This window comes from Cecembia rubra, assembly GCF_003014575.1.
Lineage (GTDB): Bacteria > Bacteroidota > Bacteroidia > Cytophagales > Cyclobacteriaceae > Cecembia_A > Cecembia_A rubra.
In genome coordinates this window covers 1-57,671 of the sequence record NZ_PYGF01000014.1, presented here as the reverse complement: position 1 = coordinate 57,671, position 57,671 = coordinate 1, and the positions used below count along the sequence as shown (strand labels likewise).

Below are 57,671 nucleotides of genomic sequence, written 5' to 3'. Positions count from 1 at the left end.
TAGTATCAAGCCAGCAAGAATTGAAGGCTTGGTGGTATAAATACGTTGTAATAAGTAAGTTATAGCCAATGGTAGGACGACCGAACCGTAACATAAAAACAAGCAGACAATGACAATAAAAGAAGCGATTTTAAAAAGCCTTGATGAAATCAACGACTTGACAACGTATATGGACATTTACAACCATATCGTTAAAAACAATTATTACGACTTCGGTACAGCTAAAACTCCGGCTTCAACAATTTCTGCATTGCTGGGCGACTTTATTCGTAACGGTGATACTAGAGTAAAACGAATAAAACAAGAAGGCGGGACTTACTCCTACTACTTGACAAAAAATGAACAAAATATTGGAATAGACATTTTAAGCGGTGCGACAGAAACTCAAACAACAAAAGTTACTAAGGTTGACAAAGCGAAAACATTTGATGAGAGAGACTTGCATAAACTGTTAAGCAGCTATTTAAAAAACACAGGAACTTACTCTAAGACAATTTTTCACGAGCAATCAAACGGCAAAGACAATAACCAAATTTGGACACACCCAGATATGGTTGGAATTAAGTTTTTGAACTTGCAGACCAAAGCCAGTCAAAACTTTTTAAAATCAATTAATCGTGTTGACACTTTCAAAATGAGTTCTTACGAATTGAAAAAGGAAATCAACAGCGACAGTGAACTTAAAAAAGCATTCTTTCAGGCAGTTTCAAATTCAAGTTGGGCAAACTACGGTTATTTAGTTGCCTTTGAGTTCAGCGACAGTTTAAACGAAGAAATGGCAAGACTTAACCAATCATTTGGAATAGGTATAATTGAATTGAACGCTAATCCTTATCAAAGCAAAATTCTTTTTCCTGCCGTGTATCGTGACTTGGACTTTAAGACCATTGACAAACTCTGCAAAATCAATAAGGAATTTGAAAAATTTATTGAGCAGACAGAAAAGCTAATGACAGCCAGTGAAAAATATGTTTCAGGTGCAGAAAAAGAGCTTGACGAATTTTGTGACGAGTATTTTGCAAACGACACAGAAGTAGAAAAATATTGTAAAGAAAAACATATACCGACAGAGCAAGAATGACAAGAACCACTGGCTATAACACGGGTTTTGCGTCAGGCGGGGTGACGTGCAAACTTGGGGCTTTGTGCTTCTATTCAAATTTAGTGCAGGTTGACAGTTTTGTGCTCCGAAACCCGCCCGAACGCAAAGCCCGAAAACGTTAACAGCCATTTTGGAATTCCGTAATATGAAGAAATATTTCGTTACAATTTTAGTATGTATTCTAATCAGTTGTTCTTCTGCAAAGAAAATGACAGACAATTTCTATTCTGAGGATAAAAATGTAAATCTTTTTGCTTTTGTTGGCAAGAAAATATCCGTAACACAGTTCGATCCAAATGCTGAAGAAAAAGAAGTAATATCTACTGATAGTTTAACTGGAGAGAAAATCGTAAGAAAATCATATATAATGGATTCTGGTTTTCGTTGTAAATATTTAGTTCTCAAGAATGTTTATAATCGTGTTGAGAATGACACCGTTGAATTTGTTGCATATGATCATTATGGAAGACCAGATTTTGAAAAATCTGAATATGTCTTATTATATATTTCTAAAAGTTCAAAAGGAAATTCCTTTTTCCATCAAAAATATCAATATGATAACTTAAAAGTTGACGCAGACAATAATTTCTATGGATACATTTTTAAATTGAAAAATAACAGTTGGATTAAGCAAGATAAAAAAGTTTCTGTCAGAGAATTATTTGATGAAAAGAAAAGAAATGTATTTAAAGAATTATTCAAATAAAAACGGCTGTTAACAGCGGTTTGGCGTAATGGCGGGTGCAGTGCTTCGTATGACAGTTTTGTGCTAAGTTCAAGTGTAGTTCTTCGATTGAACTTTTGTGCTAAAAATCCGCCACTACGCCAAGCCGCAAAACGTTGGCAGCAAGTGTAAAGGACAACCCGACAACAACAAACAGACGACTAAAAACAGAGAAAAAGTAAACCATTTTGACAGGTGAACACGGACATAAGAACGATACAACAAACGGACAACGAGTAAGCCGACACTCATTGCCTACCCTTCTGTGTTTTAATTTTTTCCCCAACGCACAAAAAAAATTGAATTTCTATTGCCACCGCACAAATGTCACATTTGGTTTTTTCCAACACACGAGCCAACGCTCAAAAAACCAAAAGAGCCATTTTTTTAGCCAACGCACGGACAGAAAGACCAACAATAAAAAGTAATTTAGCGAACCAATAAATAAAGAGAATTTTAAATGAGTGAAGACCAAAAACGAGTATTAGAACAACAACTTTGGAATATAGCCAATACGCTGAGAGGCAAAATGAATGCGGACGAGTTCCGTGACTATATCTTAGGCTTCATTTTCTACAAATATCTGAGCGAGAAAATGGAAATTTTCGCTAACGACATCTTGAAACAAGACAAAATCAAGTTTCGTGAAATAACACCAAAAACAGCACAAGCCAACGACTTTTTAGAAGCTATTAAAGAAGAAGCTTTGGAGAAATTGGGCTACTTCCTTAGACCCGAAGAACTCTTTACCGAAGTGGCTAAAAGAGGAATGGGCAACAACGAAGACATTGACCAATTTGACGAAAGCAAAACAAACTTCATACTTGAAGACCTTCAAAAAATACTGACCAACATCCAATTGAGTACAATGGGTACTGAAAGCGAAGAGGACTTTGATAATCTCTTTGAAGATATGGACTTGAACAGTACCAAACTCGGTAAAACACCCGAAGCAAGAAATACAATAATTGCAAAGGTGCTAACTCACCTTGACAAGATTGATTTCAAGTTGGAAAACACGGAACTAGATGTTTTGGGTGATGCTTACGAATATTTAATTGGGCAATTTGCCAGCGGTGCAGGTAAAAAAGCAGGTGAATTTTATACACCACAGGAAGTTTCTAAAATATTGGCAAAGATTGTTACCACAGGCAAGCAAAAACTAAAATCAGTTTACGACCCTACTTGTGGTTCAGGCTCTTTGTTGTTGCGTGTAGCCCGAGAAGTTAAAGACGTAGCAATGTTTTATGGACAAGAAATGAATCGTACAACATACAACCTTGCCCGAATGAATATGATTCTGCACGGTGTGCATTATCGTCAATTTGACATTAAGCAAGAAGATACATTGGAGTATCCGCAACACATTGACGATTTACCTTTTGAAGCCATTGTTGCCAATCCGCCTTTCTCTGCCAAATGGAGTGCGAACCCTATTTTTACAAGTGATGACCGCTTTAGCCAATACGGAAAATTAGCACCAGCAAGCAAAGCTGATTTTGCCTTTGTTCAACATATGATTTACCATTTGGCTGAAAATGGAACTATGGCAATTGTATTGCCACACGGTGCATTGTTCAGAGGTGGTGCAGAACAACACATTCGCAAATTCCTCATTGAAAACAAAAACTATTTAGATGCAGTAATTGGATTGCCTGAAAAAATATTTTTTGGAACAGACATACCAACTTGTATAATGGTTTTCAAGAAATGTAGAGAAAACCCTAAAGATGTAGTTTTTATAGATGCCAGCCAACACTTCGCAAAAGGAACTCAAAACTATTTACGACAAGAGGACATTAATAAAATCATAAACACCTATCAAAACAGGATAACAGAAGATAAATACAGTTTTGTTGCTTCGCTTGAACAGATTCGTGAAAATGATTACAACTTGAACATTCCTCGTTATGTAGATACTTTTGAGGAGGAAGAAGAGATTGATTTAGATGCAGTTTCAAACAAGTTGGTTGACTTGGAGAAAGACATCAAAACAACCGAAAGCGAGATAGCTAAATTTTGTAAAGAACTTAATATTTCAACGCCCTTTTAATTATGAGAAGTACAAGAACAAAACCAGTCTTGCGATTTCCTGAATTTAAAGAGGATTGGAAAGAATGTAAACTATCCGATTTTTTAACAAGATATTCCGAGACAAACAAAGATGAAGAATTTAGCCTTGATGAAATCTTGTCTTTGTCCTCACATTATGGAATAGTCAGTAGAAAAGAACTTCTTGAAGAGACTTACAGTAATGTTAATCACCTTAGCTACAAGAAAACAAGGCTAAATGATTTGGTTTATGGCAAAAGTATTAGTGCAAGTTATCCTTATGGTTTATTCAAAGTAAATGACTACAAAGACGGTTTGTTATCTACGCTTTACTATACTTTTAAGGTTAAAGAAAATGTCTTTCCAAAGTTTATTGACTGTTATTTCAGTCATTTAAACAGAGCAAATAATTTTTTAAGAAAGTATGTTTTGGTTGGGGATAGGTACATTACAGCAGATGCGGACTATCTTTTGAGCGGAAAAATTTACCTTCCATCTCAAAAAGATGAACAGAAAAAGATATCCGATTCTTTAATTCAGATTGACAAACGCATTGCTCAACTCAAAGAGAAAAAAGAAAATTTAGAGCTGTACAAAAAAGGAATTACGCAAAAATTATTCTCCCAAAAACTCCGCTTTAAAGATGAAAATGGAAAGGATTTTCCAGAGTGGGAAATAAAGAAATTAAAAGATGTTTTTTCAAGGAAATCAATTAAAAACAAAGGGAGTTTAATTAAAAATGTACTCACCAACTCTGCAACAAGAGGGATTATTTCGCAAGGTGATTACTTTGACAAAGACATAGCAAATCAAAATAATCTTGAAGGATATTATATTGTTGAGGTTGATGATTTTGTTTACAACCCAAGAATTTCCGTTTCTGCTCCAGTTGGTCCATTAAAAAGAAATCATTTAGTAAAAGGAGTTATGTCTCCACTGTATACAGTTTTGAAACCTAAAAGCGGAAACTTATGCTTTTATGAGCATTATTTCCAAACTTCATTTTGGTTTAAATATATGAGAGGGATTGCTAATTATGGAGTAAGGCACGATAGAATGAATATTACCAATGAAGACTTTGAGAAACTTCCTTTACCCTATCCTCACATAAAAGAACAAGAAAAGATAGCTTCATTTCTCAATGAGATAAGCAAACAAATTGCTTTGGTAAACGAGCAATTGGAAGAAACTAGAAACTTTAAAAAGGCATTGTTAAGTAAATTATTCTGCTAATGGCTGTTAAAAAAGAACCAATAGAATTATTAAAAACCAAACTTAATAGGTGTATCAATGGCAATATGTCATTGACAAATCGTAGCCTTAAAGCAGGTAATAAGATTCTAATAAAGTATAATCAAAATTTTGTTGAATACACCGAAAATGGATATACCTATGACGGAATCGACCGCTTTTATACAAGAGATTACACAGTAAAAATTGAATTGAACCGTGAAAATCTTTCCCTTATTAGTTCATCTAGTTCAAAACCTGATAAAAACTTTGGATTTTTCTTAGGCTTTATGAAAAACATTACTGCCCAAGACCTCAATAAGGTAGTCATTTCAAATGTAAACAAAGTTGAACCACCGATACTCTATACAACAAAATCACTATTTGAGGATTATAAAAAAATAGCAAGAGAAGAAGGAATTGATAAAAATATTCGGATAAGAAATCGAGTAGCACCATATTTAAAAAATCATTTTGATATTGAATTGAATGAGGCTGAAGCACAAAAAGACTATTCCCTTGTACTAAAAGAGATAATCGCCAGTAATCAAGTATCACAGGCTGATATAATAGAACTTACAGGAAATCTTGAAACAGGTGAAAACATCAATCTTGTAGTTGAAAAAAAAATTAATAAACAAGTTGATTGGTTGATAACAACCATTGAAGAACAAATATTAAGTAAATCAAAGATTACTACCGCTGATTCAAAAACTATAGGAAATACATACTTCGGATTTCCTAAAATTCAAATTAAAGGTCCTGAGGATTTGATGGAAAAGATTTTGACTAAATATGGTCAATATACATTTTTTGGTGTGCCTGCAATGATTAATACAAACAAGTATGTTATTCACCACGGTGATTTATCTCGTTCTCAATTAGATTTAATTCTTATTACCCACTTAGGCGATATTGAACTTGTAGAACTAAAAAGGTCAGATGAAATATTAATGGATTTTGATTTTGGCAGAAAAAAGTTTTACCCAACAAAAACATTAGCAGCAGCAATTTCTCAATGCGAAAGATACATCACAACAATCAATAGAGACAATGATGAAAGCTTTAAAATTGACAATAAAAAAATTAGAGATTTTCTTCAAGAACAAATAGGTGCCGATAATTTAGATGTTGAATCTGTTAGACCTACAGGAACAATTATAATAGGTAGTTCTAATTCCATTTTCACCCAATATGAAAATCTTAATGCTTCACAAAAAGCAAAAATTTCAAAAGGTCAATATGAAACAAACGGAAAATTGGCATACAAGGAGTTAAAAAATACTTACAAAAACATTAAAGTGCTTACATATAGCGAATTAGTAGGACACGCTAAAACAAGATTGCAGTTGGATTTATGAGTAAACAAAGCGAACAAATATTAGAAGAACAATTGATTGCCCAGTTGCAAAAATTGGGTTATGCTTACTTTCCTATTGCAGACGAAAAAGCGCTATTATCAAATCTTAAAAGTCAATTAGAAAAGCATAATCAAATTTCGCTTTCAGATGCTGAATTTGACAAGGTGCTTAACTTGTTAAATAAAGGGTCAGTTTTTGAAAAATCAAAAACACTTCGCCAAAAACAACATATTGTAAGAGATAACGGAGACAATCTCTATTTCGAATTTCTGAATACAGAACATTGGTGTCAAAACCAATACCAAGTAACCAACCAAGTAACCCAAGAAGGCAAGTACAAAAACCGTTATGATGTTACGATTTTAATCAACGGTTTGCCCTTGGTTCAAATTGAACTCAAACGCAGAGGTTTAGAACTCAAAGAAGCCTTTAACCAAGTCAATCGCTATCAACGCCATTCATTTGGTGCTAATTCCGCCTTGTATCAATATGTTCAGATTTTCATCATCAGCAACGGAGTAAATACAAAGTATTACGCCAACAACCGAAACCAAAGTTTCAAGCAAACTTTCTATTGGACAGATTTTGAAAACAAGCGATTGACCAATATTCTCAACGGTTTTACAGATGCTTTTTTAGAGCCTTGCCACATCAGTAAAATGATTTGCAAATACATTGTACTCAATGAAGCCTATAAAATTCCAATGGTACTTCGTCCGTATCAATTCTATGCAGTAGAAGCATTAATTGACCGAGTAAAAAACTCCAACAAAAACGGATATATATGGCATACAACAGGTTCGGGCAAGACCTTAACCAGTTTTAAAGCCAGTCAAATTTTGATGAACTTCCCAGAAGTTCACAAAGTTGTTTTTGTAGTGGACAGAAAAGATTTGGACTACCAAACCACAAAAGAGTTCAACAGTTTTAGTGATGGTTGCATTGACGGAACAGACAATACCGCCAATTTGGTAAAACAATTTATTGGCACTTACAAAGACAAAAAAGGTGAAGCGAAAAACACCAAATTAATTGTAACCACTATTCAGAAACTCAATACTGCCATCAGTAAATTGAAGTACGAAAAGAAAATGGCAGACTTGAAAGACAAACGAATCATTTTCATTTTTGACGAGTGCCACCGAAGCCAGTTTGGAGAAACACACAACAGGATAAAAGAGTATTTCAATAATGCTCAAATGTTCGGTTTTACAGGAACACCCATTTTTGCTGATAATGCCAATAAAAATGAATTGGGCAAACGAACCACCAAAGACCTTTTTGAAGATTGCTTGCACAAATACGTAATTACAGATGCCATAAAAGATGAAAACGTATTGAAATTTTCGGTTGAATATGTAGGCAGGTACAAGCAAAAAGACACAGCAACCGAAATTGATATAGAGGTTGAAGACATTGACACACAGGAGTTGATGGAAGATGAAAAGCGATTAGAAAAAATTGCCGATTACATCATCAACAATCACAACCGAAAAACGCATAGCAAAGATTTTTCAGCAATGTTTTGTGTAGATAGTGTAAAGTCATTGATTCGCTACTACGACATTTTCAAACGCAAAAAATTAGCAGGAGAACACAATCTAAATATTGCAACTATTTTCAGCTATGCAGCCAATGAAGATGATGCAGATGCCAATGGCTTTATTCCCGAAGAAGTTTCTGTGGTTGAAGAACCAAGGGCTTTATATGGCTTGCAAGCCCACAGCCGAGAGAAGTTGGATGAATTTATTGAAGACTACAATCAATTGTATGATGTAAAATATTCCACCAAAACCAGTGAGGATTTTTACAACTACTACAACGATATTTCAAAGAAACTGAAAGACCGAGAACGCCAACCCGAAAATGTAAACAATCGCATTGATGTTTTATTGGTGGTGAATATGTTCCTGACAGGATTTGATGCCAAGAAAGTGAACACGCTTTACGTTGACAAGAACTTAAAATATCACGGATTGATTCAAGCATTCAGCCGAACTAACAGAATTTTAAACGAACAGAAATCACAGGGAAATATTGTTGTTTTCAGAAACCTGAAAAACCGAACAGACGAAGCCATTACCCTATTCAGCAACAAAGAAGCGATTGAGGTTATCATAATGAAACCTTATGAAGATTATGTTGCCAAGTTTGATGAAGCATTTGAAAAGCTATTAGAAGTTACACCGACAACAGACGCAGTAAATGACCTTGAAACCGAAGATGATGAACTGAACTTCATTAAGGCCTTCCGTGATTTAATGAGGATAAAAAACATTCTCACAGCCTTTTCAGACTTCAAATGGGAAGATTTGAAAATGAACGAACAACTTTTTGAGGACTTTAAAAGCAAATACCTTGACTTATACGACAAAGTAAAAAGTAACCATCAAAAGGAGAAAGTTTCCATTTTGGAAGATGTGGACTTTGAATTGGAGTTGATACACCGTGATGAAATCAATGTTTCATACATCATCCAGCTTTTAATCAAACTGAAATCACAAACTCAAAAAGACACGACAAAAGCAGAAAAGGAGATTTTCAACTTATTGAGTACGGAAGCAACGCTAAGAAGCAAACGAGAACTCATAGAGAAATTCATTTTGGAGAATCTTCAAATCATCAGCGACCCCGACAACATTACACCTGCATTTGAACAGTTTTGGAACGAAGAACAACAAAAGGAATTTTCTAAAATCGTACAAGAAGAAAATCTATCAGCCGAGAAAACAGAAAAACTCATTGAAGATTATCTCTTTGCTGAAAGAGAGCCACTCCGTGACGAAGTTTTAGAACTCATTGAAGGCGAAAAACCAAGCTTACTTCAACGCAAAAAATTAGGCGACAGAATTTTGAAACGTATTGTTGATTTTGTAGAGACGTTTATTAACGGAATGAATTTGAATTAATATGCAAAAAATAGACAAGGATACCTTTCTGCGAAGTTTTAAAGTACTTTCAAATCAGTCATTTGATTTGTTGCTTGGTGCAGGTGCGTCTATTTCTTCAGGCATTCCTTCAGGAAGTGATTTAGTATGGCATTTTAAAAGAGAGATTTTAAGCAGTAGCGGTAAAATTAGTGGCAAAAAGTTTCAGGATTTAAAAATTGAAGACAACAAAAAAATCATTCAAAGTTACTTTGCGGAAAAAGGAGAAAGTCACATTGTAAATCCGTATTCACACTATTTCAATGAATGTTATCCCGACCCGTTAGTAAGGAAAGATTTTCTAACAAGTTTGGTTAGAGATAAAAAGCCGTCTGTTGGTTTTATGTGCCTTTCGGCAATGATTGAACAACAAAAAATCAATACTGTTTGGACAACAAACTTTGATGACTTAATTGAAAAAGCAATTAATGGATTAAATTACAAAAGCTGTCAAATCGTTTCTCCAGACAATGCAAGTACTGTTCAACAATTCAAAACCGATATTCCAACAGTTGTAAAACTTCACGGAGATTTTAGATATGACCCTTTACAAAATACGGATGAGGAACTTCAAAAATTAGAAGAAAGTTTGCATCAATATTTTTTAGATGCTTCAACAAAAAGAGGTTTGTTAGTAGTTGGGTATTCAGGTAGTGACGAATCTGTTTTGCAAACTATTGAAAAGGCATTGGAAAAGCCAAACGCATTTCCGAAAGGCTTAATTTGGTGTATTCCAAAAGATGTTTCACCAAATGAACGTTTAACTCAACTTATTGAATTAGCTAACAAACAAAATCAACGGTCAGGATTTATGACAATTGATAGTTTTGATTATTTCCTTCACGAGCTATATAAAATATGTGATTTAAAAAACGAACACATTGATAAAATAGCAAGTGAACGCTTTGAACAAAGGCAATTTTTTAGATTAACTCAAAATCAATCTAATACCACACCAATTCTGTTAAATGCTGTAAAAGCTAAGAATTTCCCAAAAACTATATTTTCAACAAAGACTAAGATAAACGGAGAAGGAAAATGGAAAAAACTTATTGAACTTCTAGAAGATTCAAATGTAATAGCCTCTTTCAGCAAAGGAGAAACCTTATCGCTTTTCGGAAATGAAAATGAAATCAAGGAATTATTCAAGGATTATTTTACAGACGAGCTAAAGTTAATTGACATTCCTGATTATATTTTCCATCAACCTGATTCATATTACATTGGTCTATTGTATCAATTAATCGAGAAGTCTTTGGTCAATGATTATGACTTAGCATTACACACCAAAGGAAGTCAATTCAGAAAAGTATTCTCTTTGAATCATCTTATTAATCAAGAAGAAATAAATGACATTCAAAAATTCAATAGGTCATTTACAATCCCGAACAATATTCAAGTATTTGAAGCATTTGAGTTCAAAGTAGAATTTGTAAATAAAGAATTGTTTTTACTGATTTGTCCAACCATTCATATACAAACCAACACAGGCGAAGAGCCAGACCGTTTAACAGTTCAGAATATTACCAATGCTATTGTTTCAAATCGCTACAATGGTAAATATGGTAAAAAACTAGGCTTCTGGTTTGCTGAATTAAAAAGAAGAAAGTCAGACTTGACTTTTCGTTTGGGTGACTTTGAAATTAAACTTTCAGAGTATTATTCCACCGCAGCAAAAAAGATGGATAACTTCTTTTGTTTTGAGAGTTATTCTAAAGCTAAAGAACCTTTAATTTACTTTCATCACCAAGATGACACAAAACAATCTATACATCCGATAAACGGTTTAAAAATATTAGGACCCTTAGAAGAAAGTTTCGGAGCGAATGGTGTTGCTTCAAAAATCACTTTAGCCATTATCGCACCTGATACAGGATTTGAGAGGGTTAAAACTCATTTAGAATCATTACTTAATTCAGTAAGCCCAACAACCGAAAAAGAATACTTGAAAGACTTTCCAGGCTTTGACGAAGTTTATAAGAAACACTTAATAATACCAAATTCCATTCAAAATGAATTTGTTGTTTCCATTAATAGCCAAGAGATTAAACATTATTCTGCAATTCAGTTTTATGACTTAATCAAAAGTAAAATAGATAAACTTTCGACAAGAAGCACCGAAATTGATTGTGTAGTTATTTATATTCCTGATGCTTGGAAAAATTTTAGAGAATTAAAAAACGAACAAACGTTCTTTGACTTACACGATTCCTTGAAGCTGTATGGCGTAAAGAAAGGCTTAAGGTTACAATTTATTGAAGACAAATCTATTACATACAAAGACCAAGCAAAAATTAAATGGTGGCTTTCCCTAGGTATTTATGTAAAATCAAACGGAACACCTTGGAAAGTAAAAACAGACAATACTGAAACTGCATTCGTAGGTTTGGGTTATTCTATTAGACAAAATGCAAGAAACAAGGTTGTTTTAGGAAGTAGCCAAATTTTTGACGGAAGCGGAAACGGCTTGCGTTTTTTGCTTCAACCAATAGAAAAGCCCGTTTACTTTGGTAAGAATCCATTTATGAGCAAAGATGATGCTTTCCGTTTAGTTAGTAACATTAGGAATACTTATCATAAAATAGACCCAATTATAGGACTTAAAAAATTAGTGTTGCATAAAACGACACATTATACACGAGACGAAATCGAAGGAATTTGCAATGCACTTGAAGGAATTGAAAATATTGAACTTCTGCAAATTCAACAATTCACTAATTGGAGAGCGATAAAATTAAAGAAAGACTTTGCAACAGGTAAGCACACCTTTGACGGCTATCCAATTGAAAGAGGGACAATTATTCAGTTAGACGAATTTAGTTTCCTACTATGGACACACGGAGTTGTCGAAAATCAAGAGTTAAACGGAAAATATTACCAAGGAAAAAGAGGAATTCCAACGCCTTTACTTATTAAAAGATTCCGAGGTACAGACTCTATTGAAACAGTTGCAAACGATATTTTAAAACTGACAAAAATGAATTGGAACGGAGCAGAATTGTATAAAACAATGCCTGTTACAATTGACTTTTCAAAAAGACTTTCAGTAATGGGAAAACAATTAGAAGAACTTGGAAACAAAGCCTATGATTTTAGATACTTCATATAGCCAACGCACAAAAGCACACACATTGCCAAGTCGCACCAGCCGACACACAAGCCAAAACTTGGCAAAGAGTGTGCTTTTCCCAACGCAGAAAGAAATTCAATTTTTTTTCTCCCTCCCTCTTGAAAAAATTAAAACACCCCACACACAAACCGACACGACAAATATCGTTAATCTCAACAAATTCAATGGTTTACAGACACGGAGGACAGAACACCAGCTGCCAACAGCGGTTTTGCGTAATGGCGGGTTCAGTGGTAAATTGAAGTGCAGTTTTTCAAATCAACATTTGTGGTGGGTTGACAGTGAAGTGCTCCGAAATCCGCCACTACGCAAAGCCGCAAAACGTTATGCGCAATTATAAAGGACGAAATGAGCATAAAATTTAGAATAATACTTTTAGCCTTACAGGTTTTAATACTTTCTTTCGCAACTTATCTAGTAACAGGACAATTTGCTGTTAATGAAGTATGGTATTTTTCAGGACTTCTTGCCATAGTGATAAATCCACTACTGTTAGAACCTTGGTACCCAAAATCCTATGACACACTAGCAAACAGTATAATTGCTATTCTACTGTGTTTTGTAGTTTCACCTAATGTGGCAATTGTAGGTTGGACATTCTTAAAAGTATTTTTGGCTATCCTTATAATTACCTCAATAATCCAACTAGTTTATAATGCCAAAAAAGAGAAAGAAGATAATATTAGACTAAAAGCACTATTCCCATTGTTTAAGCTTGGGAAAGCCACTGTTATTTATTCGTTAGTGTTTTGGCTTTCTGTAATTGAATTATATCCAACGATAAATAATAACTTTTGGATTCTTGGCGGATGTTGGGCACTACTGACATTTACTCGATTTATAAACTGGGAAGAATATTTTTTAGATATTACTGATAAACCAACACCAGTTTCACCTATCGGAATTATAGGGCCATCAAACCTACTCGTAACTTCTAGAAGCCTGCAAAAAGTTGGAACAAAAGTAAAAGTTGTTTCAGGAAGTCTGGTTGAAAAAGGCATCATAGTAAAAAGAATTCACCGAACAGATGATGTCTGGGGACAAATACAGTTAGATAATGATTCAAAAATTGGTTTTTTAGTATCTAGGCAGCAACTGGTAATTCAACAAGATGAAGATTCTAGCGAAAGAGTTTTCTTAGGTAATGTTGACGAAGGCACAAATACATCATTACTCGTTTTTGATTCTTACTCAAGAATCAGAATTGGAGATACAATATACCTAATGAATGATGGCGAAGTTGTTTTTTACCAAATCATTCAGGCAGAAGTAATTAAACTAATAATCAAATCAGGGTCTCAGCTCGACAGACGCATAAAAGCAATTCAGATTGGGACTTACAAAGTCGATACACAATCACTCCATATTAACAAAATGCTTCCTTTGCTAAGCGAACCAATTTTCCTTGCAAATAATGACAAAGTATTGACTTCAAAACTAAAAGCACTAGAAAACAAATTCACAATCGGAAAGATAAAAAACTCAGAATTGCCAATTAATCTTGATTTATTAAAAATTATGGAATCTCATATGGCAATCTTGGGAATGACAGGGATGGGAAAGACTACTCTTTGCAATAAACTCATCCAAGAATTATCAAAAACTAGAAGAGTTACTGTGATGGATCAAAGTGGAGAATTTGTTTCAAAACTTGGATATGAGAAATACAAAGAAGGTGATGATACTCAAACAACAGGAGTTTCTGTATGCGAACCAAGTGGAAACCCAGCCGAGTCTGCTCTCAAATATTTGAATCACTTAATGGCTCTTGCAAAGAAAGAATATCAAGAAGGAACTCCAAAGCCAAGAGTATTAGTAATAGATGAAGCGCATCAGTTTATTCCCGAACCCGCAGGACTTGGATTCAACTCTCCAGGTCGTGAAGAATCAATGAAGTTCGGTTTAAATATGATGCAGGTTAGAAAATATGGGATTTCAATAATTTTTATCTCTCAAAGAACTGCGGTAGTTTCGAAAAGAGCTTTATCTCAATGCGAAAATCTAATTGCTTTCAAAAGCGTTGACCAAACAGGGCTTGACTACTTAGAAGGTATTTTAGGTTACGGAAGTAAAGAACTATTACCAACATTATCACGTGGAGAAGCATTAGTATATGGACCAGCAATTGATATCGAAAAATCATTAGTAATAGAAACAATAAAATAACTGTGCATAACAGGCATTTGGCTCAATGGCGGGTGAAGTGGTTAATTGAACATTCTACCTCGCATCAGCTTTTGTGGTGTATTGACAGTTTTGTGCTCCGAAATCCGCCACTGCGCCAAGTGCCAAAACGTTAGGGCACATGCTAGAAAGACAGCACTCGAAATGAAGAACATAATATTCATAGGAGGTATTCACGGAGTTGGCAAGGGAACACTTTGCAGAAAAGTTTGCAATGACCTTAATCTACGACATTTAAGTGCAAGTGAAGTATTGAAGTGGGAAGAAATCAGCGAGAAGGAAAACAAATTGGTGAAAGATTTTACACTTACTCAAAATCGGCTAATCACCAACCTTCAACAGATTGTTACAGAAAATGAAAGATATGTTCTTGATGGTCACTATTGTTTATTGAATAAGGACAATGTTCCTGAAAAAATTGACTTTGATACATTCAGAGCATTAAATCCCTTTGCATTCATTATTGTTGTAGATGACGTTCAAGAAATTAAAAAACGACTAGAGAACCGTGACAATAGAGAATATGATTTTGATTTGCTTTTAAAATTCCAGGAACTCGAACTTGAGTACTCAATAGAATTGGCAGAACAGCTTAACAAGCCACATTTGACCCTTAAATCTGAGGAAACCAATAACTTCAAAACATTTTTATACGATGAGAATTTTACTCGACACTAACATTATTATACATCGTGAAGCCAGTAGGATTTACAATCAAGATATTGGTTTGCTTTTTAATTGGATAGATAAGCTTCATTATGAAAAGTGTGTACACCCTTTAACCATTGAAGAAATTGGGTCTTATCAGGATGAGGAAGTTGTAAATACCATGCGTGTTAAAATTGGGAACTATAACCAACTTAAGACAGATTCACCCGAAACAGAGAAGATATCCATTCTTAGAGAGGCTGATAAGTCCCGAAATGACTTTATTGATACAAGCCTTCTAAAAGAGGTTCTAAATAGTAGAGTCGACTTTTTAATCACCGAGGATAAGGGCATTCATAGGAAGGCAAAATTCTTAGGCATTGCCGACAAAATTTATAAGATTGACGCTTTCATCGACAAATGCACTTCTGAAAATCCTGACTTAAAAGATTATAAAGTGCTTTCTGTCAAGAAAGAGTACTTCGGAAATATCAATTTAAAAGATGAATTTTTCCAATCGTTTTTGGAAGATTATGGCGAATTTGAGACTTGGTTTAATAAGAAAGCCGACAATATTTCTTATGTGTGTATTACTGATGGTAATGTAAAAGCTTTCTTGTATCTGAAGATTGAAAACGCAGGAAGCGAGAGTTATGCAGAGATTAAGCCGGCATTCGAACAAAAAAAGAGATTAAAAATTGGCACTTTCAAAGTAACTTCCACCGGATATAAATTAGGTGAACGGTTTTTGAAAATCATTTTTGACAATGCGATTGCTAATATGGTTGATGAAATCTATGTTACTATATTTGATAAAAGAGATGAACAAAGAAGATTGATTGCCCTATTGGAAGAATGGGGATTCAAGTATTGGGGGGAGAAAGAAACAAAGAATGGAAGTGAAAGAGTCTTTGTGAGGGATTTTACAAAGAAAGTCCTCGAAAATCCAAGAGAGTGTTTTCCTTTTATAAAAAGAAGTTCACGAGTTTTTTTAAATCCGATTTGGCCTGATTATCATACAGAACTGTTTCCAGACTCATATTTAAATAATGAATCTCCTTTGGATTATGTCGAAAATGCACCCCATAGAAATGCACTAAAGAAGGTTTATATTTCTCGTTCATTCTATAAAGACTTGGTTCGTGGGGATATTATACTATTCTACAGAACAGGTGGATATCATGAAAGTGTTATATCTACCATTGGAGTTGTAGAGAGTGTAATAACGAATATTGCCAGTGAAACTGAATTCATAAGACTATGCCGAAAACGAAGTATATTTAAAGATGATGAGTTAAGCCATTGGTGGAATTTCAGAAAGCACAACCGACCTTTCATTGTTAACTTTCTTTACATAGACTCCTTCCCAAAACCGAAGGTTAATTTAAAAAGACTCATAGAGATTGGGTTAATAAAATCAATAAATGACGCACCACGTGGATTTGTACAAATTGGAAATGATAAATTTGAAGAATTTTTAAAAGAAGCTAGAGCAAATGAAAATTATATTGTCGATTAAACCAGAGTTTGCAAACAAGATCTTTGAAGGAGATAAAAAATTCGAATTCAGAAGAAGCATCTTTAAAAATAAAAATGTTTCGAAAGTTATTGTTTATGCATCTTCTCCGATAAGTAAAGTTATTGGAGAGTTTGAAATTGGGGAAATTCTCTTCAAAGACCTAAATACACTTTGGAACGAGACTAAGGAGTACTCAGGAATTACGGAAGACTATTTTTACGACTATTTTGTCGGCAAGGAAAATGGATTTGCCCTTGAAGTTAAAAGAGTCAAGAGATATAAAAAGGAACTTTGCATAAAGGAATCTTTCGGAAAAGTACCGCCACAATCCTTTGCATACTATGAAGAAAGCACGATGCCCTAACATCACCTATACGCAAGCAGGGGTTTCGTACTTCGTAGGACAGGAAAGTGGTAAATTTAAAGTTTAGTTCTTTGTAGAGAGTTCAATGCTAAAAATCCCCAACTGCGTTTAGCTGCAAACCGTGTGTGACTTGTATAAGTCCTTCATGGTCGAATGCTTTGAAATGGATGGAGGACTATTGGGTGACTAATAGAGAGGCCCTCTGATGGCAGTTTACCGATGCAGCTATCAAACTACAATTCGGCTTCGCTCATTGTGGCACCTTACGCTGCATATTAGGGAAACCAATATGTGCTGAGCGGTAAGGAAAACGGGACCTTTGATCCCTTTAGGAGAGTACTGATGGAGCTGATCCTCCGAGGCGGAGAAGATTTATGGATAAAAAACTAGACCACCGTTAAATGATCCATTTAGTATTTTATCTTTAAGTGGATATTGGTATGAACAGTCCGCCGCGGCGGATGAGAGTCTAACGCACAGCCTGATCCGACCTGCGGGAGTACTGTGGGAAGGTGAGGATAAAATTCCATTGCTTGATCTGATTAGCTATGATTTTAAAAAGACGACCATAACAAAATGAAGATAGCTATATTGACACTTGGAACTCGTGGAGACGTTCAACCCTATGCGGTCTTGGGACAAGCTCTCAAACAACGTGGACATCAAGTAACTTTTTCAACCGCAAAAAACTTTGAGCAACTTATAAAATCTTATGACATTGACTTCGCCCCAATAGATGCAGACTTTCAAGAACTCTTAAACTCGGACGAAGGGAAAAAGATGATGAAAGGAAATCCACTTGCTGTTAAGAGAAATCTAAACACGTGGGTTTATCCTTTAATTACAAACTCGTTGACACAGTTTTACAAATTAGCAAAAGAAAGCGACATCATCCTTTATCACGTAAAGACATTGGCGGACAGTTTTGCCGACCAATTTCCGGACAAAATGATTAGAGCTAATGTTTTGCCAATCGTTGAGCCTACAAGTGAATTTGCAAATCCTGCATTTAGTGGCTTGTCAATACCAAGTTTTCTGAACAAAATGACTTACAAAATTTCCAATCTGAGTATTAAAATTTTATCAAAGCCAATCGGACAATTTAGAGCAAAGTTTGATTTACCAACTAAGTTTACAACTCCGACTGTAAGAAATATTTACGGAATAAGTTCTCATTTTTTGCCAGTTCCACAAGATTATCTAACAAATTCAAAATTCACAGGGTTTTGGTTTGGGACTTCATCAACAGAATTTTCAGCGGACCTTAAAGACTTTATCAATGCAGGCGAACCGCCATTGTTATTGACTTTTGGGAGTATGCCATTTAAAAGCAAATTTGATTTACAAACAGCTATCATTAAACTAACAGAGCAATTTGATACAAGAATAATTGTAGTCAAAGGTTGGGGACTTGACCAAACTGAACGACTTGAAAATAATCCCAAGATTAAGGTAATTGCTTCGGCACCTTACGAAAAACTATTTCCATTGACAAAAGCAATTATTCATCACGGTGGCATAGGGACAACAGCAGAATGTTTAAGAGCAGGAAAACCATTTCTAATTTGCCCAATACTTTACCCTATTGGCGACCAGAAGTTTTGGGGACATTACGCTTACAAAAAAGGACTTGCAGTTAAACCGACACCCATCAGTAAAATGACAGAAAAAATATTTTTGCAAAGCACAAACGAACTTTTGACAAACGAACAACTTTATGACAATGCAAAACACATACAAAGTTTAATTAACAACGAAAACGGACTTGAAAAAGCAATTGACGAAATAGAAAAATCCATAGCTACCATATAAAGGCTAAACCGAAGTGTAGTTTTGCGTGATTTAGGAATTAAACTCTGTTTATTCCGAGCTATCGGGACTACGTAGGGTTGAGATGAGATTTAGCTATGGGGATTAAAAGTTTGGACTCATTTCTGATGGTTAAAAAAATCTAGTTTCTTAGAGGAGTTTTTGATAGCAGTTACTGACTGCTATTTTTTATTGGGGGTATCCTTTTTTTCTAAAGGTTGTTGTTTTTTGAAGATTTGTTTTTGATGAATCCAAAAATATGAAAAAGAGATCCAAGTCTGCCTGTATTAGGTAGGAATTACACAAATTCCATGAATTAACTAGGTTTCAATGTTATTTGGGATCTTGGCGGTTAAGATGGATTGCAAATCCCGATCAGCGGTGTGCGCTTATATCTAGCCGTCATGCTGAACGAAATGAAGCAACTCTATTAATAATGGAGAGTTGGTGGAGAATGAAGAATGAGAAAAGGCTGATTTGGGACTAGAGCATCCACGCCTGCCTGCCGCAGGCAGTACCAATTTAGTTCTTAATAAATTTTTCAGATACCAAAATTTTATAACCATCGGTTACTTGAACAATGTAAGTTCCTCTTATTAAAAAAGAAACATCCAATGCAATTGCTGAATCAATACTGTTTTCCTTTAATTCCTTCATGATTAGGCCATTCATCGAAATAATCTTTATTTCATAAAAATTATCTGATTTGGAATTAAGGAAGAATATAATCAACTGATTATTTGTAGGGTTCGGGCCAATTCTTAATGAAAATGCTTCTTTTTCATCAAGTACGTTTTTAATTAAAATTGATTCAACCCCTGAAATATATTCTATGCCAAATTTATCAGTGATTACAACTTTTATATTATAAGTACCTGGTTCGACACTTTCCCAAAGAAAATCAAAAGGTTCTGATTTAGATAAACCAATTGATTTCCCATTTGCAAAAAACTCAACCTTTTCTACAATTGTAGCTACGTTCTCATAATTAACTGTAAAGGAAATATCAGGGTTTTTATTTTCTGATTCGGATTCTAGGATATCATAATTTACTCTAACAGAGGGGATTCTGTTATTTACAATGTTTACTCCTAAGATATTACTTAGAAGAGTAGAATTATCCTCATAAACAATACGTGCTACTAAATTGAATTCTCCTTGAGGGATATTTTTCCAGATGAAAATATAAGGTGCAGTATTTACACGGCCGATTAATGTATTGCCCCTGTAATATTCAATAGTCCTTATAATTTTTGAACTTATAGGTATATGGACTTTTATTGGTAAGTCAAACCCAGCTGGTAATACTGAGTTTCTTTCAGGAGAAACTATTCTGAAAGTATTCTGTCCTTCAGCAATAACCCTGATTTGGATAGTTTCGGATTCATTTGTTTTATTAGGGTCTTTACCTATGGCTCTTGCTTTTAAGCTGTAAACGCCTGGGGCAACATTCTTCCAATCAAATGAAAAAGGTTTTGAATTGGAGCTTCCGATTAATTGGCTTCCATTATAATACTCAATTCTATCGATTGATTCATCACTACCATCAAATGCGACTGAAATTAGAATGTTTGATCCTTCTGCAAATTCCTGGTCATTTTCCGGGGTAACAAAGAAAATTTTTGGAAGTGTAATTTCATCATTAATTGTTATTGAAATTGCGCTCGATTTATTGGAATCTCCTTTGTTATCATAAGCTACTGCTGTAAGGAAAAAATTCCCTACATTCTGAGGAGTAAAGGAGGTAACAAATGGTGCCTGATCTGCTGTTCCTATAAGGTTGTTGCCCCAAAAAAAATCTACTTTGGTAACTTCACCATCTTCATCTGAAGCTACCGCTTCAATAAGTATCATTTTTCCTTTCTCAAAGCTATCCCCATTTGTGGGGTTTATTATTTGAACATTGGGGAGAATATTTGGCTTAACAATATTTACTCTGACAATTGACGATTCACCAACTATTCCTTTTTCATCAGTAGCCCTGGCCATTAATTCAAGTGGACCTTCTTGTAGATTTCCAATTGTAAAACTGTAAATAGATGGACTTCCGGATGAACTCAATGCTAAAACAGAGTTTCTAAATAGTTCAACCTTTTCAATTTTTCCATTGGGACTTGAAGCTTCAATATTAACAGTAATGTTACCTGTAGTAGAAAAAGTAGCATTAGGACAGGGATTTGTAATTTTTACCGAAGGGCTTAAAGTTTCTTGAGGGACTTCACCGTTTTTTTTTAATAGCAAAACAGAGTAAAATGAAGGGATTGAAACACTACTCCCTACTTCGGTACCATTTAAATCAACATAATTTCCTGGAAGATTGATGGATTTTGGAGAACTGTTCCTGTTGTAATCAAAAAATAGAAAATCGTCAATTTTTATTGCCTCAATTGTTACCTCTTCCAAGACCAAGTTGTCTAATTGATAAGATGTTCCATTTGCTCTAGATTCCAGAATCAACACAGCGTTATTCCTTGTCTCGGTAGCAGTGAATACAAATTCAATTTCCTGCCTTTGATTGGTTATGGATATTGACCTCTCGTTCGAGATTCGGGACCAGGGAGTTTGATTTTCTCTTATAAAAGCAATTAATGATGAACCATTATTTCCAATTATCGAAAATTTAAACCTATATGATTTTCCTTTTTCAATAGATCCAACATTAATCATCAATATACTTGGATTGGGTTTATCAACTCTCAGTGCCCTTCCATCAAGCGAAGAATTATCGATAATTGAGGCAATACATCCACCTGCACTTGACCAACAGCTTGAATTGTTTTGATTGGTACTGAAGTTTCCATTGTTAATTTTATTTTCTCCTTTTACATCTATTATTTTTGGTTCAGGAAGGGAAATGGGGCTTCTTTTTGAGTTTTTGTCAAAACCAAAATCGTTTTGCCAATCAGTAAGATCAAGAGATCTTCTGCCTTGGGGTATAGAAATTAAAAAATTGTTTTTTTCATTTATTGGTTTGCTATATACATTGTTATCAAATGTCCCAATTTGATTAATGTCATTAAGTCTTGATACAGCATACAGGTGAAGTTGGGTTTCACTTTTTTGCAAAAATGAGTTGCCGGTTACCGAGATGTTTCGAATGGGATCTCCCAGATTATCATGAGAGAATTTAAGTGAATAAGCAGTATTATAAATATTGTTTTTTGTAATGGTTATATTTCTAGCATTGTGAATAAAAATCCCTGAGCTGGCAATATTTGCAATCGTGTTTCCCGAAATTTCCACACCTGAGGCGTTGTCATCCATATAAATACCCTCGACATAAGGTGGATCATTTGGTCCATAAGGCCTTGTTCCTTCTCTTGCACCTATGCCATTGATGATAATATTATTTATTACCTTCCTGTTTGTGTAATTCGTATTTATTCTGCCTGTGTAGGTATAAATTCCAGCTCCATCATCTTTGACGTTATTGAAAGTATCAATATAATTATTTCTAACAATAGTGTTATTCCCGCTGAAATTAATTGGGATGTAGCCACAGTTTGTAAAATTGCTATTTTCTATCAGTCCATCACTTGCGGTTTCACTCATGTAAACCCCCATCCCATGAAGATCACCATTTTTTCCCATCCCAGGGAAATTGAATATGTTAATAAAGGAGCTATTGGAAATTTTTAACTTTGTATCATTCCATTGCTGAAAAACACCTCCATTGTGGACGTTTTGAATTACTGTTCTATCAATGGTCAAATTGTTTGAGCCTACACTCCTGATGGCTAAGTCCCCTATATTTTCTAAAACACAGTTTTCAAATACGATGTTAGCGGAATTTTGGATAGAAATTATATTCCTGTTGGCCCCAGAAAGATTCAAATTTCGAAAGGTGATATTGCTAATGTTGCTTTGTAAAGAAATTAAATCGGTTACTTGAGAAATTTCGACTTTATTGTTAGGAGAGCCTTTATCATAAAAAATCCTAAGCCTATTTTCTCCGACGTTATAAAACCATTCACCGTGTTGGTCAAGTGTTCCGGGGTGGTTTTGAATAAAAAATCCAAATCCAACAGCAGGATTGTAATTGCTTCCTGTAGTATTGTAAGTAATAGAGTTTCCTGAATGATTTGTAATCGGATGTCTATCGATAATCCAATTGTTTTTGCGTATGACAACTTCTCCACCATTCAAGTTTGTTGGGGAATTCAATTCACTACTTGAAACAGTTCCCTGATTAACGGAATTAATTGTTAAGTAACCTTTGTTGTTTGCATCAGGATTTGGAAATCTTCCCATCGCTCTGATAATGCCATCAATTATTACAACATTTAAGCTGCTCTGGGCTATCAGTAATCTCGTTTCAAATAAATTGGATCCTACGCTCACCCAGTCTGTGGGGCGCACGAGCCCTGTAATTAAGGGTTTGTTTCCACTTCCATAACTGCCAAAAACAATAGGAGCACCGCTTGTTCCTGATCTTGTTATCCTAATTTCACCATAAAAAACATCACCGCTTTTGAAAAGTACCTGATCTCCAGGTTGAAGCATTGGGAAAACTGAATTCAACTTTTCAATACTTTTCCAAGGGGTATTTGGGCTTTGGGCTTGGGCACTGGATCTGTTGTCATCTCCATCAGTAGTAGAAAAATGATATGTCGCTGCATCTACAATGCCAAAAAGTAGACTTGATATTGCTAAAGTCAATAAATATATCTTTTTTCTTTTTGATTTCATTATCAGGACATTGATTAAAGAACCTTTATAATCCCTAATTAAAAATTCATAATTCTTATTCAATTTTTTTTTCACCAATAAAATTGGAGACTTTTTATATCCCTATCATTTTTAATTTAACATTTACAGGTATTATTTTAAAATGGGATGGAAGATTTTTAGAAAAAAGTAAAAGAATTAAAAAAACAATAAAATTTTTACCATTTAAGCATGGTTTTACAACTTTAATGAATGATTTATAAATTGACATAGGGCTTTATATTAAGCATTGTAGTGAAATCCAATTGGTTATAAACTTAATAAATTAAAAAACAAAAAATATGCCAATGTCACATTTTTTTTTATTTTCATTTGAATTAAAGATAATGAAAATTTATCTTTTAGTTTAAAGCTGACTTTTTATCTATTTTTAAACATAATATTGTATTTCAAATAAAAAAAAATGCTGTATATGTTTGAATAAAAATTAATTAATTCTATTTTTGACCATCAGAAATTGAAAGTAAATCTATATGGTTATTACTTGTCAATATTTTATTAAATTTTAAACTGCCATTGTTATGGAAACCCTTTTATCAAATCCTTCCAACGTAATAGAAAAAGAAGTTGGTTCTGGAATTGTTTTCAAAAAGTATTCAGATAACCTTTTAAACAGCCCTGAAGTATTACTTAAAAGAGTCATGGATATTATCCTCTCAAGCATTTTCCTATTGTTTGTTGGAATATGGCTTTTTCCATTGATTGGACTCTTGATCAAGATTGATTCTAAAGGCCCTGTTTTTTACAGACAATTAAGAGATGGGCAATACAATAACAAATTTTTATGTCTAAAATTCAGGACGATGACCTTTGATCCCACAGCTAACTTTGAGCAAGCAAGAAAAGGGGATCCAAGAATTACTAAAATTGGAGCATTTCTTAGGAGGACAAGTATTGATGAACTGCCTCAGTTAGTTAATGTTTTAATTGGTGACATGTCAATAGTTGGTCCTAGGCCTCATGCAGTTGAAATGAATCAGGATTTTGAGAGGCGATATAGAAATTATAATTTTAGACATTTGGTAAAGCCAGGAATTACTGGGTTGGCTCAAGCCAAAGGATTTAGAGGTGAAATAAAAGTTGATTATGATATGAAATCTAGGTTGAAACTGGATTTATTCTACATAGAAAAATGGAGTGTAGGGTTTGATGTAATGATTATATTTTTTACTTTAAGAGATATAATTTTCAAGTCTGAGAACGCTTATTAATTTAGATTCGATAAAGGAAAAAGGCTGTCAAAGATTTATTGACAGCCTTTTTCATGAAGGGATTTCTAATAAATTTTATAATGCCAATTTTTCTGGGCGTTTATTTATCTTATTAAAAATTAATTCATTACTTTTTAAATAGTGGTAATTTCTCTACTCTTCCTTTCAGGTTTTTATTCCTCACAGTAATAAATATTTCAGTGCCTGGTTTACTGTAATCAAGGTTTACATATCCCAGACCGATTCCAATTCCCATTGAGGGAGACATGGTGCCGGAAGTAACCTCTCCAATAATTTGCCCATTTTGATTTACTATTGGGTAATGGGCTCTTGGAATTCCTTTTTCTTCCAAAAGGAAACCAACCAATTTTTTGTTTATGCCTTCTTCCTTTTGTCTTTTCAGGAATTTACTATTAATAAAGTCTTTATTGAATTTGGTAATCCATCCCAAACCTGCTTCAAGTGGGGAGGTTTCTTCATTAATGTCATTTCCATAAAGACAATATCCCATTTCCAGCCTTAAGGTATCTCTTGCACCCAAACCTATTGGTTTGATATTGAACTGTTTACCTGCTTCGAAAATTGCATCCCAAACTTTTTCAGCATCCTCATTTCTTACATATATTTCAAAACCTCCTGCGCCAGTGTATCCCGTGCCTGATATAATGACATTTTCAACCCCGGCAAATTTCCCAATTGAAAAATGATAAAATTTAATTTCTGATAAATTAGTGGGAGTTAAGGATTGAATGGCTTTTGCTGCTAAAGGACCTTGTACAGCAAATAAGGAAATAGAATCTGAAATATTTTCCAATTTGGCACCAATGTCGTTGTGTTTATTGATCCAGTTCCAATCCTTTTCAATATTGGAAGCATTAACTACTAACATATATTCTTCATCACCCATTCTGTAAACGATGAGATCATCTACAATACCTCCAGTCTCATTTGGGAAGCAAGAGTATTGCGCCTGACCCACTACCAGATTGGAGGCATCATTAGAAGTTACTTTTTGAATTAGTTCCAGCGCTTTTGGTCCGGTTACCATAAATTCACCCATATGGGAAACATCAAAAACTCCTACTCCTTCTCTAACGGTCTGATGCTCTTCTATATCAGAAGAATATCTTACGGGCATATTAAAACCAGCAAAAGGAGCCATTTTTGCTCCTAGCGCTACATGTTTATCATTCAACTGAATTTTTTTAATCTGTTCTATCATCGCAAGGGTTTATTTTCTTTGCAATACTAATTAAAATGTTTTTAAAAAATAAAACCGGTCTTCTAACCGGTCTATGATTAAATGGAAATACGATGTTCTTTAAACTGAAAAACTTTCTCCACAACCACAAGTCCTGGAGGCATTGGGGTTTACAAACTGAAAACCTTTCCCATTTAAGCCGTCGGTAAATTCAAGTGTTGTACCGGCTAAATAAAGCAAGCTTTTTCTGTCCACTAGGATTTTAATGCCCTTGTCTTCGAAAACATGATCAGTTTCGGTAATGTTGGCATCAAAATCAAGGTCATACATCAATCCTGAACAACCGCCTCCTTTTACTGAGACCCTAATGTTTTCATTTTCCTGTCTTCCTTCCTCCTGCTTAAGGTCGAGAATTCTTTGCTTTGCCTTTTCGGTAATTAATATCATATGATTTCTTCAATTCTTTAGCCGCATTTGAGAAACATGCTTACTTTTGAAATAATTCAAATACAAATATAAAAAATCAAAAATTATGAGAAAAATTGAGCACCTTGGTGTAGCTGTTAGTGATCTGCAAAAATCAAATGAACTTTTTAGAAAATTATTGGGGAAAGCCCATTACAAAGAGGAAACGGTTGAAGGGGAAGGAGTAAAAACTTCCTTTTTTCAAATAGGAGAAACTAAAATAGAATTACTTGAAGCTACAAAGGAAGATAGTCCTATTGGTAAATTCCTATCTAAGAAGTCAGAGGGAATCCATCATATCGCATTTGATGTCGAAGATATTGAATCTGAAGTTAGAAGGTTAAAAGATGCTGGTTTTGAAATTTTAAATGAGGTTCCCAAAATCGGAGCTGATAATAAATTGGTAGTATTCCTTCATCCAAAGAGTACCAATGGGGTATTGGTAGAATTGTGTCAAGAGAGGGTTTAAATAGTTTACTAATTGAAAATCATTTTTTATATGATTTGGATTGCTCAAATTAAATCAACCCAACTAATTTTTTGTTAATCTTTAGCCGTCATTTACAATCAAATGAAATGGTAAATATTGTTCTTGTTGGATTTTTTGGTCAACATAGCCTAGGCTTTTTATAATATCCTTGTCGTCCAGAGAATTAGGATTTCAAGGAATCAATCAAAAAGACGTGTTGTCTTTAATGATGTATTGTTTTTATGCGATATCAGATGCTAATTTTATAATAGAATTATTTTAAATATAAAAACTTGTTATTTGAATAATAAATAACGTAATTTGAATATCAAATCAGCGATAGCTGTGTCCTTAGGTGAAAAGTATATTTCATTTTGAGATATTGATTCTTTAGGGTGGGACTTATGTATTCTTTAATTAAATATAATTTACTTAAATGTTAAAAGTAGCTTTAATCGGAGCAGGTAAGATGGGGATTTCTCACCTTTCAATTTTAGGAGCACATCCTGAGGTGGAGGTAGTAGGGGTTTGTGATACTTCCAAAATCGTTTCAGATGTTTTGGAAAAGTACAGTGGTTTTGAATGTTTTGCTGATTATAAAAAAATGGTTGATAAGGCAAAGCCTGATGCTGTATTTGTAGCTGTTCCCACCAAATTTCATTACCAAATGGTAAAAGACCTTTTGAACAAAGGAATCCATGTTTTTTCAGAAAAGCCATTTTGTCTAAATCCACAGGAAAGCAAAGAATTGGTAGAAATAGCAAAGTCAAAAAGATTAGTCAATCAAGTGGGGTACCATAACAAGTTTGTAGGAACTTTTCAGGAGGTCAAAAGATTAGTCGAAGCTGGTTACATAGGCGAAATACAACATTTTACAGGAGAAGCCTATGGGCCAGTTGTAATCAAGAAAAAAAGTGATACTTGGCGATCTGACCCTAATGAAGGAGGTGGGTGCCTAATGGATTATGCTTCACATGTTATTGACCTGATCAATGATATATTATCGCCTATTGAATCCTGTAAAGGGGCCATTTTAAAATCTATTTATTCTAAACATGTGGACGATGCGGTTTATGCATTGGTAGGTATAAAATCTGGAGAGACAGGTGTGATTTCAGTTAACTGGAGTGATGAAACCTTCAGGAAAATGTCAACTTCATTAACAATTATTGGCTCTAAAGGAAAGATCATTTCTGACGCCAACGAGTTGAAAGTGTATTTTAAAACTAAAGAATTCCCTGAAGGGTACAGTGGAGGGTGGAATGTTAAATATGTTACCGACTTAACTAATGAAGTTGATTTCTATCTTCGTGGGGAAGAATACTCTTCTCAAATCGATTACTTCGTGAAAGCAGTTCAAGGAAAGGTCCCAAATAACATTAATACTTTTGAAAGTGCCTGGAAAACTGATGTTTCAATTTCAATCATTAAAAAATCTTCATAATCATGGAAAGAATAATATTCGGCGATAATCAGTTTTTTGCTGTTAATCATATTTCAGATGAAAAATCAAGGGCTCAAGCCATTAAATTTAAAGATGATGATGCCATTATCAAGGTATTGGATGATGCAAGGGCTGCTGGGATAAATACATTTATGTGTACTACACACGATAGGATTGCAAACATTTGCGATATCATAAGAGATAACCCTGAAAAATATGAAGGGTTTAAAATTTATCCATGTATGCCTTATGCACATAAATATGCAAATGCTGTCACAGAACTTGGAATTGTTGGAACCCTAAAAGAATATGTACCGGGTAATTTTTTTGGATCCTTATTCAAAGGAGGAATGGCAGTTGTTTCCAAAGATTTCATTTCAATGATGGAGCTTTTGATTGATGCTGAAATGAAAATGTTTAAAGGTATAGATACGCCAGTTATTTTCCTTCAAAATGTAATAACTGATTTATTGATAGGGTTAGGTATGAAAGATTTTCTTATAGCCTTTGCCAATTACATTGAAAAAAAATACAATGCTGAGGCTGGATTTATTACCATGAATTTGCCCAAACTTTTACCTATTCTTGAAGAAGGAGGTATCAAGAATCCCATAATTTGTACATCAATAAATAAAGTCAATTTCAGGATGTCCGGAGGAAAAGAGCTTTATGAAGAAATCCTAAAACAAGGAAGGGCTAGGATTATTGCCATGCAAGTGTTGGGAGGAGGTGCCATTCCACCGAAAGAAGCTTTGGAATATGTAAGTAACTTGCCTAATGTAGAGTCAATATTGTTTGGAGCTTCATCTAAGCAGAACATTCAGAATACAGTAGATACAATTCATAAGTTTGACAATAAAACAGAATTAATTAGTTGATTGAAATGATCCAAAAATTTGGAGAAAGAAAATAAGAAGAATCAAGAAGAAAAAAATTATATTAACTAATTAGATAATTTAATGGTTTGATGAATCCAAATTGTAATTTTATATCTAAATTTCAAATTAAATCGAAGCTTTGTTATAAATTCAAACAAATTCTTCAAAAATGCCAATTATCACTATTAACATAGTTTAATTATGGTGATTTAAAAATAATGCCATTAATTTATCTATTTAGAAATACTATGAATACTCAATTTACCATTTATATGGATTTATCTAATAAATCTAGTTCTGCTATGAGAATATCCCCATTACCATTAAAATTATTATTCTTTATACTAATATCTGGATTCTTTGGTTGTAGCAAAGAAGATGATTCTGATCCAATTCCTCAACCTGTAGAAATTGTATCTTGGTCGAAGTCAGAATTTGTAAATCAGGGTCTAGCAAATACAAAATTGTTTGGAAATGTATTAAAAGCAGTATCAGGCAACGCCTTATTCAATCCCCTAAATATTACAAGCGCAAATTCGCCCTTGAGTTTCCAACAATTTCAATCCAGAATTGGAAGATACAAACTTCCTTTATCGGAAAAGGCATTTATTACAAGAACTGAGAGAGAGGTTTTTGTTTTTAATCCAGCTAATTTGAGCCTTGATAATGCCATTAGGCTAAATATGATTGAACTTGATCCTGAATTTCTATTTTTTGAAGATATCCCTTTGTGGGAAGGTGAGGCTTTTGGATTATTACCAACTGGTACAGCATTTATTCCTTACAGATCCTTATCAAATGGGGTAGCTGTTAATACGCCAAGTTTTTTGTTGATAAAAACAGATCTGGAAAATGATAAGATAGTCATCAAAAGTATTCAATTAATAAAAGAAAATTTCATAGATTATTATGTTAATTGTGAGAACATTGAATCTCATTTTGATAATTTTTATGTTCAGTTAGATTTTTTCAAGTATAAGTTTGATAACAACGGAAACTTTTCAAAAATATCTGAAAACAAGGGTAAAATATTCAAATATCAAGCAGGATTAATGTCTATTGAAATAGACAGTCGAACAGGCAATATTGTAGCAAAGACATCAGACCGCAATGGAAGTAATTGGTCTATTGCAGGAAGCGTTGAATATAATCAGTTACTCTCACTTCTGGATTTTACTGAAATTGATGGAAAAGTAATTGGATTCTTTGGTAATGAAATTTATCAATTGACTATTGGAGGAGGTACAATAAGAAGGATCGAATTAGAAAACAAAGGGTTATCTGGAAGGATAAACGTAATTACAGAATTGCCCAACAATGAAATTTTAATTTCAACATCTTGTAACTCCCCGGCGGGAGGCTGTGGAGCTTACACCAAATCAAAAGTGGATTTCTTTAAAGAAAAGCAAGTGCCGAAATAAGATAGATTGATAGAAAATTAGAAATTAAATTTTCAAATAAAAGTTGATTCAAGACCGATTATCTCTAATCGGTCTTTTTTTTTTGGAATTCCAGCTTTTTTTCTATTAAACTTAAATAATATTTAACCTTGTATTTTTGTAATTCATTTATTGAATAGAATGGTGTAGTTTTCATCATATCTTTGATGGTATAATTAATTGCTAAAATAATGTCAGAAAAAAGAACAGAAATAAGTGCGCTTGGTGAATTTGGTCTGATAGATCACCTCAACGAAAAAATAGTTATCCGACATTCATCTACTCTGAAAGGAATTGGAGATGATGCCGCTGTCATAGATTCAGGTGAACATGTGAAAGTTGTCACTACGGACCTTTTATTGGAAGGGGTACATTTTGATCTTTCATATGCGCCATTAACCCATGTGGGTTTCAAAGCCGTAGCTGTTAATGTTTCTGATGTAGCAGCTATGAATGCAATTCCAAAACAGATTACAGTTAGCATTGCCTTGTCCAATAGATTTTCAGTTGAAGCTGTTGATGCATTATACGCTGGCATCAATGCGGCTGCAGAGCATTATAGTGTGGATGTGATTGGTGGTGATACTACTGCCTCTAGATCTGGCCTGGTGATTTCGGTAACTGCCATTGGAGAGGCGAAAAAGGAACAAATTGTCTATCGGTCTGGAGCCAAAGTGAATGATATTATCTGTGTGACCGGAGACTTAGGAGGAGCTTTGGTTGGTTTACAGGTTCTGGAAAGAGAAAAGCAGGTATTCCTTTCCAATCCGGATATGAAGCCTGAACTTGAAAAATATCAGATCGTCACAGCTCGACAATTACGACCTGAAGCTAGGATGGATATTATCCACGAACTTAGAGAACTTGAAGTAATACCTACCAGTATGATGGATATTTCGGATGGATTGGCTTCAGAATTATTCCATATCTGTAAAGCCTCTAATGTTGGCGTGACAATATATGAAGATAAGCTTCCAATTGATAAGCAAACTTTTGATACAGCAGTAGAACTTGGCTTGGACCCAATTACGTGTGTACTGAATGGAGGGGAGGATTATGAATTATTATTTACTATTGATCAAAAGGACTTTCATAAGTTGGAGAAGCATCCTGACATTCATTTTATCGGTCATGTTTCCAAAGAAGAGGACGGAAAGTATTTAGTGACGAAAAGTGGTACTGCGGCACAATTGAAAGCTCAAGGTTGGAAACACTTCTAAGTTTTTCCTTGAATCGGTATAAAGTACAGGATTTCTCTCCTTTATACCGATTCCAGGAAAAAATGACCTTATTTTTTGTGTTTACAATAGGTGATTTTTTGTAAGAGGTCAATTTAACAAAAACGTTCAAAGTTTTATCAACTTCAAATTGTGGTGGACTACAGGGAACCTCGGGTTATTATGGATCCTTTATTACAAAAGAAAAATATTTTGTTAATTGAAAAGAAGTTGAATGATGGGGATTATCTCTTAGACGCGGTAAATTTGGTTGAGAGTTAAACTACCCCTGACCTCTGTCCTTCTATCAAGGATGGAAGAATATTTTATCAGGCTGCCAAAATGTTCTATTCAAAAATTTAATCCGGCAATATATTAGAAGTAAAGGTAAAAGAACTTTAAACAGAGTTTAAAAAGGGAAACCTTCCAAGTTATAATTTTAGCTATTTCTATAGCCTTCAAATTGCCTGCTTTGTGGTCTAAAAACAAGGAGGAAACCTTAAGTATTATGCTATAAAGCTATAAACAGCCTGCAAAAGTTATGTTGATCTATTTTAGGTGTAGACCTGGATTTAAACCTAGATTCGGCAAAATAAAAAAGTTTAATCAAACATTAAATCCATATTATACAAGGGATAACCGGGATTGGGGCTGACCGGACAATCCTTTCGATCAATCATTTTGGCAGTATGAAAGAAACATTACTATTTCAATAACTTACTTGAATAAAATACAGGGAATAGGTTTATCGACAAAAAAAATAAAAGTGATCTTAGATGGGGAAAGTTTACGCAAATAGTAAACTTTCCGGATTTCTTATTTTGAACAGGAACAGACCATCAATCCTCAGGATAAGGGATATACACAAAGCTTGTGAATTCTTTGTCCATTACAAACAGACAGCAAAATTCATCCGGATTTTTGTAGGCTTTTTTAAAGTCTTCAACAAGTTCTTCCGCAATCAATTTTCGTTGAATGAACTCATCCAGATAGGTGATGTAGTAATTCCAGTCCAACTTTTTTTCTACCTTTCCTAAAAATAACTGCCCAATTGGCTGTTCTTCTTTGGAAATGGGGAAAATGGGATAATCCGAAAACTTCCTACTTCTGACTTGATAAGATGCTTCTTTGAGGATATCTGATACATTTACAAAATCCTTGGTGATGGTTCCGAGATATTTGCCGGACAATTCCGGATCATTGAAATCTGAAATCATGATTTTAAAGTTAATCTTACAACATTCTCTACATGGTAAGTCTGAGGGAACATATCAACAGGCTGAATTATATCGATTTTATATTTTTCTGCCAATAAAGCAAGGTCTCTAGCCTGCGTTGCAGGATTACAACTCACATAAACAATTTTTGGAGCTTCCAACCTTAGAAGCATATTCACCACATCCTCATGCATGCCGGCCCTTGGGGGATCCGTAATGATTACATCTGGTTTGGGGTGGTTATTCAAGAACTCATCATTTAAAATGTCTTTCATATCCCCTGCAAAAAATGAGGTGTTATCCAATCCGTTGACCTTTGAATTTAATTTGGCATCTTCAATCGCTGCTTCAACATATTCTATCCCAATTACCGATTTTGCTCTTTTGGCTACAAAATTAGCTATGGTTCCTGTACCGGTGTACAAATCATAAACTATTTCTTCCCCTGTTAATTCTGCGAATTCCCTCGCGACCTTATAAAGTTCATAAGCCTGTTCGGAATTGGTCTGGTAAAAGGATTTTGGTCCGATTCTGAATTTTAAGTCCTCCATTTCTTCCTCAATGTAATCCTTACCCTGATAGGTATTTACTTCAAGATCATGGTAAGTCTCATTTTTCTTAAGGTTAATGATATACAATAGAGAAGTTATTGAGGGGAAATTGTGTTTTAAAAATTGCATTACAAGCTCAATTTGATTGGGATTATCCTCGCCAAACTGCACAATAACCATTGTTTCGCCAATACTAGTTGTCCGGATAATGAGGTTTCTAAGCAATCCATTCTGGTTCCTGATATCATAGAAACTCAAACTTTCTTTTAGTGCGAAATCCCTGAGTTTGTTTCTAATTTCATTAGATAATCCTCCCTGCAGATAGCAGTGTTCGATGTCAATAATTTTATCAAACATCTTGGGAATGTGAAATCCCAAAGCATTTTTTTCAAAAGTTTCACCTGAATTGATCTCTTCCCTGGTCAGCCAGCGATTATTGGAAAAGGTAAAGTCCAGCTTATTTCTGTAATACTGGGTTTTATTTGATCCTATTATCGGCAATACTTCAGGGGTATCTACTTTAGCTATCCTGGTGAATTGATCGATTACTTGTTGTCTTTTGTAGGATTTCTGGAGCTCATAATTGATGTGTTGCCACTTACAACCACCACAAGTGCCAAAGTGTGAGCAAAATGGATCAACGCGTTCCTTTGATAATTCATGAAAAACAATGGCTTCTCCCTCCATGAACGAATTTTTGCCTCTGGTAACCCTTACATCCACCACATCCCCTGGTGCAACATTATTGACAAAAACAACCTTACCCTCATAATGTGCCACGCATTTTCCTTCTGCTGCAATCCTTTCTATCTGGAGGTTATTGATAACCTTATTTTTCATCTTTCTGGACATGGCCGCAAAATTAAGTAAAAAAATTCTCTAAGCCTTGTGCCTTCATAAAACATGAATTCCTTTTTCGTTTTAGCTTTGGATCAAAGGAAATTTAGTACTAAAAATTGAATTGAATTTATATTCATCCCGAGCATCTTTTTATCTTTAACAATTCAATATGTAAAATGATGAGATTTAAGGATAAAGTTGTTATCATAACAGGTGCCACTTCTGGGATTGGTGAAGCTTGTGCCTTTGCTTTCGGAATGGAAGGGGCAAAAATTACCATAACCGGAAGGAATTCTGAGAAATTGGAAAATTCAGTCAAACGACTTGAAAATGAAGGGGTTTCTGTTTTGGGGATTCTTGCAGATGCGGCTTCTGAAGCAGATAATAAAAAGTTGGCTGAAGAGACCGTAAAACATTTCGGAAGGATTGATGTACTTATCAATAATGCTGGAATCAGTATGCGGGCCTTATTTGAAAATTTGGATTTAGAGGTTTTTCATAAAGTTATGGACACCAATTTTTGGGGAACAGTTTACGCCACCAAATATTGTCTTCCGGAAATTCTTAAAAATAAAGGTTCAATTGTTGGAGTATCTTCAATCAATGGTTACAGAGGAACTCCTGCAAGAACAGCATATACAGCAAGTAAATATGCCATGAACGGATTTTTTGAATCTCTCCGGACAGAAGTTATGAAAAGGGGGGTACATGTATTGGTTGCAAGCCCTGGTTTTACAGCATCCAATATCAGGAACAATGCCCTTACAGCCGATGGAACACCTCAGGGAGAATCTCCTAGGGAAGAAGCCAAGATGATGAGTTCTGAGGAGGTAGCCAAGGAAATATTGAAAGCTATATTAAAGAGAAAAAGAGATCTTGTACTCACAGGTCAGGGCAAATTGGCAGTATTCTTGAATAAATGGATTCCAGGCATCATGGATGGAATTGTTTACAATCACATGGCCAAAGAAAAAGATTCTCCATTTAAATAAAGTTCATGCTCAAAGATATCTTTCAGGTTTACCTCAATAGATTGGTGGATTTATCCAGTAGGAATAGGTCATTGTACCTATCCAATCTTATAATTTCTCAAATGGTAGACTTGAATGATTTCAATTTTTTGAACCACCAACCTTCCTACTTTTATATTGAGCAACTATTAGAGAAGAACAGATCTATACCTCTGATACCTTTGGCAGATGCGAGGGATGAAAAAGTAAATGTAATTTCAAAAAGACTTGCAAGAATTCTTTCATTGGCTGAAACAGCAGAGTCCGAAACCGGGGAAAAAAGTTTGTTTGTAGGATGGCCCTTTGTGGAAGGAAAACTGATCAATGATCAGGTAGTAAGATGCCCATTGATTTTTTTTCCGATAGAATTGGTAAGGCAATCGGAAACCTGGGTTTTAAAACAATCAAAAACATACCCTCCATTTTTTAATAAGAATTTCTTTTTGGCCTATTCCCATGCCTATGGTACAGAACCCTTAAACTTTGAAGAGGAAAACCCCTTAGAAGTATTTCCAAATGACCAGGTAGGGTTTTTAAATGAACTTTACAGGTTTTTGAAAAAAGAATTAGTAATAAATTTCACCTCAGAACTTTACGAAAACCGTCTAAAAAATTTCCCGAATTCTTCAAAAAGTCTTGATGATGAAAGGTTGGAATTGGGCAAATTGAAATTAATGCCTTATTCCATTTTGGGGCTATTTTCCCAAAAGACCAGCTTCTTGATTCAGGACTATGAGTCACTTCTAAAAGATAACGATTTTGATTCTTTGGAGGATATATTTTACCATCATTTTGCTCCCCAAGAAGGTTTTCCGATCTCTGTAAGGGAAGATCAATTATACAGCTGTTTCCCTTTGGATGCTTATCAGGAGCGAGTGCTCAAAGCAGTGAGATCCGGAAAATCAGTTGTGGTGGAAGGACCACCCGGTACAGGAAAATCGCAATTGATCAGCAATCTAGCTCTTGATTATATCTCTCGGGGCAAGAAAGTCTTGGTGGTTTCGCAGAAAAGAGTTGCACTTGATGTAGTATTTCAAAGGCTTTCGGAGTTAGGGTTTGGCGATTTTTTAGCGCTAGTGCATGATTTTAGGGCAGATCGAAAGGAATTGTTCCAAAAAATTCAGTCCCAGATTGAAGCAATTGACAAGTACGAAGAAATGAATAGATCAATCGATTCTATTCAGCTAGAAAGGCAGTTCTTTCAATTGTCGAAACGCATAGAGAATAACGCCGAGTTTTTTGACAATTATAAAAAAGCCCTTTTCAATACCGAAGAATGTGATTTACCAATAAAGTCCTTGTATCTGGAATCAAAATTTTCAGAGGAGCATTTTGATCTTAGGCAATTTTACAAAAAACTTACCTTTAACAAGGTGGATTCATTTTTAAGAAACCTGAAAATTTACGGGATTTATTACAAGAAATATCAAAGGAATGATTCGTTTTGGCTTCACAGGGATAGCTTTAGCCTTTTTTCGCCACAGACTTTATTAAGATTTCAAGAGACCTTTGATGAAATTGAGGCCTTTAAATCAAAAATCATAAATAATTACCATCAATGCAGCAGATTTGATATTTCTTATCTGTTCACACTTTATGAAAGACACGAAAGTTTAAAAGAATGCTTTCTGCTCCTGAGCCAGAAGGACACATTGAATGCTTTTTCGAAAATATTGAAGGTGGATTTTTCGGAGATTGATCTGCCTTGGCTGGACAAAAAGATTTCAGCTATTAAATTGATGCTTTCCGAGTATGGTGTGGAATGGACCTCTAATGACGATGAGGTGGAGTCATATTTAAAACTGTCTCTTGAATATCAGGAAAGAAGGAGGGAGTTAGTCAATGTATTTCTTTGGCCATGGAAAAAGAAAAAATTCATGCCCCTTTTTCATCTTTTAGATAAAAATAGCCTAACACAAGATGATTTTGGAAATGAAACGATAGTAAAAAAGCTGGAAAATAGATTAAACGTAAATCATCAGTACACGCTACTTTCCCAAAAAACCTGGCTGGACCTTCCCGGAAAACCATTTGACTTTGTTCAATTCAACCATTTTGCAATATCTCTTTTTAAAGCTATTGATGCGATGGAGATTATCCAAAACTTAGGCGAGGACGGTAAATTCCTGCTTGACCAGATTTCTGAGGGGGAAGAGTTTTTGATGCGGTTGGGTACATTTCTAAGTGATCTTGGTGAACTGGAAAAAAGGCTACCATATTGGCATCTTTTGTTTTCAAAAGTACAAGTCCAACATTTGTTTTTGCAGAATTCAGGGAAGGAAATAGCATCTCTTAAAGAAGAACTTAAGCTGATTTTTGATGACTTAGTAGCATTTGATGCCTTAAGGGATCAAATCCAGGCTGATGAAAAAGAATTGATAGAGAAAATCTGGGACAATTACCCGGATCAGGATTTTGAAATAGTAAAGGAAAAGTTTTTATCAGGCCTAAGATTAGCGTGGATTGAGCATATTGAACTTAAATATCCTGTATTAAAAGAAATCAGTACTCCCAAAGCCCAACATATCCAGGAAGAATTGGTAGCGGATGTGATTGAAAAATGGAAGCTTTCAAAATTCATTTCTGCGCTCCGGGTCAGAGAAAGAACATTTAATTCCCTTGAATACAACCGCTTGGGAAACCTTCTTACTTATAGGGAATTGAGCCATCAGGTAAATAAGAAAAAGAAAATTTGGACTGTTAAGAAAGTATTAGAGGCATATGAGGAGGAAGTTTTTAAACTGATGCCCTGTTGGCTTGCATCCCCTGAGACAGTTTCTGCTCTCTTTCCATTGAAACAATCTTTTGATCTGGTAATTTTTGATGAGTCTTCTCAGTGTTTTGTTGAAAAGGGATTTCCTGCCATGCTTAGGGGAAAGCAAGTAGTTATTGCGGGGGATTCAAAGCAGTTGCAGCCTTTTGACCTATATACTATCCGTATGGATGGGGAAGGTGAAGGATTGGAGTATGATACTGTTTCGTTATTGGAACTTTGTTCCAAATATTTTGAAAGATATTGGTTACAGGGTCATTACAGAAGTTCTCAGGCCAATCTCATCCAATTTTCAAATATGAATTTCTATGAAGGAAAATTAAGTATGCTTCCTGATAGGAACCTCATGAATCATCCTCAAGACGCATTTAGGATGATAAAAGTAGATGGAATTTGGGAATTTCAAACAAATGTGAATGAAGCAGAGGAAGTAATCAAAGAAATAAGGTTTCTCCAGAAAAAATTTCCCAGGGACAATATTGGAATTATAACTTTCAATTTTTTCCAAATGGAATTGATTCAGGAAATGGTCTTGGAAGACACCGAGATCAATCTTCGAAATGTGAAAATTAAGAACATTGAAAATGTCCAGGGGGATGAATTCGACAGGGTTGTTTTTTCAATTGGTTATGCTAAGAATAAATCAGGAAGATTGATTGCAAATTTTGGGTTGTTATCAAAGTCAGGAGGGATTAACAGATTAAATGTAGCAATCACAAGAGCTAGGAAAAGCATCACATTGATAACAAGTCTTTCCTCGAGGGATTTCAAACAAGACCAGTTGAAAAATCCCGGTGTTGAAATGCTTAAGAATTATATTGAATTTGTCGAAAATATAGTACAAGGAAAAGTATATGGAAATGAAATTGAACAAAAAACTTATAACTCAAGATGGCTATTGAAACTAAAGCTACTGGAGGACTCAAGCAATTTTGAATTGAAACCCTTCAAAGATTCTAAGTGGATGGATTTGGCCCTATTAGAATCAGGTCAATATGCCAAAGCTATATTAACCGATGATGATAGATTGCACAGCTCTTATGGAGCAAAGGAAGCTTTTGCCTATCATCCTATACAATTGCAGGAAAAAAACTGGCCGTTCTCCTTATTTTTTTCCCGGCAATATTGGTTAGGTAAGGATTTTGATGAGATTTTGGATTAATTTTTAGGACAGGTTTAAATAGGAAATTTTGCTTTATTACTATTATTAGGGGGGGGTATTGTGGATAACTCCTCTGAAGTTTTCCGCTGTTGAGGTCCTTCTTATTTGACCAAATTCTATTGTAGAGCAATCAGCTAGGTTTTCATGGTGCCAATGATTATTGTAATCATCTATCCAATCCAAAGTTATCTCTCTTACCTCTTAAAAGCTGAAGAACAGGTATTTGTCAAGCACTTCTTTGCGGTATGTTCTGTTAAATCTTTCCACATATGCCTTTTGGGTCGGTTTTCCCGGTTGGATGAACTGGAAAGTCACACAGTTTTTTTCTGACCAGCTTCTTAACTTATCCGAAATAAACTCCGACCCGTTATCCACCCTGATCTTTTCGGGTAGACCTCTGGTTTCCTTTAATTCCTCCAGAACTAGTATTCCCCTTTCTTAAAGGAGGCTTGTTGCAATCTCTATGTTCAGTACCTCCCTGTTATAATCATCGAGAATATTCAGCGTCCTGAAACGCTGTCCGCTTACAAGACTATCCGACATGAAGTCCATGGACCATGTTGAGCTGGGAAACAACGGCTGGTCCAACGGTTCTTTTTCCCTTACCGGAATCCTTCTCTTCCCCCTTCTTTTCATATTCAGGTTGAGAAGCTTATATATCCTGTAAACCCGCTTGTGGTTCCATATTATGGCCTTTTTACGCATCCTTTTGAAGAGCAGCCAAAACCCGTAATGGCTGAAGCAGTCAGCCCAGCTCCTTACTGTATCTATTACTTGCGAATCGTCACGTTTGCTGACATAATAATAGTTGGATCTGGAATGTCCCATCAACCTGCACGCCCTGCTGATACTCACAGGATATGTTTCCAAGATGTAATCCACTCTTTGTTGGCGCTCAGCAGGGCTTAAAACTTTTTTGAAATTACATCCCTGAGGATTTTATTGTCCAGGGTGAGTTCTACATACATCTTCTTCAGCTTCCTGTTCTCCTCCACAACTACTTTGAGCCGTTGGACTTCCATGCCGCCAAACTTCTATTTCCATGCATAAAATGTAGCCCTGTGAATCCCCATATCCCGGCAGATTTAGATCACATCCCTGCGAGATTCATTCACTTTTAGTGCTTTGATGGTTTGGCTCTCGGTAAACCTAGTCTTTTTCATATAGTTTAAACTCAAGAATTCTTTCTATTTTTAAACTGTCCGATTTTTTGGGGAGCTTACAGTTTAAATGTCTGCCCGCCTTCTCCATTCTTAATCCCGTTTTTCTGGATTTTTTCAACATCTCTGCAAATTAAACGTGAAGCAAAAATCTGATATTCAATAACATATTTAAGTATTGGTAAATCATAAAATACTGTTGATCTTTGTATTATAAAGCTATTTAAAGTTTGTTTTGTCTAAAGTCCTATTTCTAAAAAGTATAAGTGTCTAAAAAGATCAAAAAAAAATAACATTTGAAGCATTTAGTACAGTAATCCAAAAGGGATTGATAAATAGGTTTAAACATGAGTTTAAATCGATAAGGAGGTTTTTGAAATTGCCTGGTTATTCCGGTTGTAAATCCAAAATTACTGATTGATGGAAAAAGTCAAGTCTTACAATTATTTCAACTTTTTTTATAAAAAACCAATTGCAAGTGGTTTGCTTGGCTTTTTAATAGCTTTTGTCCTGAGTCAGCTGATTACCCTCAAGGATTATCAAATCCATTTGAACCAGGAAAAAGAAGAGGTTTTATCTTATTCTTCGCTGATAATTGAAAAAATCAATACTGTTTTAAAAGATTCATTTTCAGCTGCTTCTATTCTGACTTTCCTCCATGGGAGAGTGGATTTTGATAAGGAGTTTGCTGTTTTAGGGGAAGAGATTCTGGATAAATTCCCTTTGATAGATGCTGTCCAATGGAATCAAGGGGGAATAATCAAATATGTATATCCTTTGGAGGGAAATGAAGCCTCTTTGGGTTTGGATATTTTGAATGATACTTTGACCCATAAAAGCATTGAAGCAAAGCTGGCAATTGAAAAAGGGGAGCTGTTTTTTGCAGGTCCTTTTGAACTTAAGCAGGAAGGAATGGGGATAGTAGGCCGCCTGCCAATTTACAGGGAGGGCGATTTTTTTGCATTTTCAGTTGTAATTGTCCGCCTGGAAACCTTTTTAGCATTACTGGATTACAATCCAGAAGAGGAAAACAAATATTATGTCCAATTTTCAAAAATAAACCCGGGTACAGGAATAGAGGAGTTTTTTCTGCCTGAAGAAAATGGATATAATGGTTTCCGTATTGTTAATAAAATCAATGAGGGAAATTGGATACTTAGTATTCAATTGAAAAAATCCGATGCTTTCAAAAAGGTTTTGCCCCAGTTGATATTTAGAACTTTTTTTTCCCTGATCTGTGGTATGGCCATCCTGTTTTTAGCCAAATTGCCCTCCATTCTCAATAAAGAGGTGGCCAAGAAATCAAAGGAGCTTCGGAAGACCATTAAAAGGTTCAAAATGGCCAGCAAAGCGACCTCTGATGCTATTTGGGAATGGGACTTTGTAAAAGACAGGATATACAGGTCACCAAATTTCGTTAAACTCTTTGGTTATTCTTATTCCTTTTTCAATATGAAGCAGGAACTTTTTGAAGAACTCATTCATCCTGAGGACCTGCAGCGGACAAAATCTAACTTCCAGAAATTTCTTGAAGGAAAAGAGCTGTTCTGGGAGCAGGAATTCCGGTTCCTGAAGGAGAATGGGGATTATGCATACGTAGTGGATAAAGGGATTCTTTTGAGAAACAAAAGTGGAATGCCAGTGAAATTTTATGGGGCAATCCAGGATATTTCACTATTGAAGGAGCGGGAAATCCAATTGATCAATTTTTCCGAAAGACTGGACCAAAGGGCTAAAGAACTGCAAGAGGCCATCTACCGCCTGGAGGAATCCGAAAAAAGGTACAGGGAACTTTTTGAATTAAGTCCCTTGCCCATGTGGGTCTTTGATTTGGAAACATTACGTTTTTTGGATGTAAATGATGCCGCCGTCAACAATTATGGGTTTTCCAAAGAAGAATTTTTAAGTATGACGATCAAAGATATTAGGGGAGAAGAAGATATCGCTGCCCTTGAAGAAAAGGTGAGCCAAAGAAAGGAAATCAATGGATTGGTGTTTTCAGGAGTTTACCGGCATATCAAGAAAAACGGGCAATCTATTGACGTAGAGATCAGTTCAAATAAAATCAATTATAAGGGAAAAATAGTGGTATTGGTTTTGGCAGTTGATGTGACCCTTAGAAATAAATATGTAGGAGCCATTGAAATCCAAAACGCTAAATTGAGAGAAATTGCATGGCTTCAGTCCCATATAGTAAGGGCTCCTTTAGCCAGACTGTTGGGCTTGATCTATTTGTTGAAAGATGAAATGGCTGAAAACCCGGATCAAAGCCTTGAATCCCTTGCAGAATTAATGGAATATATCATCAGTTCAGCAAAGGAACTGGATGATGTCATAAGGGAAATCACTGAAAAAACCGAAAGTATCAATTATTATTGATGGGTATCAAGCAATTGAGTAAAAAGGCCACCAAGCCTGCATATTGCTTTAGAATTATACAAATATTTCTATTCCAAAGGCGTTAATCGGGAAAAGAGCGCTTATTTTTTCATGATAAATTTTGCTGTTAGAGCAATAGTCCCACATTCCTAAAGCTTAATCTGAGCAAGGCAATTGGCCAGTAGGATTTGTGATAATCTGTTTTGAAACATTAATGAAAAGCTATAGAAGTGTGATGAAATGAAAAATACCCTGTTTAGGGTATTGTTTCTAATGGCAGACATTCGTAATTTCGACAACTATTTTAATAAAAAAGTACAAAGGTGAAGTGGAATGTTCTCCAAAAGGGAGTCAGCCTTTACCGAAGGTGCCAATTTAAACTATCCAATTCCATAGTTTAACAGCGGGTTTGTAAAAGGAAGAGTTTTGTAATTCCGCCACTTTTTATTGCTTTAATAAATGCCGATGGACTGCCGATTTTCCGTTAATCCATTGCAACTTTCTTTTGACAGTGAAGTTTCCCATCTCGGGGTCCTTATCGGGGATGCAACGGCCGATAGAATTATTTCACTTTCTACTTCAAATGTTTTTGTTGATGATACACTGATTCCGGGTTTCTGGTCAAAAACAGTTTCATCGATAGACAGTGGATTTCAGGGACATCTCTATACTAGGGAAAAAGATGCATTCGTCTTAAGCCTGCCCATTGTTACTAATGAAGTAATCGGAGAGGTAAGGAAGTGTCTGGAAGAAAACTCCAGGATATGGGAATTTTTTACCGGGTCCAAGCTTGCAAATAAAGAAAGTCCCATCATCTTGGTTTCGGCTCTTGATCCTCCAGCGCCATTGTTTTTTCCTGACAATTTCTTTTTTATCAAGGGGACTATGGACGATGCGGTCAAGTGGTTATTGGAGTCCGACCACTTTGCTTACCTGGCATTTACATACAATAAGGAGCTGATGCAAAAAATCGGCATCTATCATTATTTGGAGGATGGCCATCAGGAAGTGGCAAACTTAACCTCCCTGCTTATGCAAAAGAATGAGAGTGTCCGGTTACTGAAAGGGCAACATGATTATTTTGCAAGTACCCACCTATTTGATGCAAGGCAAAATTTGGATGAACAATTAGGAGCATTGCCTGATCTAGGGTATTATGTGTTTAAACCTTCGGGAGGTGCAGCAGGCATAGGTTTTTATCCGACCAATTTTATTGGGGCAGGTAAAAGGGAAATTGCCGGACATATCAAAGCTTTGGAGCAATCAGGACAATTGCCAATGAAGTTTCAGGTGCAGGAATTTTTACCCGGTAAAGTCTATGGTTGTTCGGCATGCTTTTTTGGAAACGGGAATTTTGAAATGCTGGAAATCCATGAACAAACAGTCACCCAAAAGGGGCGCTGTTCAGGCAGTCGATGGACACCTGAGATTACTTTTGCCCATCAGGATTTTGTTTATAATACTTACCGGAAAATTTCATCCATCAAGGACTTAAAATTAGGGGGGCTGGTCTGTTTCGATTTTATCCAGGAAAAAATAATAGAGGTCAATCCCCGCCTAATCGCATCTTCACCTATTTCCCATATTCTCAAGATGGGCGATTTTTTTAGGTATAAATATGGAAAAGGTTTCTGCATCCATCAGATCGATATCAATACCGAGGTAACTATCCCTTTTGAAAAGGTCAATAGCGGTGAACTGTATCGTTTGGTCCTGGAAATTTGGGAGCGCGATAAAGTAATGTGTCTCCCGCAGGGTATCCATCCAAACGGCTTGTCCAGGGTGGTATTTATCAATGATGACAGCCGGTCCACTTCACAACTGAATTTCCTAAATGAATTAAACAAATAGTACCGATTAGATTAACGAATCCATTATTAACTTTTAAACTTAAACATTATGCAAAAGAATGAAAACCTAAGTGAATTGGTGGTGATCTTCAAAGAAGACGCACAAATGAAAGCAACTGCAAGGTTATTTTCTTCCGGAAAGGGATTATCTGTAAAGCAACTCAATGCCAATGTAAAAAAAGCATCTTCGAGAATTGAGCAGGTATTTTCAGCTAAGACTAATTTTGAAGTACTTGCTCCGGGGATTCTGAAGCAATTGAAAAAAGAAGGTATTCATTCGGATTCCTATTTCTCACTTTATGGAGAAGGCGATCTGGATGTGTTGAGAGAGGAGATTCTAAAGGATCCTTTGGTAGAAGCCGCCTATATCAAACCACCGGCAGAAGATCCCAATGCTTCCTGGAAGACAACTAATTTTGAAGGAAATCAGGGTTATTTGGATGTAGCACCGGGAGGAATTGATGCAAAATTTTCCTGGAAGCTTGTGGGGGGCAATGGACAGCATGTAAAGGTGGTAGATGTTGAACAGGGCTTCAACCTTACCCATGAAGATCTGCGCCATAACATCAGCAGTATTATTGCAGGCAATAATACCCGGACATCTATGGATCATGGCACAGCTGTTTTGGGGGTATTGGGAGCCGGACAGAATGAATTCGGTATGACCGGAATTTCCCCCAAAACCAAATTGATGGCCATTTCACATAATGGTCTTGGGACTTCCAAGGCAATTATTGAGGCGGCGAATAAACTGAGTGCTGGGGATGTAATTTTATTGGAAGTCCATAGGGCTGGTCCGGCATACGATTTTAAGACCGTTGATGGGCAGAGGGGTTATATTGCTATAGAGTGGTGGCCTGATGATTTTGCGGCCATAAAATATGCTGTAGCCAAGGGAATATTGGTAGTGGAAGCTGCCGGTAATGGAAAAGAGGATTTTGATAAGGAAATTTACAACAAACGTCCATCTGGCTTTCCTTCATCATGGAAAAATCCGTTTAATCCATCCAATCCCCAGTCAGGTGCCATCATTGTAGGAGCCGGGGGGTCCGCAGGTAATACTTTGGACAGGAAGATTCTTGGCTTCTCAAACTGGGGCAGAAGGGTAGATGCCCAAGGTTGGGGACACAATGTGGCCACCTGTGGGTATGCCGGACTTCAGGGAGATATGATGGTCAAAGTAAATCCTAATGATTCATGGAAAGTTGAGGCAGGATATCCCAAAAACCTTTCAGAACTTAAAGTCAACCTTCCGATGAGTTTTCCGCCTCCAGGGGCAACACGGAGTATGGCACATGGTGCAGACGCTATGTTGTGGAGCAATACCAATGAAAAAGTTTATGTTTTCCTAGGACATAGGTACTTGAGGCTTGATCCAAAAAACGGGTACAGTGCTGACCCGGGATATCCCAAGGATATTGACGGAAATTGGCCTGGTTTTCCTGCAAATTTCAAAAATGGGGTAGATGCAGCACTTTGGAGCCATACCAACCAAAAGATATACTTCTTCAAAGGTGACAGTTTTATCCGTGTTGACCCAAATAATTCTTGGAAGGTAGATGGCGGTTATCCCAAAAAAATAGCAGGTAACTGGCCGGGCTTTCCCGCTTCCTTTGCTAAAGGGGTTGATGCCGCCTTGTATAGTTTTAAAACTTCTAAGATTTACTTCTTCAAGGGCAGTCAGTACCTCAGGGTGGATCCAAACAATGGCTGGAAAGTGGATGCAGGCTATCCCAAGGCCATAGCCGGTAATTGGCAAGGATTTCCTGCAACTTTCCAAAAAGGAGTGGATGCTGCCTTTTATGACAGGATCAATGACAGGGTGTATATTGTTAAATCTAAGGACCTTTGGTACACCGGTGGATTTAATGGAACTTCCAGTGCATCTCCAGTGGTGACCGGGGCTTTAATTAACCTTCAAAGCCGAATGATTGCCAGGGGCAAGCCCAAACTTACTGCAGTGACTGCGAGAAATGTCCTTCGCAATACGGGAACGAGACAATTGCGGTACAGTGGTCAGAATGAAGTGGATGCTATTTCCAATTGGCGTGGGCTGGATGCCGATTTTGGAAGTGGTATCAATGCTGCACTCTGGAATGGAAAAAGTGACAGGATATATTTTTTCAAGGGCAATCAATACGTCCGGGTGGATCCTAAAAACAATTGGAACATAGATCCCACTTATCCAAAACCCATCAAGGGCAATTGGCCTGGCTGGCCAGCCAGTTTTGAGAGCGGCATTGATGCTGCACTTTGGAGTAAACCCAATAATAAGGTGTATATCTTTAAAGGAAACCAGTTTCTCAGGATAGACCCAAATAACAGCTGGAAAGTGGATTCAGGTTACCCGAAATCTATTGCCGGCAGCTGGACGGGATTTCCGTCAGACTTTGCTAACGGAGTTGATGCAGCGCTCTGGAGTGATACGACCAATAGGATTTATTTCTTCAAAGGGGATAAGTTTATCCGGGTCAATCCATCTGATGGCTGGAAAGTTGAGTCCGGTTATCCTAAAACCATCGCTTCCTCCTGGCCAAATACTCCCGCAGGCTTTACTTCCAATATTGACGCAGCGCTTTGGAGTGGGACCAATAAGAAGATATATTTCTTCAAAGGTGAAAACTATACGCGGGTAGATCCCCTCAATGGCTGGGCTGTAGAAGCAGGTTATCCCAAGCTGATAGCCAGCCAAAGAATTGGGAGAAGGCCAGACCTGAAAGCAGCGATGGCCAACCTGCAGATTGATTCGAACTGGCCTGGAATTCCGGCTTCTTTTGGTTCCAATTTAGATGCAGGATTGTGGAGTGATACCAATAAAAAGGTTTACTTATTCAAAGGATCCCAATTTATCAGAATTGATCCTTTCAATAACTGGGAAATGGATGCCGGATATCCAAAACCTATTGCCGGTAATTGGCCCGGATTTCCATCGGCCTTTGCAACAGGGATAGATGCCGCATTGTGGAGTGATACCAATAAAAGGATTTACTTTTTCAAAGGAAATCAGTTTATCCGGGTCAATCCAGCCGCAGGGTGGCAGGTAGAGGCGGGCTATCCCAAACCCATTTCTGGAAATTGGCCGGGCTTTCCAACATCTTTTGCTTCAGGTGTAGATGCAGCCCTGTGGAGTGGTACCAATAAGCGGATTTATTTCTTCAAAGGAAACCAATACATCAGGGTGAATCCAGCAAATGCCTGGCAGGTTGAAGCAGGTTACCCTAAAGTGATCAGCAACAATTGGAAGGGATTGCCCAGTAATTTCAAGGCAGGTATAAATGCCTCGTTGTGGAATGGAAAAAGTAGTGCAGTTTATTTTTTCAAAGGCAGTCAATATGTAAAAATCAATACATCCAACTGGACTGTTGAATCAGGATATCCTTATGGTATCATATCATAAGCAAATACTTTTTCAATCAGGTACAGGCCCCTCGCCTGTACCTGATTAAATTGAATAACCATGCCTTTCAAAATAGAGTACATAATAGTAATGATGGAAAGTAATTCTAAGAAAGATTTCCATTTGGGAACTTATAAAGTCCAAACCAATTGAATATAATGCCATGGAGGAAAAAGAAAATGTCAATCCATCGAGGATAGTAGTTCTTTTTAAAAAAGAATTTCCGGTTGCTTTTCTTGAAGATGAATTAAGCAAAGGAACATTTATTGGGAAGGAATTCCTGGTATTTAGGGAATTGCTTCAGAAATACGGGGGGAGGATTGAAAAGTTATTCAAAGACATTGAAATGCAATATGCCGAAGGGCAAGACTTTGAATCCTACTATATGGTTCATGTTCCAAGTGAGGCTGAAGAACTGAGAGATGAGATCTTGAAATTTATTTTTATTGATGCAGCTTATATAAAAAGTGATGATGAAGAACCCGAGGAGGCAGATTTTTAAGGCCCTATATTGGGAAATTTCATTAAATTTTTTTCTTTTTAAAACACTAGCTCAAATGGGATTTTTCTAGTCCTGGAAACCAGTTTTTGGATTTTTTTACTTCTAATAATCAAAAATGATTTCCTAATTGTCGATTTCAGCCTTTAAAAACTGGAATACATTTGATTTTCTGGGTTTTAGGAAATAGATGATGTTTAGAATAATCAAGGATTTACAAGAATAACCAGCCTCCTTTGGTATGATTTTTGTCATGGTTTAATAAGGATTGATAATCTAAATAAAATAATTTATTAGGTAACTTTTTAGGTGGTTTTGTCGTATAATTGACTTAAACTACCATTTAATTGAAAAAAAGCAATAAAACAAATAGACCAACTATAATTTAAATTTTATGAAAAAATTCTTTGATCATCTGAGCACTCCAATCGTGATCCTTGATGGAAAAGCATTGATCAGGTATGCAAATCCTGCTTTCCAGGAAAAAGTATTCCGTTTGGTCAAACCTAAAGTCAAATTTTATGATTTGTTCTCCATTGAGAACCCTGAGATTTTTTTGAGCTATGTGGAAACGGATAATATCCAAAAGAAAAAGGAATTTGATGTTCAGTTGGTAAAAGAGGATAACCTGTTGGATTTTGAAATTTCTGTCAGCCACTTTTCCAATCCCCACAAGGTAGTCGTGGAGTTCTATGAAGTTTCAGAGTTCAAAAAGGTAAGAAAAGACTTAGTCAAAAAGACGACCATCCTTCAAAACCTAATTGAGTATATGGAAGGTGCCAATAATCTGGATACCAACCAAAACTATATGAAGCGGTCTCTGAATTTTCTGCTTCAGAACTTAGATTTTGAAAAGGGCTACCTGCATTATGAAACCGAGATCATACCCGGCAGCACGAGGTTTAATGCAGAAGGTTCTGGTTTGGATAGGGAAGTGTACAGTCAGCTTGTCAATAAGCATTTTTCCAGCAGGCCGGAATCCAATAATCCTACCCTGATCAGTAAAGTTTTGAGGAATATGCCTCATTTGGACCCGGAATTTGTCAATAAATACATGATCAAAAAGAAATTCAGGAATACCAGTCTTTACTTCATTTTTGAGCCAGGCAGAACTTACAGTTATGAAGACAGTTTTGATGTCAATATTTTGACTTCGATCTTAATCAATAGATTGATATGGACTGACATGAGGATAAAAGACCTAAAGATTTATAATCAGTATGTTCAGTAAAAGAAGTCGGGCTGGAATTTTTTCATCTATAATTTTCAACTCAGGTTTTGGGTTAAAAATTGTAAATGCTTCTATTCTGAATCCCACAAGCCAACTGATTCCAACTGGCTTTGCTTTGTAGAAGCTGTTGTCTGAATTTATTCCATTATCTTCTCTATAAATAGGAGGCTGTTCCTTTGACAGGGGCAGCCTTTTTCTTGGTACAATTTTGTTGATCCTTTTTGATTTCACAATCAAATTACCGGTATTAAGGCTTATGCAGCAGAATAGGTTTTGAAGATGGTTAAAATCAGGAAGGTGCCATTTTCCAATTGATCGCGATGTTTTTTAATTTTTGAATGAATGAAAATTGTCTTTATTACCTGTTTGTGAAGTATTATTTACCAATGCTTAACATGTTAAAATTTAACATATTTACTTTCAAAGCCTGATGAGATTTGTGGTATTAAAACCATTAATCTTATGTTTATCTTGAAAAAAATTAAAGTAAAGTTTCTCTGTCTATGTACATTGATGCTTTTCTGTTTTACAAACCAAGAAACTATGGCCCAGGCTACCAATGCTACGATAGCAGGATTGGTATTGGATGATTCCAAGCAGCCACTAGTAGGCGCTACAGTTGTGGTGAGGAATGAATCCACGGGATTTGAAGCGGGCACGGTTACCGGTATTGATGGAAGGTTTCACCTGCAGCAGCTGCCGCTGGGAAGACCTTATTCGGTTTCAATCAGCTTTATAGGGTTCAATCCCCAAAGATTGACCGGCTACCAGCTTAATCAGGGCGATAGGGTCAATATAGAAGTATCCATGGATTATGGAAATTCTGATTTGGAAGAGGTGGTAGTTTCCGGGGACAGTTTTAAAAACCAGGTAGAAAAACTGGGTGCCGTGACGGCCATTGATTCCAAACAGATAAAAAACCTACCTACAGAGGGCCGTAATTTTACAAATTTGACGGCATTGTCCCCACTTCAAGGTGGAGGGGGACTCAATTTGGGGGGGCAAAGAAGGACTTCTACCAATGTTACATTGGATGGGGTAAATGCAAGAAATCAGCTTACAGCAGGGGAGATTGGGCGTGGCCCTTATACAGTTTCTATTGAAGCGATCAGGGAATTTGAAGTTGCGACCAATTCTTATGATGTTACCCAAGGAAGACAGGCCGGTGGGGCATTGAATGCAGTAACCAAAGCCGGTACCAATATTGTGGAAGGTTCAGCTTTCGCTTACCACAGAAATGATAATCTGGCAAGTCCTTATGATATCAGGGGAAATAAAAGGGAAGTGAGTTTTTATAATTACCAGTGGGGCTTTAGTTTAGGAGGGCCGATTATTAAAGACAAGTTGCATTTTTTTACTGTTTTTGACAGACAAGATGCCGGGGAACCTGTTTTTATAGCCGATATTAGAAACGAGGATGATGAAAGAAGGCTAAGGATCCGGAAAGACACTTTGGATAAATTTATTGATGTGGCCAGACGGCTATATGGAGTGGGACCAGAGCAGCAGGTAGGTGAATTTGAAAGGAAAACCGTGGCTAACACCTTTTTTGCCAGATTGGATTGGCAGATCAACAAAAAGAATAAACTGACGATCCGGAATAATTATACAGATTGGTCAAATCCATTTTCTGTTAATGATAATACTGCGATCAATCTTGCGGAAGTCTGGGGAGATTTTTCTTCCAAAGAAAACAGCTTATTGTTTTCGCTGAGATCCATTGCCAATGCTAATACTACCAATGAGCTGAAAGTACAGTTTCAGCATGCTGAGAGAGCTTTTTCTGTTAACAGGCAATTGCCGGTTAGCAACATACCACGTGCCATTGTGAGGGTTGTATCGCCTTTCCCAACAGCCAACAATCCAAATGCTATCCAGACCACCAATATCCAGATAGGGGGACAGCGTTTTTTACCTGAGACCAACCTGGAGAAACAAGTGCACATAGTAAATACTACTTATATGCAAAGAGGTAAATTCAACTTTACTTTTGGTACGGACAATATGGTTACCTATTTGGAGACATTGCTATCAAATGAGCAGAACGGAAGGTTTTTTTATAACACTTTGCAGGATTTTGAAAATAATAATCCCTTCAGGTATGCCAGAGAGGTTCCACTTCAAGGCCTTCCCATTGTAAGACAAACTGTGGTAGATCTGTCACTATTTGGCCAAATGGAGTTTAACCCGCATAAGGAAATCAATATGGTATTTGGCCTTAGGTATGATGCCACCATGTTTATGAATGAAGCTGCATTCAATGAAAATGTCTTCAATGGATTGGGCATTAGAACCAATAATAAACCAGCAGATTTCAGGAATATCCAGCCTAGAGGACAAATGACATGGGACATAAAAGGGAAAAATACGGATGTTCTCAAGTTTGGACTTGGACTATTTGCCGCCCAACCGCATTATTATGCCCAAGTCAATAATATCCAAAATTCAGGTGCCATGTTGGCAGCCATTGATGTTCAAGGAGCTTTAGTTCCCCAAGCTGATTTTATAGGTTACAGAAATGGCGTAGAAGCACCTGGAATTCCAGAAGGTGCCAGCTTTATCTCAACCATCAACAGTGTAGCCGATGATTTCAGGGTTCCAAATACTGTTAAGGCCAACTTGAATTACAATAAGTTATTCAATAGTCGCTTGAGGTTAGGAGCTAATATTCTTTACTCTTACACTTTCAACAATTATGTTTATTTAGAAAGGAATTTAGTTGATGAACCTTATTTTAGGTTATCCAATGAAGCCAACAGAGGGGTTTTTGTTCCTGCCAATACGATTGGATCAAATGGTCAGACCAACTGGCTAAATTCAAGAAAATCACCAAATGTAGGTAGGGTTTTGGAGTTAAATTCTACAGCAGAGGGATATCAATATGCTCTGATTTTGGATGGTAGTGTGAGAATTGGTAAGGATGGCTACTTTACTGCATCTTATACTTACAACCAAGCTTTTGACAATAGTTCCTACAATTGTTGTGTAGCCAATACTTCAACTTTCCTACCTGTGGTAGATGATTCGAGGAAGTTAAACTGGGCCTATTCAGACAATCAATTCAGAGACAAAATTGTATTGAATGGTGCTTCTCCCACTTGGAAAGGTTTTGTTCTCGGAGCAACATTGATTGGAATTGGCGGGTCTAGGTATTCATTTTTGGTCTCCAATGGGTCCTTACAGGGTGACTTTCCTTTGAACAATGCATTGGCGTTTGTTTTTGATCCCAACGACCCTAACACACCAGAAGCAATCAGGGATGGATACAATGCTATTTTAAATGATCCCAATACGGCCGAAAGTGCCAAAAGATATTTGAGGGAAAGCTTTGGAAGAATAGCGGAAAGAAATGGTGGAGAAAATCCCATGTTTTATAATCTGGATTTGCGATTGCTGAAAAACATTCATATCGTTAATAACCAACGTCTTGAACTCTCGGCAGATATTTTCAATTTCATGAATATGCTCAACAAGGAATGGGGAGTAAACAATGATTTGAGCAGTTCCAGAAATTTGCAAAGTATCAGAGGTTTTGATCAAAACAATCAACGGTACCTTTACAATGTAGAGCAAAGTGTGGGCGTACTTCCCGTCAATGGCACCCCTTGGAGGGTACAACTCGGATTAAGGTATTCTTTCTAATTACTTAAGTTAAGCCAAGATTAAGCTTTGATGAAGAATGGAGAAGTATCTGGGATTTGTTCGAATACTTCCCCATTTTTATTAAAAAAAGTCATGGATATTTTGGCATATTTTCAACAGACCCTTTCTCCTGCTGATTATGACAGATTGATCAAATCCAGGCATTACAAAAAGGGCACTTATATTTATGTCCCCCCTAATAAACCAGCAGAAATGTTTCAAGTGCGGTCAGGGGTAATCAAAATCGGCAGCTATTCTGAAGATGGTCAGGAGGTTTGTTATGACCTGCTATTTAAACAGGAGGTTTTTGGGAATCTCAGATATCTGAATGGACAGTTTTTTGAATTTGCCAAAGCCCTAACAGATTGTACGGTCATCTGTATCGATTTGTCATTTTATAAAAAAATGATCGTCCACGACCCGGTTATTTCCGATTGGTTTAATCTTACCACCATTCAAAGGTGGTGCAGAATGGAAACCAGGTTGTTTAAAATCTGCTCCTTGTCTCCATTTGAAAGGATCCGTGCGATTTACAGTGAGTTTGAAGGGATCATAAAGGATCCAAAGGGTAAAGCAGTTTTTGTACCCGACCTTCTCAGCATTGTGGACATTGCCCAAATGACAGGAATTAGTAGACAGACAGTGTCAAAGTTGATTAAAAGTATTGAGAATTCTGAAGGAAATAAACATCATCAATTAACTTCTATGAAATCAAGAATCATAAAAAATATTAACAAAAATGTCACACAAAATAATTACTAAGTCTTGGGCAGCCTATGCCTTTTTTTTTATTTGTTTCCAATTTTCTTCCATTGCCCAAGAGTCTTCGGTCCAGAAAATCGCTTTCGGTTCCTGCAATAAGCATGATCTGCCTCAGCTGCTTTGGGCACCTATCCTCAATGATAATCCAGAGGTATTTATATGGTTAGGGGATAATATTTATGGAGACACTCATGATATGTCCCTGTTAAAATCTAAATATGATGCCCAAAATTCTATTCCCGAATATCAACAATTGAAATCAGGAAGTACTGTTATAGGAGTATGGGACGACCATGATTATGGAATCAATGATGGAGGAAGGTTCTATACCAAAAAGAAAGAATCCATGCAATTGATGCTAGACTTCTTGGATGAGCCAAAGAATAGTCCAAGAAGAAACCAAAGTGGGGTATATTCTTCCTATGAATTTGGTGAAGGAAATCAAATGGTTAAGGTAATCCTTTTGGACACAAGATACAATAGGGATACCCTACTGGTGGTTGATAAAGTTTACCAACCTAATAATGAGGGTACTTTACTTGGGGAAGAACAATGGAGATGGTTGGAACAAGAATTGTTCAATAGTACTGCAAAAGTTAATCTAATAGCCGGTGGCATACAGTTCATACCTACTGAGCATCCTTTTGAGAAATGGGAAAACTTTCCGCATGAAAGAAAAAGGCTTTTTGACCTCATCACCAATAGCAAGGTGAAAAACCCGGTTCTCATAAGCGGCGACAGACATATTGCAGAAATCTCCAGATTGCAAGATGATAATTTTCCAGAGGGTATTTATGAAGTAACATCAAGTGGATTGACCCATGTCTGGAAAAATTACAAAGAAGAGTACAATCCTTACAGAGTCGGTAATTTGATAGCATCGCTCCATTATGGATTAGCCATATTTGATTGGGAGAACAATAAATTATTGATACAGGTAAAGGGTAAGGAGGGTCAGGTATATTTGGAACAGAAAATCGAATTGAAAAAGTAGGAATTGATCAGTTTTTTTTAAAAAGACAAGGATCCTAATTTCAAATAGATCATTGAATAAAAAGGAGAGGGTAATACCTCTCCAATTTCATGTTAGTGGTGTTTAGTTAGGAGCTAAACCTCAGTGATTTTATATTTAGTTTGCTTTTTTCCTTAAATTCATGGGTTCAATTAAAAAACTTATCATCATGAACCTCAAGAAAATATACAGCTTTATTGCAGTCATTGTTTTAAGTGTTTTGCATACAGGCCAAGTTATGGCCCAGGCAGAATCAAAAGACCTGATCGGCCGATGGAACATAACTTTGGATATGGATGGAAAGGAGGCACCTTCTTGGTTGGAGGTAAAACTCTCCGGGATTAAAGTTTTGGTGGGATATTTTGTAGGGGATGATGGCAGCGCAAGACCTGTTTCAAAGGTGAATTTTGATAATGGCAAAGTAAATTTCAGCATTCCTCCTCAGTGGCAGGTTGCTGATAATGACCTGGTGTTTGAAGGCTCCCTTTCAAATGGTAAACTGACCGGAACGATTCAATATCCCAACGGAAAGCGATATAATTTTGTAGGTGAAAAAGCACCAAGCCTGGTAAGGGAAAATCAGCCAAAGTGGGGTGAAAAAATTGCCCTTTTCAATGGAAAGGATCTTACAGGTTGGTATGCGGATAAATCAATAAATCAGTGGGAGGTAAAAAATGGCATTTTGACCAGTACCAGATCAGGAGCCAATCTGATTTCATTGGAAAAATTTGAAGATTTTGAATTAGAGGTTGAATTCAGATATCCGGAAGGTAGCAATTCCGGAATATTTTTGAGGGGAAGGTATGAGGTGCAGATTCAGGACGATTTTGGAAAAGAGCCATCGAATGTCCTCTTTGGAGGGGTTTATGGATTCTTGACTCCCAACGAAATGGCTGCCGGCAAGGCCGGTGAATGGCAGACATTTAAAATCAGGTTGGTCGGCAGAAGGCTGACAGTCATTGCCAATGGTAAAACAGTAATTTGTGATCAGATCATTCCAGGGATAACAGGAGGCGCATTGGACAGTAAAGAAGGTTTGCCAGGTCCTATTATGCTTCAGGGTGATCATGGTCCGGTGGAGTTTAGGAAGATTGAGTTGGTGAAGGCTATTTATTGAATTTGGGGCGGAGAATGAAAAAAAGGTCGATGTCGAAAGGCGGATTTGGGAATGAATGGAGCATTTGATTTTTGGACCGCAAGGCCTGCAAAGGGAGACAAATTGTTGGGGGAGATTTTAATCTTTACCAATGGTGAAAAAACCACCCTGAAGTGCCTGTCCCGAGAGCAAAGGGATTCGGGAGGTGATATAGTGGAAGCCCGGGGTTTCAACCTCGGGTTTTTTGATTCCCAGCCCGTCCCCCGAGTCGGCGCAGTGATCGGTTAAAGGAATTGTCCGTCCGACGTTGACGATAAGAATCCGGGATTTTTATGGAACGCCGATGACACGGATCTGATGGATTTTCGCAAATAGAATTGAACCACTGATGGATGATGATGAACACGGGTTGGGGAATGGAGATTTATGAATGAAGAATGATAAGTGGAGAATAGAGAGTGATGAATGAAATGGTGGTTGTCAGGTTGTCATAATTCCGCCACGGACAAGTGTCAAGTTTAATTTGGAGGTTAGTTTGGGAAGATGGTTTCTAAAGGAGAGTTTGTTGGAAGGCCTGAAAGGCCAAAATAACCAAGGGTTGGATGCAGTCCATCCCGGTTGAAGCAAAAGCTCAAGTAAAATCTACCGGGCCTGACGGGCACAGATAGACATCAATATTGGAGAATGAGGAATGGAGGAGGGTTAATGTAGGATGAGGAATGAAGAATGGAGTGGAGAATGATGAATGAAGAGTGGAAAATGAAATGGTGGTTGTCAGGTTGTCATAATTCCGCCACGGACAAGTGTCAAGTTTAATTTGGAGGTTAGTTTGGGAAGATGGTTTCTAAAGGAGAGTTTGTTGGAAGGCCTGAAAGGCCAAAATAACCAAGGGATGGATGAAGTCCATCCCGGTTGAAGCAAAAGCTCAAGTAAAATCTACCGGGCCTGACGGGCACAGATAGACATCAATATTGGAGAATGAGGAATG

The 57,671-nt window shown here is 36.2% G+C and carries 35 protein-coding genes and 1 pseudogene; 30 read left to right on the top strand and 6 right to left on the bottom strand.

What is annotated here, in order from left to right; translation table 11 throughout:
- Positions 1-109 precede the first annotated feature (109 nt).
- The 13 genes from CLV48_RS18230 (at position 110) to CLV48_RS18170 (ending at position 19,053) form a co-directional block, all read left to right on the top strand.
- The gene (locus tag CLV48_RS18230; RefSeq protein ID WP_106568732.1) at positions 110-1,081 is read left to right on the top strand and encodes a COG2958 family protein; all 972 of its coding nucleotides are present in this window, start codon (positions 110-112) and stop codon (positions 1,079-1,081) included.
- 166 nt (positions 1,082-1,247) lie between these two features.
- Complete coding sequence (locus CLV48_RS18225) at positions 1,248-1,808, top strand: hypothetical protein (RefSeq protein ID WP_146140122.1); 561 nt, start codon at positions 1,248-1,250, stop codon at positions 1,806-1,808.
- Positions 1,809-2,286: 478 nt separating this feature from the next.
- The gene (locus CLV48_RS18220; RefSeq protein ID WP_106568730.1) at positions 2,287-3,879 is read left to right on the top strand and encodes a type I restriction-modification system subunit M; all 1,593 of its coding nucleotides are present in this window, start codon (positions 2,287-2,289) and stop codon (positions 3,877-3,879) included.
- Positions 3,880-3,881: 2 nt separating this feature from the next.
- Entirely contained in the window at positions 3,882-5,111 is a 1,230-nt protein-coding gene (locus tag CLV48_RS18215) for a restriction endonuclease subunit S (protein WP_106568729.1), read from the top strand.
- A complete protein-coding gene (locus CLV48_RS18210; RefSeq protein WP_106568728.1) occupies positions 5,111-6,469 on the top strand; it encodes a Shedu anti-phage system protein SduA domain-containing protein in 1,359 nt (452 codons plus the stop codon). Before CLV48_RS18215 ends, CLV48_RS18210 begins: the two co-directional genes overlap by 1 nt.
- Positions 6,466-9,378: a type I restriction endonuclease subunit R gene (locus tag CLV48_RS18205; RefSeq protein WP_106568727.1), complete on the top strand. Its 2,913-nt coding sequence runs from the start codon at positions 6,466-6,468 to the stop codon at positions 9,376-9,378. The genes CLV48_RS18210 and CLV48_RS18205 overlap by 4 nt, the downstream gene beginning before the upstream one ends.
- 1 nt (position 9,379) lies before the next feature.
- Entirely contained in the window at positions 9,380-12,505 is a 3,126-nt protein-coding gene (locus CLV48_RS18200; RefSeq protein WP_106568726.1) for an SIR2 family protein, read from the top strand.
- Positions 12,483-12,866 (top strand): hypothetical protein, encoded by a 384-nt coding sequence (locus CLV48_RS18195; RefSeq protein WP_106568725.1) that lies wholly within the window; start codon positions 12,483-12,485, stop codon positions 12,864-12,866. The genes CLV48_RS18200 and CLV48_RS18195 overlap by 23 nt, the downstream gene beginning before the upstream one ends.
- A gap of 8 nt (positions 12,867-12,874) precedes the next feature.
- The gene (locus CLV48_RS18190) at positions 12,875-14,692 is read left to right on the top strand and encodes an ATP-binding protein (RefSeq protein WP_106568724.1); all 1,818 of its coding nucleotides are present in this window, start codon (positions 12,875-12,877) and stop codon (positions 14,690-14,692) included.
- A 162-nt stretch (positions 14,693-14,854) separates the two neighbouring features.
- A complete protein-coding gene (locus CLV48_RS18185; protein WP_106568723.1) occupies positions 14,855-15,388 on the top strand; it encodes an ATP-binding protein in 534 nt (177 codons plus the stop codon).
- Positions 15,366-16,877, top strand: a complete 1,512-nt coding sequence (locus CLV48_RS18180) for a PIN domain-containing protein (protein ID WP_106568722.1) — start codon at positions 15,366-15,368, stop codon at positions 16,875-16,877. Before CLV48_RS18185 ends, CLV48_RS18180 begins: the two co-directional genes overlap by 23 nt.
- The gene (locus CLV48_RS18175) at positions 16,855-17,241 is read left to right on the top strand and encodes an ASCH domain-containing protein (protein WP_106568721.1); all 387 of its coding nucleotides are present in this window, start codon (positions 16,855-16,857) and stop codon (positions 17,239-17,241) included. The genes CLV48_RS18180 and CLV48_RS18175 overlap by 23 nt, the downstream gene beginning before the upstream one ends.
- 576 nt (positions 17,242-17,817) lie before the next feature.
- Complete coding sequence (locus CLV48_RS18170) at positions 17,818-19,053, top strand: glycosyltransferase (RefSeq protein ID WP_106568720.1); 1,236 nt, start codon at positions 17,818-17,820, stop codon at positions 19,051-19,053.
- A gap of 519 nt (positions 19,054-19,572) precedes the next feature.
- Here CLV48_RS18170 and CLV48_RS18165 read toward each other — a convergent pair.
- On the bottom strand, positions 19,573-23,814 hold the full coding sequence (locus CLV48_RS18165; RefSeq protein WP_106568719.1) for an Ig-like domain-containing protein: 4,242 nt from the start codon (positions 23,812-23,814) through the stop codon (positions 19,573-19,575).
- Positions 23,815-24,299: 485 nt separating this feature from the next.
- Between CLV48_RS18165 and CLV48_RS18160 the strand changes: the two genes are divergently transcribed.
- Positions 24,300-24,989 carry a sugar transferase gene (locus tag CLV48_RS18160; protein ID WP_106568718.1) on the top strand — a complete coding sequence of 230 codons (690 nt, stop codon included), beginning with the start codon at positions 24,300-24,302 and terminating at the stop codon, positions 24,987-24,989.
- Between the two features lie 127 nt (positions 24,990-25,116).
- Here the strand turns inward: CLV48_RS18160 and gcvT are convergent, their stop codons facing one another.
- Positions 25,117-26,211, bottom strand: a complete 1,095-nt coding sequence (gcvT, locus tag CLV48_RS18155) for a glycine cleavage system aminomethyltransferase GcvT (protein ID WP_106568717.1) — start codon at positions 26,209-26,211, stop codon at positions 25,117-25,119.
- Between the two features lie 99 nt (positions 26,212-26,310).
- Positions 26,311-26,637 (bottom strand): HesB/IscA family protein, encoded by a 327-nt coding sequence (locus tag CLV48_RS18150; RefSeq protein ID WP_106568716.1) that lies wholly within the window; start codon positions 26,635-26,637, stop codon positions 26,311-26,313.
- 85 nt (positions 26,638-26,722) lie between these two features.
- Between CLV48_RS18150 and mce the strand changes: the two genes are divergently transcribed.
- The 5 genes from mce to thiL all read left to right on the top strand — a co-directional run bounded on the left by mce (position 26,723) and on the right by thiL (position 32,105).
- Positions 26,723-27,124, top strand: a complete 402-nt coding sequence (mce, locus tag CLV48_RS18145) for a methylmalonyl-CoA epimerase (RefSeq protein ID WP_106568715.1) — start codon at positions 26,723-26,725, stop codon at positions 27,122-27,124.
- A gap of 436 nt (positions 27,125-27,560) precedes the next feature.
- Positions 27,561-28,568 (top strand): Gfo/Idh/MocA family protein, encoded by a 1,008-nt coding sequence (locus CLV48_RS18140; RefSeq protein ID WP_106568714.1) that lies wholly within the window; start codon positions 27,561-27,563, stop codon positions 28,566-28,568.
- A gap of 2 nt (positions 28,569-28,570) precedes the next feature.
- Positions 28,571-29,446 carry an aldo-keto reductase family protein gene (locus tag CLV48_RS18135; RefSeq protein ID WP_106568713.1) on the top strand — a complete coding sequence of 292 codons (876 nt, stop codon included), beginning with the start codon at positions 28,571-28,573 and terminating at the stop codon, positions 29,444-29,446.
- A gap of 272 nt (positions 29,447-29,718) precedes the next feature.
- Positions 29,719-30,867, top strand: coding sequence for a hypothetical protein (locus CLV48_RS18130; RefSeq protein ID WP_146140121.1), 1,149 nt, complete (start codon positions 29,719-29,721; stop codon positions 30,865-30,867).
- A gap of 209 nt (positions 30,868-31,076) precedes the next feature.
- Positions 31,077-32,105, top strand: coding sequence for a thiamine-phosphate kinase (gene thiL / locus CLV48_RS18125; RefSeq protein ID WP_106568711.1), 1,029 nt, complete (start codon positions 31,077-31,079; stop codon positions 32,103-32,105).
- An 836-nt stretch (positions 32,106-32,941) separates the two neighbouring features.
- On the opposite strand, the gene CLV48_RS18120 is transcribed toward thiL, so the two are convergent.
- Both CLV48_RS18120 and rlmD read right to left on the bottom strand, forming a co-directional pair.
- The gene (locus tag CLV48_RS18120) at positions 32,942-33,319 is read right to left on the bottom strand and encodes a hypothetical protein (RefSeq protein ID WP_106568710.1); all 378 of its coding nucleotides are present in this window, start codon (positions 33,317-33,319) and stop codon (positions 32,942-32,944) included.
- On the bottom strand, positions 33,316-34,722 hold the full coding sequence (rlmD, locus tag CLV48_RS18115) for a 23S rRNA (uracil(1939)-C(5))-methyltransferase RlmD (protein WP_106568709.1): 1,407 nt from the start codon (positions 34,720-34,722) through the stop codon (positions 33,316-33,318). The genes CLV48_RS18120 and rlmD overlap by 4 nt, the downstream gene beginning before the upstream one ends.
- Before the next feature lie 167 nt (positions 34,723-34,889).
- On the opposite strand from rlmD, the gene CLV48_RS18110 reads away from it, so the two are divergent.
- Complete coding sequence (locus tag CLV48_RS18110; protein ID WP_106568765.1) at positions 34,890-35,702, top strand: SDR family oxidoreductase; 813 nt, start codon at positions 34,890-34,892, stop codon at positions 35,700-35,702.
- A 5-nt stretch (positions 35,703-35,707) separates the two neighbouring features.
- Complete coding sequence (locus CLV48_RS18105; RefSeq protein WP_106568708.1) at positions 35,708-39,655, top strand: AAA domain-containing protein; 3,948 nt, start codon at positions 35,708-35,710, stop codon at positions 39,653-39,655.
- Positions 39,656-39,700: 45 nt separating this feature from the next.
- On the opposite strand, the pseudogene CLV48_RS18100 reads toward CLV48_RS18105, so the two are convergent.
- Positions 39,701-40,818 (bottom strand): annotated as a pseudogene (locus CLV48_RS18100) (IS3 family transposase).
- Between the two features lie 417 nt (positions 40,819-41,235).
- On the opposite strand from CLV48_RS18100, the gene CLV48_RS18095 reads away from it, so the two are divergent.
- The 9 genes from CLV48_RS18095 (at position 41,236) to CLV48_RS18050 (ending at position 56,704) form a co-directional block, all read left to right on the top strand.
- The gene (locus CLV48_RS18095) at positions 41,236-43,194 is read left to right on the top strand and encodes a PAS domain S-box protein (protein WP_106568707.1); all 1,959 of its coding nucleotides are present in this window, start codon (positions 41,236-41,238) and stop codon (positions 43,192-43,194) included.
- Positions 43,195-43,659: 465 nt separating this feature from the next.
- On the top strand, positions 43,660-45,045 hold the full coding sequence (locus CLV48_RS18090; protein WP_146140120.1) for a hypothetical protein: 1,386 nt from the start codon (positions 43,660-43,662) through the stop codon (positions 45,043-45,045).
- 48 nt (positions 45,046-45,093) lie between these two features.
- Positions 45,094-48,441 (top strand): hemopexin repeat-containing protein, encoded by a 3,348-nt coding sequence (locus tag CLV48_RS18085; protein ID WP_106568705.1) that lies wholly within the window; start codon positions 45,094-45,096, stop codon positions 48,439-48,441.
- A 163-nt stretch (positions 48,442-48,604) separates the two neighbouring features.
- Complete coding sequence (locus CLV48_RS18080; protein ID WP_106568704.1) at positions 48,605-48,943, top strand: hypothetical protein; 339 nt, start codon at positions 48,605-48,607, stop codon at positions 48,941-48,943.
- A 391-nt stretch (positions 48,944-49,334) separates the two neighbouring features.
- Entirely contained in the window at positions 49,335-50,171 is an 837-nt protein-coding gene (locus CLV48_RS18075) for a nitrogen regulation protein NR(II) (protein WP_106568703.1), read from the top strand.
- Positions 50,172-50,714: 543 nt separating this feature from the next.
- Complete coding sequence (locus CLV48_RS18065; protein WP_245889607.1) at positions 50,715-53,813, top strand: TonB-dependent receptor; 3,099 nt, start codon at positions 50,715-50,717, stop codon at positions 53,811-53,813.
- A gap of 30 nt (positions 53,814-53,843) precedes the next feature.
- Positions 53,844-54,575 (top strand): Crp/Fnr family transcriptional regulator, encoded by a 732-nt coding sequence (locus CLV48_RS18060; protein ID WP_106568701.1) that lies wholly within the window; start codon positions 53,844-53,846, stop codon positions 54,573-54,575.
- Complete coding sequence (locus tag CLV48_RS18055) at positions 54,553-55,569, top strand: alkaline phosphatase D family protein (RefSeq protein WP_106568700.1); 1,017 nt, start codon at positions 54,553-54,555, stop codon at positions 55,567-55,569. Before CLV48_RS18060 ends, CLV48_RS18055 begins: the two co-directional genes overlap by 23 nt.
- A gap of 187 nt (positions 55,570-55,756) precedes the next feature.
- Positions 55,757-56,704 carry a 3-keto-disaccharide hydrolase gene (locus CLV48_RS18050; RefSeq protein WP_106568763.1) on the top strand — a complete coding sequence of 316 codons (948 nt, stop codon included), beginning with the start codon at positions 55,757-55,759 and terminating at the stop codon, positions 56,702-56,704.
- The last annotated feature ends 967 nt before the right edge of the window (positions 56,705-57,671 follow it).

What these genes read in the sequence shown, in the direction of transcription:
- CLV48_RS18180 (WP_106568722.1), top strand. Translation starts at nt 15,366, where the DNA reads ATGAGAATTTTACTCGACACTAACATTATTATACATCGTGAAGCCAGT.
- CLV48_RS18170 (WP_106568720.1), top strand. Translation starts at nt 17,818, where the DNA reads ATGAAGATAGCTATATTGACACTTGGAACTCGTGGAGACGTTCAACCC.
- CLV48_RS18120 (WP_106568710.1), bottom strand. Translation starts at nt 33,319, where the DNA reads ATGATTTCAGATTTCAATGATCCGGAATTGTCCGGCAAATATCTCGGA.
- gcvT (WP_106568717.1), bottom strand. Translation starts at nt 26,211, where the DNA reads ATGATAGAACAGATTAAAAAAATTCAGTTGAATGATAAACATGTAGCG.
- CLV48_RS18140 (WP_106568714.1), top strand. Translation starts at nt 27,561, where the DNA reads ATGTTAAAAGTAGCTTTAATCGGAGCAGGTAAGATGGGGATTTCTCAC.
- CLV48_RS18135 (WP_106568713.1), top strand. Translation starts at nt 28,571, where the DNA reads ATGGAAAGAATAATATTCGGCGATAATCAGTTTTTTGCTGTTAATCAT.
- CLV48_RS18110 (WP_106568765.1), top strand. Translation starts at nt 34,890, where the DNA reads ATGAGATTTAAGGATAAAGTTGTTATCATAACAGGTGCCACTTCTGGG.
- mce (WP_106568715.1), top strand. Translation starts at nt 26,723, where the DNA reads ATGAGAAAAATTGAGCACCTTGGTGTAGCTGTTAGTGATCTGCAAAAA.
- CLV48_RS18210 (WP_106568728.1), top strand. Translation starts at nt 5,111, where the DNA reads ATGGCTGTTAAAAAAGAACCAATAGAATTATTAAAAACCAAACTTAAT.
- CLV48_RS18080 (WP_106568704.1), top strand. Translation starts at nt 48,605, where the DNA reads ATGGAGGAAAAAGAAAATGTCAATCCATCGAGGATAGTAGTTCTTTTT.
- CLV48_RS18200 (WP_106568726.1), top strand. Translation starts at nt 9,380, where the DNA reads ATGCAAAAAATAGACAAGGATACCTTTCTGCGAAGTTTTAAAGTACTT.
- CLV48_RS18185 (WP_106568723.1), top strand. Translation starts at nt 14,855, where the DNA reads ATGAAGAACATAATATTCATAGGAGGTATTCACGGAGTTGGCAAGGGA.
- CLV48_RS18075 (WP_106568703.1), top strand. Translation starts at nt 49,335, where the DNA reads ATGAAAAAATTCTTTGATCATCTGAGCACTCCAATCGTGATCCTTGAT.
- CLV48_RS18150 (WP_106568716.1), bottom strand. Translation starts at nt 26,637, where the DNA reads ATGATATTAATTACCGAAAAGGCAAAGCAAAGAATTCTCGACCTTAAG.
- CLV48_RS18220 (WP_106568730.1), top strand. Translation starts at nt 2,287, where the DNA reads ATGAGTGAAGACCAAAAACGAGTATTAGAACAACAACTTTGGAATATA.
- CLV48_RS18175 (WP_106568721.1), top strand. Translation starts at nt 16,855, where the DNA reads ATGAAAATTATATTGTCGATTAAACCAGAGTTTGCAAACAAGATCTTT.
- CLV48_RS18055 (WP_106568700.1), top strand. Translation starts at nt 54,553, where the DNA reads ATGTCACACAAAATAATTACTAAGTCTTGGGCAGCCTATGCCTTTTTT.
- CLV48_RS18050 (WP_106568763.1), top strand. Translation starts at nt 55,757, where the DNA reads ATGAACCTCAAGAAAATATACAGCTTTATTGCAGTCATTGTTTTAAGT.
- CLV48_RS18065 (WP_245889607.1), top strand. Translation starts at nt 50,715, where the DNA reads ATGGCCCAGGCTACCAATGCTACGATAGCAGGATTGGTATTGGATGAT.
- CLV48_RS18085 (WP_106568705.1), top strand. Translation starts at nt 45,094, where the DNA reads ATGCAAAAGAATGAAAACCTAAGTGAATTGGTGGTGATCTTCAAAGAA.
- CLV48_RS18215 (WP_106568729.1), top strand. Translation starts at nt 3,882, where the DNA reads ATGAGAAGTACAAGAACAAAACCAGTCTTGCGATTTCCTGAATTTAAA.
- CLV48_RS18160 (WP_106568718.1), top strand. Translation starts at nt 24,300, where the DNA reads ATGGAAACCCTTTTATCAAATCCTTCCAACGTAATAGAAAAAGAAGTT.
- CLV48_RS18130 (WP_146140121.1), top strand. Translation starts at nt 29,719, where the DNA reads ATGGATTTATCTAATAAATCTAGTTCTGCTATGAGAATATCCCCATTA.
- thiL (WP_106568711.1), top strand. Translation starts at nt 31,077, where the DNA reads ATGTCAGAAAAAAGAACAGAAATAAGTGCGCTTGGTGAATTTGGTCTG.
- CLV48_RS18205 (WP_106568727.1), top strand. Translation starts at nt 6,466, where the DNA reads ATGAGTAAACAAAGCGAACAAATATTAGAAGAACAATTGATTGCCCAG.
- CLV48_RS18105 (WP_106568708.1), top strand. Translation starts at nt 35,708, where the DNA reads ATGCTCAAAGATATCTTTCAGGTTTACCTCAATAGATTGGTGGATTTA.
- rlmD (WP_106568709.1), bottom strand. Translation starts at nt 34,722, where the DNA reads ATGTCCAGAAAGATGAAAAATAAGGTTATCAATAACCTCCAGATAGAA.
- CLV48_RS18095 (WP_106568707.1), top strand. Translation starts at nt 41,236, where the DNA reads ATGGAAAAAGTCAAGTCTTACAATTATTTCAACTTTTTTTATAAAAAA.
- CLV48_RS18060 (WP_106568701.1), top strand. Translation starts at nt 53,844, where the DNA reads ATGAAGAATGGAGAAGTATCTGGGATTTGTTCGAATACTTCCCCATTT.
- CLV48_RS18190 (WP_106568724.1), top strand. Translation starts at nt 12,875, where the DNA reads ATGAGCATAAAATTTAGAATAATACTTTTAGCCTTACAGGTTTTAATA.
- CLV48_RS18090 (WP_146140120.1), top strand. Translation starts at nt 43,660, where the DNA reads ATGGACTGCCGATTTTCCGTTAATCCATTGCAACTTTCTTTTGACAGT.
- CLV48_RS18225 (WP_146140122.1), top strand. Translation starts at nt 1,248, where the DNA reads ATGAAGAAATATTTCGTTACAATTTTAGTATGTATTCTAATCAGTTGT.
- CLV48_RS18230 (WP_106568732.1), top strand. Translation starts at nt 110, where the DNA reads ATGACAATAAAAGAAGCGATTTTAAAAAGCCTTGATGAAATCAACGAC.
- CLV48_RS18195 (WP_106568725.1), top strand. Translation starts at nt 12,483, where the DNA reads ATGATTTTAGATACTTCATATAGCCAACGCACAAAAGCACACACATTG.